49 protein-coding genes, 1 pseudogene and 1 riboswitch (1 of these 51 running past the window's edge) are annotated in these 56585 nt (G+C 71.4%); of the genes and pseudogenes, 33 read left to right on the plus strand and 17 right to left on the minus strand.

All coding sequences use genetic code 11. The annotated features are described in order from the left end of the window. Window positions 1-311: 311 nt before the first annotated feature. The 9 genes from ACTHMF_RS04140 (at window position 312) to ACTHMF_RS04180 (ending at window position 12001) form a co-directional block, all read left to right on the plus strand. The gene (locus ACTHMF_RS04140; RefSeq protein WP_440316407.1) at window positions 312-545 is read left to right on the plus strand and encodes a hypothetical protein; all 234 of its coding nucleotides are present in this window, start codon (window positions 312-314) and stop codon (window positions 543-545) included. Between the two features lie 7 nt (window positions 546-552). Then, window positions 553-906 carry a hypothetical protein gene (locus ACTHMF_RS04145; protein ID WP_440316408.1) on the plus strand — a complete coding sequence of 118 codons (354 nt, stop codon included), beginning with the start codon at window positions 553-555 and terminating at the stop codon, window positions 904-906. 513 nt (window positions 907-1419) lie between these two features. Further along, window positions 1420-2208: an ABC transporter ATP-binding protein gene (locus ACTHMF_RS04150; RefSeq protein WP_440316409.1), complete on the plus strand. Its 789-nt coding sequence runs from the start codon at window positions 1420-1422 to the stop codon at window positions 2206-2208. Between the two features lie 92 nt (window positions 2209-2300). After that, window positions 2301-3656, plus strand: coding sequence for a hypothetical protein (locus ACTHMF_RS04155; RefSeq protein ID WP_440316410.1), 1356 nt, complete (start codon window positions 2301-2303; stop codon window positions 3654-3656). A gap of 20 nt (window positions 3657-3676) precedes the next feature. Next, window positions 3677-4450 carry an SDR family oxidoreductase gene (locus ACTHMF_RS04160; RefSeq protein WP_440316411.1) on the plus strand — a complete coding sequence of 258 codons (774 nt, stop codon included), beginning with the start codon at window positions 3677-3679 and terminating at the stop codon, window positions 4448-4450. A gap of 284 nt (window positions 4451-4734) precedes the next feature. Beyond that, the gene (locus tag ACTHMF_RS04165) at window positions 4735-8403 is read left to right on the plus strand and encodes an ALF repeat-containing protein (protein WP_440316412.1); all 3669 of its coding nucleotides are present in this window, start codon (window positions 4735-4737) and stop codon (window positions 8401-8403) included. 36 nt (window positions 8404-8439) lie between these two features. Continuing rightward, a complete protein-coding gene (locus ACTHMF_RS04170; protein ID WP_440316413.1) occupies window positions 8440-9297 on the plus strand; it encodes a hypothetical protein in 858 nt (285 codons plus the stop codon). A 107-nt stretch (window positions 9298-9404) separates the two neighbouring features. After that, complete coding sequence (locus tag ACTHMF_RS04175) at window positions 9405-9953, plus strand: hypothetical protein (RefSeq protein WP_440316414.1); 549 nt, start codon at window positions 9405-9407, stop codon at window positions 9951-9953. A 77-nt stretch (window positions 9954-10030) separates the two neighbouring features. Further along, a complete protein-coding gene (locus tag ACTHMF_RS04180) occupies window positions 10031-12001 on the plus strand; it encodes a cell wall-binding repeat-containing protein (protein ID WP_440316415.1) in 1971 nt (656 codons plus the stop codon). 76 nt (window positions 12002-12077) lie between these two features. Here the strand turns inward: ACTHMF_RS04180 and hrpA are convergent, their stop codons facing one another. Further along, window positions 12078-15938, minus strand: a complete 3861-nt coding sequence (hrpA, locus tag ACTHMF_RS04185; RefSeq protein ID WP_440316416.1) for an ATP-dependent RNA helicase HrpA — start codon at window positions 15936-15938, stop codon at window positions 12078-12080. A gap of 132 nt (window positions 15939-16070) precedes the next feature. Here hrpA and ACTHMF_RS04190 point away from each other — a divergent pair, with 132 nt between their 5' ends. Beyond that, window positions 16071-17639, plus strand: coding sequence for a long-chain-fatty-acid--CoA ligase (locus ACTHMF_RS04190; RefSeq protein ID WP_440316417.1), 1569 nt, complete (start codon window positions 16071-16073; stop codon window positions 17637-17639). An 82-nt stretch (window positions 17640-17721) separates the two neighbouring features. Here ACTHMF_RS04190 and ACTHMF_RS04195 read toward each other — a convergent pair whose 3' ends face one another. Continuing rightward, complete coding sequence (locus ACTHMF_RS04195; protein ID WP_314147885.1) at window positions 17722-18132, minus strand: hypothetical protein; 411 nt, start codon at window positions 18130-18132, stop codon at window positions 17722-17724. A 125-nt stretch (window positions 18133-18257) separates the two neighbouring features. Then, window positions 18258-19091: an aldo/keto reductase gene (locus tag ACTHMF_RS04200; RefSeq protein ID WP_440316418.1), complete on the minus strand. Its 834-nt coding sequence runs from the start codon at window positions 19089-19091 to the stop codon at window positions 18258-18260. Window positions 19092-19128: 37 nt separating this feature from the next. Between ACTHMF_RS04200 and ACTHMF_RS04205 the strand changes: the two genes are divergently transcribed. The 12 genes from ACTHMF_RS04205 to ACTHMF_RS04260 all read left to right on the plus strand — a co-directional run bounded on the left by ACTHMF_RS04205 (window position 19129) and on the right by ACTHMF_RS04260 (window position 33577). Further along, a complete protein-coding gene (locus ACTHMF_RS04205; RefSeq protein ID WP_440316419.1) occupies window positions 19129-21024 on the plus strand; it encodes a thioredoxin domain-containing protein in 1896 nt (631 codons plus the stop codon). 122 nt (window positions 21025-21146) lie between these two features. Next, window positions 21147-22196 (plus strand): LacI family DNA-binding transcriptional regulator, encoded by a 1050-nt coding sequence (locus ACTHMF_RS04210; protein WP_314147880.1) that lies wholly within the window; start codon window positions 21147-21149, stop codon window positions 22194-22196. Continuing rightward, entirely contained in the window at window positions 22193-23143 is a 951-nt protein-coding gene (locus ACTHMF_RS04215) for a carbohydrate ABC transporter permease (RefSeq protein WP_440316420.1), read from the plus strand. The genes ACTHMF_RS04210 and ACTHMF_RS04215 overlap by 4 nt, the downstream gene beginning before the upstream one ends. After that, window positions 23140-24015, plus strand: a complete 876-nt coding sequence (locus tag ACTHMF_RS04220) for a carbohydrate ABC transporter permease (RefSeq protein WP_314147878.1) — start codon at window positions 23140-23142, stop codon at window positions 24013-24015. The genes ACTHMF_RS04215 and ACTHMF_RS04220 overlap by 4 nt, the downstream gene beginning before the upstream one ends. Window positions 24016-24045: 30 nt before the next feature. Beyond that, the gene (locus ACTHMF_RS04225) at window positions 24046-25338 is read left to right on the plus strand and encodes an ABC transporter substrate-binding protein (RefSeq protein WP_440316421.1); all 1293 of its coding nucleotides are present in this window, start codon (window positions 24046-24048) and stop codon (window positions 25336-25338) included. Between the two features lie 44 nt (window positions 25339-25382). Further along, entirely contained in the window at window positions 25383-26537 is a 1155-nt protein-coding gene (locus ACTHMF_RS04230; protein WP_440316422.1) for an ADP-ribosylglycohydrolase family protein, read from the plus strand. Further along, the gene (locus ACTHMF_RS04235) at window positions 26537-27907 is read left to right on the plus strand and encodes an ADP-ribosylglycohydrolase family protein (RefSeq protein WP_440316423.1); all 1371 of its coding nucleotides are present in this window, start codon (window positions 26537-26539) and stop codon (window positions 27905-27907) included. The genes ACTHMF_RS04230 and ACTHMF_RS04235 overlap by 1 nt, the downstream gene beginning before the upstream one ends. Continuing rightward, entirely contained in the window at window positions 27904-28812 is a 909-nt protein-coding gene (locus ACTHMF_RS04240; protein WP_440316424.1) for a ribokinase, read from the plus strand. The genes ACTHMF_RS04235 and ACTHMF_RS04240 overlap by 4 nt, the downstream gene beginning before the upstream one ends. Then, window positions 28790-30838 (plus strand): SUMF1/EgtB/PvdO family nonheme iron enzyme, encoded by a 2049-nt coding sequence (locus ACTHMF_RS04245; RefSeq protein ID WP_440316425.1) that lies wholly within the window; start codon window positions 28790-28792, stop codon window positions 30836-30838. Before ACTHMF_RS04240 ends, ACTHMF_RS04245 begins: the two co-directional genes overlap by 23 nt. Then, window positions 30835-32022 (plus strand): CaiB/BaiF CoA transferase family protein, encoded by a 1188-nt coding sequence (locus tag ACTHMF_RS04250; protein ID WP_440316426.1) that lies wholly within the window; start codon window positions 30835-30837, stop codon window positions 32020-32022. The genes ACTHMF_RS04245 and ACTHMF_RS04250 overlap by 4 nt, the downstream gene beginning before the upstream one ends. Further along, the gene (locus tag ACTHMF_RS04255) at window positions 32022-32807 is read left to right on the plus strand and encodes an HpcH/HpaI aldolase/citrate lyase family protein (RefSeq protein ID WP_440316427.1); all 786 of its coding nucleotides are present in this window, start codon (window positions 32022-32024) and stop codon (window positions 32805-32807) included. Before ACTHMF_RS04250 ends, ACTHMF_RS04255 begins: the two co-directional genes overlap by 1 nt. Beyond that, entirely contained in the window at window positions 32804-33577 is a 774-nt protein-coding gene (locus ACTHMF_RS04260; RefSeq protein ID WP_440316428.1) for an alpha/beta hydrolase, read from the plus strand. Before ACTHMF_RS04255 ends, ACTHMF_RS04260 begins: the two co-directional genes overlap by 4 nt. Here the strand turns inward: ACTHMF_RS04260 and ACTHMF_RS04265 are convergent. From ACTHMF_RS04265 to ACTHMF_RS04280, 4 genes are all read right to left on the minus strand, one after another. Beyond that, the gene (locus ACTHMF_RS04265; protein ID WP_440316429.1) at window positions 33555-34169 is read right to left on the minus strand and encodes a dihydrofolate reductase family protein; all 615 of its coding nucleotides are present in this window, start codon (window positions 34167-34169) and stop codon (window positions 33555-33557) included. The genes ACTHMF_RS04260 and ACTHMF_RS04265 overlap by 23 nt on opposite strands. Before the next feature lie 12 nt (window positions 34170-34181). Beyond that, entirely contained in the window at window positions 34182-34517 is a 336-nt protein-coding gene (locus ACTHMF_RS04270) for a hypothetical protein (RefSeq protein WP_314149861.1), read from the minus strand. A gap of 171 nt (window positions 34518-34688) precedes the next feature. After that, window positions 34689-35579, minus strand: coding sequence for an aminodeoxychorismate lyase (locus tag ACTHMF_RS04275; RefSeq protein WP_440316430.1), 891 nt, complete (start codon window positions 35577-35579; stop codon window positions 34689-34691). A 25-nt stretch (window positions 35580-35604) separates the two neighbouring features. After that, window positions 35605-35889 carry an acylphosphatase gene (locus ACTHMF_RS04280; protein WP_399553048.1) on the minus strand — a complete coding sequence of 95 codons (285 nt, stop codon included), beginning with the start codon at window positions 35887-35889 and terminating at the stop codon, window positions 35605-35607. A 23-nt stretch (window positions 35890-35912) separates the two neighbouring features. Here ACTHMF_RS04280 and ACTHMF_RS04285 point away from each other — a divergent pair, with 23 nt between their 5' ends. Further along, window positions 35913-37439 carry a DUF7059 domain-containing protein gene (locus ACTHMF_RS04285; protein WP_440316431.1) on the plus strand — a complete coding sequence of 509 codons (1527 nt, stop codon included), beginning with the start codon at window positions 35913-35915 and terminating at the stop codon, window positions 37437-37439. A gap of 65 nt (window positions 37440-37504) precedes the next feature. On the opposite strand, the gene ACTHMF_RS04290 is transcribed toward ACTHMF_RS04285, so the two are convergent. Then, entirely contained in the window at window positions 37505-38017 is a 513-nt protein-coding gene (locus tag ACTHMF_RS04290; protein WP_440316432.1) for a metallophosphoesterase family protein, read from the minus strand. A 47-nt stretch (window positions 38018-38064) separates the two neighbouring features. Between ACTHMF_RS04290 and ACTHMF_RS04295 the strand changes: the two genes are divergently transcribed. Beyond that, window positions 38065-39096: an aldo/keto reductase gene (locus ACTHMF_RS04295; protein WP_440316433.1), complete on the plus strand. Its 1032-nt coding sequence runs from the start codon at window positions 38065-38067 to the stop codon at window positions 39094-39096. Window positions 39097-39107: 11 nt separating this feature from the next. On the opposite strand, the gene ACTHMF_RS04300 is transcribed toward ACTHMF_RS04295, so the two are convergent. Then, window positions 39108-39533, minus strand: a complete 426-nt coding sequence (locus tag ACTHMF_RS04300; protein ID WP_440316434.1) for a WapI family immunity protein — start codon at window positions 39531-39533, stop codon at window positions 39108-39110. An 8-nt stretch (window positions 39534-39541) separates the two neighbouring features. Continuing rightward, entirely contained in the window at window positions 39542-40135 is a 594-nt protein-coding gene (locus tag ACTHMF_RS04305; RefSeq protein ID WP_440316435.1) for an NADPH-dependent FMN reductase, read from the minus strand. A 144-nt stretch (window positions 40136-40279) separates the two neighbouring features. Between ACTHMF_RS04305 and ACTHMF_RS04310 the strand changes: the two genes are divergently transcribed. Together ACTHMF_RS04310 and ACTHMF_RS04315 are read left to right on the plus strand one after the other, a co-directional pair. After that, the gene (locus ACTHMF_RS04310) at window positions 40280-40585 is read left to right on the plus strand and encodes a hypothetical protein (RefSeq protein ID WP_440316436.1); all 306 of its coding nucleotides are present in this window, start codon (window positions 40280-40282) and stop codon (window positions 40583-40585) included. Between the two features lie 101 nt (window positions 40586-40686). Continuing rightward, entirely contained in the window at window positions 40687-43593 is a 2907-nt protein-coding gene (locus tag ACTHMF_RS04315; RefSeq protein WP_440316437.1) for a helix-turn-helix transcriptional regulator, read from the plus strand. A 16-nt stretch (window positions 43594-43609) separates the two neighbouring features. Here the strand turns inward: ACTHMF_RS04315 and ACTHMF_RS04320 are convergent, their stop codons facing one another. Beyond that, the gene (locus ACTHMF_RS04320) at window positions 43610-44023 is read right to left on the minus strand and encodes a TraR/DksA family transcriptional regulator (RefSeq protein ID WP_314149740.1); all 414 of its coding nucleotides are present in this window, start codon (window positions 44021-44023) and stop codon (window positions 43610-43612) included. Between the two features lie 68 nt (window positions 44024-44091). Here ACTHMF_RS04320 and ACTHMF_RS04325 point away from each other — a divergent pair, with 68 nt between their 5' ends. Then, window positions 44092-44382, plus strand: a complete 291-nt coding sequence (locus ACTHMF_RS04325; RefSeq protein WP_440316438.1) for a hypothetical protein — start codon at window positions 44092-44094, stop codon at window positions 44380-44382. Between the two features lie 33 nt (window positions 44383-44415). Here ACTHMF_RS04325 and ACTHMF_RS04330 read toward each other — a convergent pair whose 3' ends face one another. From ACTHMF_RS04330 to ACTHMF_RS04340, 3 genes are all read right to left on the minus strand, one after another. Further along, the gene (locus tag ACTHMF_RS04330) at window positions 44416-44904 is read right to left on the minus strand and encodes a glutathione peroxidase (RefSeq protein WP_440316439.1); all 489 of its coding nucleotides are present in this window, start codon (window positions 44902-44904) and stop codon (window positions 44416-44418) included. Window positions 44905-44970: 66 nt separating this feature from the next. Continuing rightward, a complete protein-coding gene (locus tag ACTHMF_RS04335; RefSeq protein WP_440316440.1) occupies window positions 44971-45903 on the minus strand; it encodes a sulfurtransferase in 933 nt (310 codons plus the stop codon). A 67-nt stretch (window positions 45904-45970) separates the two neighbouring features. Next, complete coding sequence (locus ACTHMF_RS04340) at window positions 45971-47356, minus strand: L-serine ammonia-lyase (RefSeq protein ID WP_440316441.1); 1386 nt, start codon at window positions 47354-47356, stop codon at window positions 45971-45973. Between the two features lie 146 nt (window positions 47357-47502). Here ACTHMF_RS04340 and ACTHMF_RS04345 point away from each other — a divergent pair, with 146 nt between their 5' ends. From ACTHMF_RS04345 to ACTHMF_RS04360, 4 genes are all read left to right on the plus strand, one after another. Beyond that, a complete protein-coding gene (locus tag ACTHMF_RS04345; RefSeq protein ID WP_440316442.1) occupies window positions 47503-47745 on the plus strand; it encodes a helix-turn-helix domain-containing protein in 243 nt (80 codons plus the stop codon). Further along, window positions 47738-48247, plus strand: a complete 510-nt coding sequence (locus ACTHMF_RS04350) for a Clp protease N-terminal domain-containing protein (RefSeq protein ID WP_440316444.1) — start codon at window positions 47738-47740, stop codon at window positions 48245-48247. Before ACTHMF_RS04345 ends, ACTHMF_RS04350 begins: the two co-directional genes overlap by 8 nt. A 205-nt stretch (window positions 48248-48452) precedes the next feature. Further along, window positions 48453-49463 carry an ATP-binding cassette domain-containing protein gene (locus ACTHMF_RS04355; RefSeq protein ID WP_314149734.1) on the plus strand — a complete coding sequence of 337 codons (1011 nt, stop codon included), beginning with the start codon at window positions 48453-48455 and terminating at the stop codon, window positions 49461-49463. Then, window positions 49460-50278, plus strand: a complete 819-nt coding sequence (locus tag ACTHMF_RS04360) for an ABC transporter permease (RefSeq protein ID WP_440316445.1) — start codon at window positions 49460-49462, stop codon at window positions 50276-50278. Before ACTHMF_RS04355 ends, ACTHMF_RS04360 begins: the two co-directional genes overlap by 4 nt. A 68-nt stretch (window positions 50279-50346) precedes the next feature. Here ACTHMF_RS04360 and ACTHMF_RS04365 read toward each other — a convergent pair whose 3' ends face one another. Then, window positions 50347-53613: an ATP-binding protein gene (locus tag ACTHMF_RS04365; RefSeq protein ID WP_440316446.1), complete on the minus strand. Its 3267-nt coding sequence runs from the start codon at window positions 53611-53613 to the stop codon at window positions 50347-50349. A 60-nt stretch (window positions 53614-53673) separates the two neighbouring features. On the opposite strand from ACTHMF_RS04365, the gene ACTHMF_RS04370 reads away from it, so the two are divergent. Further along, window positions 53674-54255 (plus strand): class I SAM-dependent methyltransferase, encoded by a 582-nt coding sequence (locus ACTHMF_RS04370; protein WP_440316448.1) that lies wholly within the window; start codon window positions 53674-53676, stop codon window positions 54253-54255. Window positions 54256-54337: 82 nt separating this feature from the next. Here ACTHMF_RS04370 and ACTHMF_RS04375 read toward each other — a convergent pair whose 3' ends face one another. Further along, window positions 54338-54910, minus strand: a complete 573-nt coding sequence (locus tag ACTHMF_RS04375) for a CoA-binding protein (protein WP_399552974.1) — start codon at window positions 54908-54910, stop codon at window positions 54338-54340. Then, window positions 54907-56199 (minus strand): annotated as a pseudogene (locus ACTHMF_RS04380) (O-acetylhomoserine aminocarboxypropyltransferase/cysteine synthase family protein). Before ACTHMF_RS04380 ends, ACTHMF_RS04375 begins: the two are co-directional and overlap by 4 nt. A gap of 92 nt (window positions 56200-56291) precedes the next feature. Continuing rightward, window positions 56292-56355, plus strand: a riboswitch (guanidine-III (ykkC-III) riboswitch). 11 nt (window positions 56356-56366) lie between these two features. Between ACTHMF_RS04380 and ACTHMF_RS04385 the strand changes: the two are divergent. Then, on the plus strand, window positions 56367-56585 hold the 5' portion of the coding sequence (locus ACTHMF_RS04385) for a DMT family transporter (protein WP_440316449.1). The gene runs 96 nt beyond the window's last position; only the first 219 of its 315 coding nucleotides appear in the window; it begins with the start codon at window positions 56367-56369; its stop codon lies beyond the right edge, outside the window.

Genomic DNA, 56585 nt, shown 5'->3' on the forward strand with positions numbered 1-56585 from the left:
TGACAATCGTCAGATGGGCACGACGCCCGCTCGTTCGTGGCGCATCACCAACTCGTTGAATATCAATCTGGAAATACCTATTGCACGTGTAGGACAAATCAGGTATACACGATCATGTCAGCAAGGTGTATGGGGGATTAGATTCTACGTCCTAGATGACCGCACCTGACCATGATCCTCAACCTCGCCTACGGCTGGTTGGGAACCGGAGCCGCATCCGCGGTTGTGTCAACAGAGAAAGCAGAGTGAGCGTGGCTCTTGTAGCAACCACACTCGCGCCCGTCAGGCAGCATGGTGCTCTTGTCGGATGGATGGAGAACATTACTGCTCGGGCGGTCGTGACGGCCGGCGAAGCAAGGGCGGATGCCCTTCGTCGGAACGACATCGTTCAATTCATCATCATCGCTGCCCTCGTCGTGTTGTTGGCACTCGGGGCAACCGTGGTCCTTGGCGCAATCGCAATGTGCGCGGCCAACGGCGGGGTAATGGACACAGTCGTCAGCGTGGACCCGTGGACCTTCAAGATCTACTGCCACAGGCTGTAGCTCGGCGATGACCGCGATTCAAAAGGAGAACCAAGCAGGAGGGCAAATGTCTCGTCGTGATATGGCCGTGCGTCGTGGTCCACTGACGGCCCTTTTGGCCTCGGGCATCGGATTCGTCCTGGCGTTCGTTCTCGGGGGAGTGGTCTTGCTGCTTCTGTGGTTCAATGCCTTTGCCCGGGGGATGAATGGGTCGGTGGGCTCGAGCATCGCGGGGATCATGACGGTCGCCGCGGACGACGACGTGGTGAGCTCGACGTTTGAGCCAGGCGCGTTTGCTCTCCTGTTTGGTATCGGACTCGCGGGTGCGGTGGTCGGCTGTCTCGTCGGAATCGTACTGGCTAAACGGCGAGCATCGGCGTGATCCTCCCCGCTTCCGGTGGAATACCCGTGGAGCAGGCGTCCTGGCCATTCGGCGCAGCCCTTGCCGTCTCCTGGAGAGCCTGCATCTCGGCGGCTGCGCTGCTCGCTCTTCCCCTCGCAGCGTCGCTATGGGTGCTCAGCTTGTTGGGCGATTTCGAGGCCGGTATCTCGGTCGCCGTTGCGGTCGTCTGTTATCCGGTCAGCCTCTATCTGCATGAACTCGGACACCTGTGCGGAGTGCGGTGGTTCGCGCCTCACACGCTTTCGGCGGTGAGGCTTAACGGAACATGGGGACGAGCGCGGATCGAAAGGCCCTCGGCGGGAAAGCTAGGCGACGCGTGCATATCGATCGTCGGACCCATCGCCGGACTGTGGGCCATGATTCCGATCGCCTTCCTCCCCGGTGATCCCCTATATCTGGGTCCGTGGGTACTTCTCTACCAGTCCCATCTGTTCGCACTCGCGCCATGGAGTTCGGATGGGCGACAGGTCTTGCGGGTATTCGTGAGGAACCATGGTGACCTTGGTTGTTGACCGGGTGAGCAAGACATACGGCAAGAAGGCTGTGCTCACAGACGTGAGTTTCGCCGTCGAAGAGGGCTCCGTCGTTGGCCTCTTGGGACCGAATGGATCGGGGAAGAGTTCTACCCTCCATGTCATCGCGGGACTCACCAAGCCTTCGGGGGGCAGCGTTTACCTCGAATCGCGAAGCGGGAAGAGGCGTCATCTCCCCGCAATCGGGTTCTGCCCCGATGACTTGCCTCAGCCGGAACTCCTCACAGCGCAGGAGTACCTCGACCTGATGCAGGGTATCCGAGGCATCAGAGTGAGCGACGATATCATCTGGATGCTGTTGACCGGATTCCGGCTTCAGGGCCATCGCAACGAGTTGATCGGCTCGTTCAGTCACGGGATGAAGCGCAAACTGCAAGTGGTAGGTGCACTTCTCCACCTGCCCAGCGTTCTCGTCCTCGATGAGCCATTCCGCGGCCTTGATCCTGAGTCCAGTGCGATCATGCACCAGCTCATAACGGGTTACGTCGATCACGGGAACGCCGTCCTTATCTCCACCCATGACTTGTCACTCGCAGAAAGGCTGTGCGATCGAATAGTGGTCCTTGAAAGCGGACGGGTTCTGCATTCCGGTAGGACAGCCGACGTCGTTGCGATTCACGGGCGCACGACGCTAGAGGAGTCTTTCCTCGCGTTGACTGGTCTCGATGTGGTCGTTGATGAGTCGATCCGGCTCTTCTTCGAAGGTCTCGGCGAACTCCGCGCAGCACACCGTCGTGGGGCGTCGTGAGGACAGCAGCACTCCCGATATTTCGAGCTACGATTCGGTCGACTCGGACGTCGCTCAGAAGCGCCTTAGGCGGCGGTTGGGTCGTCGCCGGAATGCTCGTTCTGGGTGCAGCGATCGCCCTGGGATTGAATGTCGTTGTATTCAGAACGTTGCATCAGATGGCCGGTGCGCTGGTCGAACCGTCGCCGTCGCTGCCGCAGGCTCAGCGTGAGGGCTTGCTGGCGAACATGTTGTCCAGCGTCATGCTTCTCGGCGCGATCATCGCTGTGGTATTCGGCACCCTCATCCCCCACCGTTCGAATGTAACGCTGATCGCTCGGGTCGCCGGAGCCTCCCGGTTCGCCATTGGTATGAGCGACATGTTGGCCCAGTACCTAGTGGCAGTGGCGACGATTCTGTCCACCCAGGCAGGTATCGTCGCATTCGTCTCGTTGGCGATGCCTGCGCCGATAGTGACAGGGAGCGCGATAGCGTCAGCCGCTCTCACCTTTGCGGCGCTTGCGCTCTCACTCAAAGCGGTCCTGCGGCTAGTCATGCAGCTGATCGGGCTCGGGGATGAGCTGTCGAACCTGGCGTCACTGCTGTTTGCTCTGACCTCTGTGCTGATTCTGTTAGGCGACCTTCTCATGAGCGCGTTCGACGGTCGGATGTCGTGCATTCGACGGGTGCTTGACGTGTTATGGCTCGGCGAGACAGTTCCACGCACGGCTTGGGCGCTCCTGGCTGCCTGGCCGATCATGATTCTGACGCTCATCGGTTCGATCGTCTTGGGCGCGTGGGGTTCCAATCGGGTCGCTTTCGCCCACACGAGAGCACTCCTTCCCTCTGGCCAAGCCGGCAGTCCTGGAAGGATCGTGGCGTTCGCGAAGAGGGAGCTGCTGCTGGCCGTGCGTCAACCTGTCAGCCAGATCTCGTATATCTGTCTCCTTCTACTCATTGCCGCGATGGTCGTGGCTGCTCGTGTCGACTGGCTCCCGCTCGGTCCCAGCTCGTATCTCTTCGCGTTTCTCTGTGCTCTGGGCGGTGAACTCGCATATGGGCGGACTCAGGCGTTTCATTGGATCTATCGCAGTGCGAGCTATCCCGTTCGAGTCATCCTGCTCGTCAAGTTCGGAGCGATTCTCGCGGTTCAGGCATCCGTCCTGATTCTGAGCCTTGCGGCAGCAAGCCCAATCGGCGCAGTGGCGTCCCTGCTTCCCCGGGTAGTGCTTCTCTTCGTCTCGCTCTCAGCTATCACCTTCTTCTGCGGAGTGGTGGTCCCTATCAGCGAAGCAGCGCCCTACAGCATGATCGGCACGACGATCCTGGTGCTTGGTCTAGACATCGGCTTGGTGCTAGTCGACTCGACAATAGGCGACGCGCACCTAGCGGCTGTGCCTCTTCATCTGTGTGTGATCGTGGCCGGGCTCTGGGGAGCGATCGCGATAGCGGACAGGCGGGCGTCGTGACCGTCTGACAGAATCATCGGATGGACAACGACGCCCGCTCTGCACGTCCCGTCGTCTTCGTCACCGGTGCCAGTCGTCCAGGATCGATCGGGGCCGGCATCTGCCGGCGCCTCGCGGCCGACGGCTGGGACGTCGCGTTCGGCTTCTGGGACGACTACGACGCGGCGATGCCGTGGGGCGAGGGCGTCCACGAGGAGCTGGCCGACGACCTCCGGGCGCTCGGCGCGCGGGCGCTTCCGGTCGCGGTCGACCTCGCGCACACGCAGTCGCCCGGCGAGGCGATCGCCCGCGTGCACGCAGGGCTCGGCCCGGTGCGCGCGCTCGTCGCCAGCCACGCGCACTCGATCGACAGCGGCATCCTCGACACGGACGTGGAGGCCTTCGACCGTCACTTCGCCGTGAACACGCGGGGCACCTGGCTGCTGATCAAGGCGTTCGCCGAGCAGTTCGATGGCCCGCGCGGCTCCGGCCGGATCGTGGCGCTGACCAGCGACCACACCGCGCACAACATGCCGTACGGCGCGAGCAAGGGCGCCCTCGACCGCATCGTGATCGCCGCGGCCGTGGAGCTCGCCCACCTCGGCATCACCGCCAACGTGCTGAACCCGGGCCCGATCGACACCGGTTGGATGACGCCGGAGCTCGCCGACGCGCTCGCCGCCGAGACCGCGCTCGGCCGCCTCGGCCGCCCCGAGGACACCGCCGACCTGGTCTCGTTCCTGCTCTCCGACCGCGGCGGCTGGATCACCGGCCAGCTCCTGCACTCCAACGGCGGCTTCCACCTCCCCGTCTGAGCGCCGGTCGGGGAGCGCCAGACTCCGCACGGCGCGCCTCGAATGCTTACACGTCTGGTCCAGAATTTGTGTGAGTCCTCTCATGTGCTAATTTCGGGAAATCAGCTGTGCTCAGGGGGAGTGGGATGCGGTTTTCGGGGGGCCGTCGCGCGCGACGGAGTGTTCGGGTCCAGGCGTTCGTCGCGGCAGTCGCGATCGGGACGTTGTGCGGGACGCTGATCCCAGGCGCACCGCTGAACGGCTCGGTCGGTGCGGCCGTTGCTGCGATCGAAGCTCCTGCATCGGTGTTCACCCCCGTCGAACCGGCGAAGGACCGCGCGGGCGTGCTCCGCTTGTGGAAGTCGGGCGGGGTGGCGACCGCCGCTGCAGCGGAGCAGGCGCTCGCCGGTGACGACGCGGCGGTCACGCAGTTCCTCGACGAGGGCCAGTACGTCGCGATCACCCAGGATTACCGAACGCTCGCCATCCAGATCGCGCTTTCTGGGAGGACCAAGACGCGCGAGGCCGCGCAGAAGGCCGTGGCGACGGGGACGAGGGAAGCGCTCGAGGAGTTCATCACTGTCCAATGGCAGAAGGCCTGGATCGTCGATGACCGCGAGGAGACAACACGTCTGGCGACGACGGGCCTTCCCGTCGTCAAGCAGGCCGCGACGAAGGCGCTGAAGGTCGGTACGGATGTCGCGATTCAGGCGTTCATCCGGGACCAGCGTGCCTCTGCCGACGAAGCGGATGTGCGGATGCAGGTCGCCAAGCTCCTCGACAAGTCGCCCTCGGTGGCAGAGGGTGCGCAACGCGTCTTGGACAGCGGCGATCCGGAGGATCTGCGCACCTACCTGCGGTACGGCCAATATGTTGCCGCTGCCAGGGACCAGGAGGCCCAGACCATCGGTCAGCTGGTGGATCAAGCTGTCAGCGCGTCGTCCCAGGCGGTCGAGCTATCGGCGAAGGCGCAGGAGATGTCGGCGCAAGCGGTTCAAGCAGCCCAGCTGGCGAAGGAAGCGGCGGAGCGTGCTGCTGCTGAAGCCTCGGCAGCGCAGGGTGCGAGCACACGCGCCGGCGCGGCCGCGTCTCGGGCCGCATCCCTCGCCCAGCAGGCTGCCACTGCTGCGGCGCAGGCCATCAACGCGGCGCAGGAGGCCAGGGCGGCGTTGGGTCAGGCGGCCCAAGCCGCTGCCAACGCGGCAAGCGCCGCTTCGCGCGCGGCGCAGGCGGCTGCGACTGCCCAACAGGCCGCCGCCAACGCGGCGACGGACGCGTCGCAGACTGCGGCGGCCAAGGCTGCCGCTGAAGGCGCGCGCGAGGCGGCGCGTGGTGCACAGGCTGCCGCGGACGCCGTCGATCAGGCTCTCGTCGCCACCGACGAGGCTGCGGCTGCAGCCGGAGCCGCCGCTCGCGCCGGCCAGAACTCTGCCGCCGCCGCAACGGCCGCTGCTGACGCGGCCGAGGCCTCGGGCGTCTCGCAGCAGTATGCGCAGCAGGCTCGGGACGCGGCGGCTCGCGCACAGGGCGCGGCCGACCGAGCGGACCGCGCCGCCACGAGCGTCGAGTCGCTCGCCGCGGAAGCTCGCCGCGTGGCACACGAGGCGCGCGCCGCCGCCCTGGAAGCGCGAGACCATGCCAACCGGGCGGCAGCCGCAGCAGACGAGGCGGCGACACAGGCGGGGAATGCGCAGACCGCAGCGGCGAAGTCGACGGAATACGCCAACGCCGCCACGAGCGCTGCGAACGTCTCGACAGCGGCGGTGGAGAAGGCGCGCGAGGTCTTCGCGCTCGCACGGCAGTTGGATGACGACAGGCTGACCGATGAGCGGGAATACCTGATCGCGCAGGCCGCAGACGAACGGCGGGCGCAGGACGAACGCGAAGCCGCAGACGCAGCTGCCCGTCGCGCGGCCGAAGCGAGAGCCGCACAGACGAAGGAGCTTCTGACAGAACTGTCTGCCCCCGGTGCGGACGTCAACGCCCATGTCCGCGAGATGCGGGAAGCGGTGCTCGGGGTGGCGACGACCGGGGCGGGAGCGACGGAGCGGACGCTGGCGGAACGCGCGCTGGCCGGCCCTCCGGAGGCGCTGGCAGAGTTCATCACGACGGGGTTGTCGGCCGCGAGAGAACAAGACCGATGGGACAGGGCCGTCGCGCTCGTCGAGCACCAGAACAACCAGGTCTCCGTAGCCGCGCAGGAGGCGCTCGATGGTGGCGAGGACGTAGTCGAGGAGTTCCTGGCCACGGGGTTGCGGAGTCTGACTGCAGCGGATGAGCGCGCCGCGGTCGCGAAGCTGCTGGATGCCGACGGCCCAGGAGTACGGAAGGCCGCAGAGGCGGCCCTGAACTCGCCGTCGCCAGACGCTATCCACGAGTTCCTGCAGAGCGGGCTGGAGCGCGCCCAACTGGCGGACGACCGAGAGGCGGCGACCCGCATGCTCGAGGGCGCAGGGCCGGAGCTCACCGTCGCCGTCGACGTGGCCCTCGCGGGAACGGACTCCGCGCTGAAGGAGTTCCTTGCGACGGGTCAGTACGAGGCGGCGGTGCGCGATCGGGAGAGCAGCTCCCACATCGCATCCATGGAGGCTCTGATCGCCACGGGGGCCGAGGCGGCCGCCAAGGCACGTGAGGCCGCCGCCCTGGGCCAGCAAGCCGCTGCGACCGCCAGGAAGGCGGCCAGCGACGCGGCCCGCTATGCGACGGAGGCCCGGGCTCACGCCGACGCAGCCAAGGCGTCTGCCGACGACGCCGATCGGTACGCGAATCAGGCGCAGGCTTCGGCCGACCAGGCGTCAGCGTCGGCGGTCCGGGCACGCGAAGCAGCGAACCAAGCGCGCGCCGACGCCGCTGCCGCTGCCGCGCACGCCGCCGACGCGATCGCGTCGGCCCAGCAGGCGGCCACTTCCGCCCAGCAGGCGGCCACCGCGGCGAGCAACGCGGCCGCCTCCGCGCTGCAGGCCGGAAAGGACGCGGAAGCCGCTGAGAAGGCCGCGACCGAGGCGACGTCGATCTCGGAGGAGAAGAAGCGCGCCGAGGACGAGGACAAGCGGTACACGACTGTGACCGCTGAGACGGCAGGCGAAAAGCCGACGGACGCCGAGCTCGCGGCGGCTCTCGCCAGCGGCGGAACCGCCGCGGTGGATGCGCTGAAGAAGGCGTACGAAACCCTGAAGAAGGGCGACGTCTGGCAGATGATCCTCAAGGAGGGCGGCCAACTGCTCCTTGACTTCATCGGCGTCACCGACCTCATGGACTGCGTGACGAAGGGCAACATCGGCTCGTGCATCATGCTGGTCGCGGGAGCTCTGCCGATCGGCAAACTGGCGAAGCTGGGCAAGATCGTCGCCCTTCTGACCAAGATCGCGCCGAAGATCGTCAACCACGCCGCCGACTACGCGCGCGCGCTCGAGACGATCGCGGGTGTGAAGGGCAAGGCGAAGACCATCCCGACCGCCTGCCCGACCGTCGGCGTCGCCTCGTGCCGGTTCCCGGCTCCCACCGGCGGCAATCCGGGCATCAACCCGCCCAAGGGGCCGAAGACCTCCTCGAATGACATCGGCAAGTACGGCGAGGCCTGGATGAACTCGAGCATCGAGCAGAACCCCGGCAAGTTCGGGATCTCGGACATGAAGATGTATGAAAGTGGGACGCGTCGTTACCTCTCTCTCAAGCCCGACAAGAAGGTCGCGGCGAAGGAACGCATCGCGGACGGATACTACGAGGGTGCTGATGGCGTCATTCATGTCTTCGAATCGAAGAACGTCAAAACCCTCAGCGGCACCCGGGTGGCCGAACAAATCGAGGACGGGCTCTTGCACGTCAGCCAGAAGGGTGCGCCCGGTAGCAAGTACACGCTATTCCTCCGGTGCAATGCGGCAGGTGTGATCATAACAACGATGAGCGCGCATATAACCTCCCTGCTCGAAGACGTCAGATACAAGGACCTTGTCAACAAACAGTGCATCTCGTGAACACGTTTTGATCAGGTAGACGAAAGGTGAATTCCGTTGACCAACACTTTCCTCGAGAGCCTCTACCTTGAGCTTGACGAGATGGGCTTGGGCCGGGACTATCAGCGCTCCAAGGAGGCTCTCCCCATCTACCGTCGCTGGGCGGCGACCTTTCTGGACAGGCTTGCCACAACCGCGGAGAGAAGAAGCTTCCTAACGGGAGCGTCGTACGCCCTTCGCGATGGGGGCAAGGATGCCGAGGCGGCGCATTTCTGGATCGCAGTGTTCAAGGATTGCCTCGATCGCGCCACAGAGGAGCTGTCGGATAGCTGCTGGCAGTTGATGGACAGCATCGGCCGTGTGGCAACCGATCAGAACTTCGAAGAGCTTGCCGCGCTCACCGAGGATTCCCTGTACATCCGATACATGATTCCTGCATATAGCGAGTATTTCGCCCGCTCGAAGGATTCCCGCGTACCTGACGTTCTACGGCGCTTGATGAATCCGGCAGAGATCTACGACCCAGGCCGGATCATTTACGGAGCCGAGGTGGCAGCGAACCGGAAGCTGGTTGAGCTGATTCCCGACGCTGAGAACTTGCGCGCGCGTTTGAACAGAGAGCGGCCCGACGGACGCTTCGACGCACTGGAGGACGCGCTCTATCGCCTGTACCGGGCGCGCTACATCCAGGAGCTGTACGCCGACGGCAAGGCGAAGGTCGACATCTCGGGTGTGCTCGCCGACTTGGACGGGTCAGACGCTGAGCGCGCGGCGTTCGCCGCCTACGCCCTCGGGGATCTGAAGGCGGTCGAGGCGCTTGGGCGCCTCCGCGAGCTAGCGACGAGCTCGAACGTGCAGCTGCGCCGCGAGGCGAAGGCCGCGGTGAAGAAGCTGGAAAAGCTCAGCGCGTCCTGATGAGGTTTCTGCGGGCGACCGGTACATCGGCCGGTGCCCGGCGGAAACGGGGAGAAAAGATGAAGAAGAGACAAACGATAGGACTGCTCTGTGCCACCGCGGCCGTCATGAGCATCGGGGGCGTCCTCATGCCGTTGGCGATCGCGCAGGCGGACGAAGAAGATTCGTCCTCACGCATCGGCTCGGCGTCGGCCTTCGTGGACACGACCGCGACAGACGGCGAGGCGGGCTACACGGTCGAACCGGCCGGCGCACCTCCTCTGGAGGCGGGCTACACCGTCGAGACGTTCCAGCACCCCGGTGCGGGCCGGATCGCGATGGAGTACAACATCCTGCTCACCGAGGGCGACGGCAATATAATCCAAGACTCCTGCAACGGGGTGAAGGAACAGATCATCGTCGAAAGCTACACGGGCGACTGGGATCGGACATCATGGCCCAAGATCTGCTTCACCCTCACCGGCGACACGGGCTGGCTGCGCCTGGAGATCCCGAGCTCGTATGCCGTCCGCGCATCGAAGAACCACGCCCTCACCGTGACGACGCGGGACGACATCAAGACGGACACGGTGACGGTCTCAGCAGACAAGTACAAGAACATCAACACCAGCATCGATGAGACCGGCGTCGCGGTCATCGAGCTTCGCGTGAAGTGAACAGAGAGGGCAACGACGTGTCGACATCACGAAGCCGGAAATACCTCGCAGGCGCAGCGATCATCGCCGCGGTCCTCGTGGGAGCGTCTATCGTTCCCGCAGCCGCACTGACGGGCGGTGAGGAGATCGCGAACGAGCAGGTCTCCAGCACAGTCAAGGTAGTGACGGCCTATGGAACGTGCACGGGGGCGGTGGTGGAGATGTCCTGGGTGGCGACCGCGGCGTCCTGCTTCACCCGGAACCCTGCCGACCACCCGTCGCTCACCGACGGCAAGCCCGAGCTCTCCGCCAAGGTGCTCCTCGGCAAAGATGCATCCTGGCGCGAGAACACGGGGATCCCGATCAGCGACCTGCGTCGCTACCCCGGTGACGGGCGCGACCTCGTGCTCGCGCGACTCCAGAGCCCCGCGCTCGGGGTCACCCCGCAACGCGTGGGGACGACCGCGCCTCAGGCCGGAGACCAGCTCGAGTTCACGGGCTATGGACGAACCTCCACGGAATGGGTGCCCAAGCAGCCGCACAGGGCCACGTTCTCGATCGACAGCGTCGCGCCAGGCGAGGTGTTCGTCAAAGGCGCCGGCGACTCGACCCTGTGCCTCGGCGACAGCGGCGCGCCCGCGGTGCGATCGACGGGCGCCGGCGCCGAGCTCGTCGCCCTGAACAGCCGCTCCTGGCAGCACAACTGCATCGGCACCACCGGCCAGACGAACAACGGTGCGTACGCCACGCGTCTGGATGACACGGCCGCCTGGATCAAGACCGTCACCTCCGAGGTGCAGGGGATTGCGTCGTTCCAGGACCAGCAGGGCATCAAATTCACGAACGTCGGTTCGACGAGCCAGGTGTTCGCCTGGCAGCTGGTGCAGGCGGCGCCGAACACCTTCCTCCTCAAGGACTCCGTGACGGGGCGGTGCCTCAGCAGTCCGAGTGCGGCAGTGAACGCCGAGCTGGTCTCCCAGGCCTGCGATCCGGCGCAGGCGGCGCAGCGCTTCACCTTCCTCGCCATGGCGACGAAGGACACCGTCGCGATCAGAAGCGTCTCGACGGGCTTGCTGATCAAGGCTCCTAGCCAGGCGGGCGGTGCTCCCGTCCAGACCTCGACGACGAGCGACACGAGCGTCCAGTGGACAGCGCAAACGGTGATGCTCACCCAGCGCATCTATGGTGCGACGCGCTTCGAGACCGCCGTCGCCGTCTCCCAGGCCGCCTTCCCGGCAACGGCCCCGGTTGTGTACATCGCAAACGGTGACGGCTACGTCGACTCGATCTCCGCAGGATCCGCGGCGGCGAAGGCCGGCGGCCCGCTGCTGCTGACACAGGCTGCGGGGCTGCCTGCCGAGACGAAGGCGGAGCTCGTGCGGCTGAAGCCCTCGCGCGTGGTGTTCGTCGGTGGAACGGGTGTGGTCCCGGAGAGCATCATCACCGCCGTGAAGGCGGCGCTTCCCTCTGCGACCACCGTGCGCGTGAGTGGGAGTGAGCGTCACGAGACGTCGCGCGAGACGATCCGGTCCGCTTTCACCACGGCCGAGCACGTATACCTCGTCGACTCCTTCGACTGGACCACGGCACTGGTCGCCGGCAACGAGGCGATCCACCGTGGAGCCCCTGTCATCGCCGTCCTGGGATCGCAGACTGCGCTCGACAGCGCAACGGTCGCGCAGATCCGTGGCCTTGCGCCCAAGGAGATCCACGTCATCGGCGACGCCGGAAAGGTGAGCAGCGGGCTCTACAACAGCCTCACCGGATTGGCCCCGAAGATCGATCGGCTCACCGGCAGCGACCCGTACGACCTGGCGAACCGGAGCGCCCAGCGCGGCTTCACGTCGGCATCTATCGCGTTCCTGGTCTCCGGGGACAACTTCCCGGATGCCATCTCCGTCGGTGTGCTCGCAGGGAAGTCGAACGCGCCCGTCTTCTTCGCGCAGAAGGACTGCGTGAAGAAGGCGACCGTCGATACGATCTCGTCGCTCGGTGTGAAGAAGGTCGTCGTGATCGGTGGACCGCTCGTGCTCAGTGAGAACGTCGCGGCGCTGAAGTCCTGCGGTTAGCCAAGCCTCGAGCGAGCGCCGAGAGCGGGGCCTCCCTTCCGGTTCGCCGGACGGGAGGCCGCGCGTCCTCGGCGGCCTAGGGGGTGAGGACCTTGCGGATGCGCTGGAGGGAGACGGTCTCGGCGGTGCCGAGGGACTGGGCGAAGAGGGAGACGCGGAACTCCTCGAGCATCCAGCGCGCGTGCACCAGATTGTCGGGGGTGTGCGGCGCGAGGGGGATGCGGCCGCCGGCGTCGGTGTAGAGCGCGACGGCCGTCTCCACCTGGGTCTGCCAGGCGCGGTCGCGGCCGGGATTCGTCGGCAGGGCCTGCATGCGCTGGGAGATGCCGGCGAGGTAGCGGGGGAGGTGCGCCAGCTGTTGCAGACCGGTCGCCGAGACGAAGCCCGGGTAGACCAGGCCGGCCAGCTGGCCCTTCGCGTCGTTCAGGGCCGGCAGGTAGGCGAGCGAGGTGGTGCCCGCGATCGCCTTCTCGGCCGCGCGCGCCGCGGTCAGGATGCGCGTCACGAGCGCGACCGTCTCGAACATCGAGTCCATCACCACGCCGGAGACCCGGTCGCGCACCGCCTCGAACTCGGCGCGCATGAAGACCTGGCCGTCCGGCTTCATCCGGTACAGCACCGAGTCGATCACGGCGAGCAGGCAGTCGTCGAACAGCGCCTTGGTGTTCGGGTACGGGCTCGCGGCGAGCGTCAGCTTCTCGTTCGAGGTGAGGTGCTGCTGCACGTACGCCACCGGCGACGGGATGCTCGCCAGCAGCAGCCGGCGCACCCCGCCCGGGATCGCCTTCGCCTGGTCGGCCGGGGTCGACATCAGCCGGATGCTCACGCTCTGGCCGTCGTCCACGAGCGCCGGATACGCGCGGATCGTGTTCGTCGTTCCGTTGGGGCCCTTCTGGGTGCTGTCCAGGAACCGCGGCAGCTCGTCGAAGTCCCAGCTCGTCAGGCCGGTGCGCTCCAGGGCGTTCGGGGTCCGCGCCTCCGCCACCCGCGCCACCGAGTCCCGCGCGCGCGACCGGAGCCGGTCCTGCAGCGCGGCGAGGTCCTTGCCGGAGGCGAGCGGCCGGCCGCGCTCGCCGATCACCTGGAAGGTGGGGCGCAGGTGGGCGGGCAGGCGCTCCAGGTCGAAGTCGGTGCCGCTCACGCGGGAGCCGGTCAGCCGGGAGATCGTCGCGGCGAGGGTGTCGGCGAGGGACGCGGCCGGCTTCTCGCCGTCGTGCGCGCGCATCCCCGCCGCGCCGGACAGCTCGCCGAGCAGCCGCTGCGCCCAGTCGGCGGCGGGGACGACCTGGCGGCGGATCGCCTTCGGCAGCGACTTGATCATGGCGGTGACCAGCTCGTGGCGGAGGCCGGGGACCTGCCAGTCGAAGCCGTCCGGCAGAAGCCCGGCGAGCAGCGGCAGCGGCACCTGCACGGTCACGCCGTCGTCCTCCGCGCCCGGCTCGAACCGGTAGCGCAGCGTGAGCCGCTGGTCGCCCTGCCGCCACACCGGAGGGAACGCCTCCTCGTCGACGTCGGCCGCCTCGTCGTCGAGCAGCGCCTCCTGCGTCATCGTGAGCAGGTCCGGCGTCTCGGTGCGCGCCTTCTTCCACCAGCCCTCGAAGGTGCGGGTGGAGACGACGTCGGCCGGGATGCGCCGGTCGTAGAACTCGAAGACCGCCTCGTCGTCGTTCAGGATGTCGCGGCGGCGCGTGCGCTCCTCCAGCTCGCGCAGCTCGGCGCGCAGCTTCCGGTTCGCGCGGTCGAACGCCTGGTGCGAGTCCCACTCGCCGTCCACCAGCGCGTGCCGGATGAACAGCTCCCGCGAGAGCTCCGCGTCGATCCGGGCGTACTGCACGCGCCGGCGCGGGATGATCGGGACGCCGTACAGGGTGACCCGCTCGTAGGCGACGACGGCGCCCTGGTTCTTCTCCCAGTGCGGCTCGCTGTACTGGCGCTTGCAGAGGTCCCCGGCGATCGGCTCCGCCCAGGCCGGGTCGATCGCCGCGTTCGTGCGCGCGAACAGCCGGGAGGTCTCCACCAGCTCGGCGGACATGATCGTGTTCGGCTGCTTCTTGGCGAGCGTCGATCCGGGGAAGATCACGAACCGCGCCTGACGCGCGCCGAGGTACTCCGCCTGCCGCGATCCGCGCGCGCCGCCCTTGTTGCCGGAGGCGGTGAGGTCCTTGATCCCGATGTGCGAGAGCAGCCCGGCCAGCAGCGAGCGGTGGATGCCGTCCGGGTTCACGGACGGCTCGCCGATCGTGAGACCGAGCGGCTTGGCCAGCTGGCGCAGCTGCCGGTACACGTCCTGCCACTCGCGCACCCGCAGGAAGTTGAGGTACTCGGCCTTGCACATCCGGCGGAACGCGGACGAGGACAGCTCCTTCTGCTTCTCCTCCAGATAGTTCCAGAGGTTCAGCAGGGTGAGGAAGTCGCTGGTGGGGTCGGCGAAGCGCGCATGCTTCTCGTCCGCGCTGCCGCGCTTCTCCACGGGGCGCTCGCGCACATCCTGGATGGTGAGCCCGGCCACGATGGCCATCACCTCGCGGGAGGTGTTGTGCCGCTTGGACTCGACCACCATGCGGGCGAACCGCGGATCGATCGGCAGCTGCGCGAGCGAGCGGCCGACCGTGGTGAGCGCGTTGGATCCGTCCTTCGCTCTGATCACCGCGCCGAGTTCCGTCAGCAGGTCCAGGCCGTCCTTGATCCCGCGCGAGTCCGGCGGGGTGAGGAACGGGAACGCCGCGATGTCGCCGAGGCCGAGCGAGATCATCTGCAGGATGACCGCAGCGAGGTTCGTGCGCAGGATCTCCGGCTCGGTGAACTCGGGGCGCTTCTCGAAGTCCTCCTGCGAGTACAGCCGGATCGCGATGCCGTCGCTGGTGCGGCCGGAGCGTCCGGAGCGCTGGTTCGCGCTGGCCTGCGAGACCGCCTCGATCGGCAGGCGCTGCACCTTGGCGCGGGTCGAGTAGCGGCTGATGCGCGCCGTCCCCGCGTCGATCACGTACTTGATGCCGGGCACGGTGAGGCTGGTCTCGGCGACGTTCGTCGCCAGCACGACGCGCCGGCGAACGCCGGGCATCGTGGATGGCTGGAAGACGCGGTGCTGCTCGGCGGCGGACAGCCGGCCGTACAGCGGGAGCACCTCGGTGCCCGGCAGGTTCCTGCCGCGGATCGCGTCGGCCGCATCCCGGATCTCGGTCTCGCCGGAGAGGAAGACGAGCACGTCGCCCTGCGCTTCGCGGGCGAGCTCGTCGAGAGCGTCGTTGATGCCCTGCAGGTAGTCCCGGTCGGCGGACGGCACCGGGTCCGGCTCGTCCTCGTCCTCCTCCAGTTGCTCGGCGACGAGCGGCCGGTAGCGGATCTCGACCGGGAACGTCCGGCCGGACACCTCGACGATCGGGGCCGGCGTGCCGTCGGCCGCGGCGAAGTGCGCGGCGAAGCTCTCGGGGTCGATGGTCGCCGAGGTGATGATCACCTTGAGGTCGGGACGCTTCGGCAGCAGCTCCTTGAGATAGCCGAGCAGGAAGTCGATGTTGAGGCTGCGCTCGTGGGCCTCGTCGATGATGATCGTGTCGTACTTCCGCAGCAGCCGGTCGCGGTGGATCTCGTTGAGCAGGATCCCGTCGGTCATCAGCTTGATCCTGGTCGCCTGCGACACCCGGTCGGTGAAACGCACCTGGTAGCCGACCAGCTCGCCGACGGACTGGCCGAGCTCCTCCCCGACCCGCTCCGCGATGGTCCGTGCGGCGATCCGGCGCGGCTGGGTGTGGCCGATGGAGGTGCGACCCAGCTCCAGGCAGATCTTGGGCAGCTGCGTCGTCTTGCCCGACCCGGTCTCCCCGGCGACGATCACGACCTGGTTCCCCGCGATCGCGCGCGCGATGTCGTCCCGCCGCTGGCTGACCGGCAGCTCGGGAGGGAACGTGATGCGGGGGAGGGCGGCGGGGGCAGACATGAGCCCTCCAGTCTATCCGGCGCGGGGGAGCGGCGCGGCGGCTCCCGCACGGGGGCGTTGCGGCGCGGGTGGCGGTGACGTAGGTTTCCCTCAACCCGCCCGGGTCCTGTCAACGACGACGAAGGAGACCCCATGAACCACGGCTATGCCACCATGTCCGTCGCAAGCATCCTGGCCGAGACCGCGCACCGGCTGCCGGACAACGTCGCGCTGATCTTCGCCGGGGCGGAGATCCGCTACGGGGAGCTGTGGGAGCAGACCCGCCGCTACGCGGGCGCGCTGCGCGACCGCGGTGTCGGGCCGGGGGACCGGGTGGCGCTGATGATCCCGAACGTGCCGGACTTCCCGCGCGCCTACTACGGCGTGCTCGCCCTCGGCGCGGTCGTCGTGCCCATCCACGCGCTCCTGAAGGCGGAGGAGATCGCGTACGTGCTGCGCGACTCCGGCGCCTCGCTGCTGATCTGCGCCGCGCCGCTGCTCGGCGAGGGCGCCAAGGGGGCGGCGCTCGCCGGGGTGGACACGCTCTCGGTCCTGGTGCCGGACGAGCTGGCCGAGCAGCTGCCGTTCCCGCGCCTGGAGGTGGAGGCGGACGCCGCGACGCCGATCGAGACGTACGTTCCGCGCGACCCCTTCGACACCGCGACGATCCTCTACACCAGCGGGACCACCGGCAAGCCGAAGGGCGCCGAGGGCTGCCACTTCTCGCTCGTCGAGCAGGTGAACGTGCTGCTCGCCGGCGCGCTCGACGTGGAGCCGGAGGACCGCATCCTGGGCTGCCTGCCGCTGTTCCACACGTTCGGGCAGACCTGCGTGATGAACCTGGGGTTCCGCGCGGGTGCTGCGGTCGTCCTCGTCCCCAAGTTCGACGGCGCGACCGCGCTGCAGCTGCTGAACGCTCACGGCTGCACGATCATGACCGGGGTGCCGACGATGTACATCGCGCTGCTGGAGGCGGCGAAGTCGAATCAGGAGCGGCCGCCGCTGCGCTACGGGATGAGCGGGGGAGCGGCCATCCCCGTCGCCGTGATCGAGCGGATGAAGGAGGTGTACGGCATCGACGTGCACGAGGGCTACGGGCTCACCGAGACCTCGCCGGTCGCCTCCTTCAACCATCGCGGCCTGCCGACCAGGGTGGGGACGGTCGGGACGCCGATCTGGGGCGTCGACGTGGAGATCGCGGACGCGGAGGTGGACGACGGGATCGAGCTGCTGCCGCGCGGCGAGCTGGGCGAGATCGTGGTGCGCGGGCACAACCTGATGAAGGGCTACCTGAACCTGCCGGAGGCGAACGCCGAGGCGGTCGTGGACGGCTGGTTCCGCACCGGAGACCTCGGCACCAAGAGCGACGACGACTACATCACGATCGTGGACCGCAAGAAGGACATGATCGTGCGCAACGGCTACAACGTCTATCCGCGCGAGGTGGAGGAGGTGCTCTCGACGCATCCCGCCGTCGCGATGGTGGCGGTGTTCGGCGTCGCGCACGACACGCACGGCCAGGAGATCATGGCGGCGGTCACGCTGATGCCCGGAACGAGCGCCGAGGCGGACGACCTGGTGGCGTTCGCGCAGGAGCACGTGGCGGCGTACAAGTTCCCGCGCCGGGTGGAGATCCTGGAGGTGCTCCCTCTGGGCCCGAGCGGCAAGGTCCTCAAGCGCGAGCTGGTCGCCCGCTACGAGACCCAGACCCCGATCGACTGAGCCGTCGAGTACGCAGAAAGTACGCCCGAAACCGCCGAGTACGCAGAGAATCTGCGTACTCGCGGGCTGCGCGCGAGGGAGGTCAGGGGGCGACGTCCATGCTGTGCAGGCGGTACGAGGAGTGCAGGTAGAACACGGCGAGCAGCGCGTACGCGAGGAACGCGACCGCGGGCACGAACGCGTTCTCCGGCTTGCTCGCGAACGCGCCGACCCCGGCGATGAACGCCAGGAAGGCGAGGATGCCACCCAGCCAGAAGCCGGCGGCGGGGCGTGCCGTGGCCCGCCACCAGGGGCGGGGGTCGTCACGGTTCTCGCCGGCGCCGCGGAAGGTCCGCACGCCGACGATCACGTAGGCCAGGTTGAGGGCGGCCACGATCAGCACGTCGATCGTCGGGTTCAGGTACGGAAAGAGGAACAGCCCGTTCAGCACCAGGATCAGCCCGAACACGCCGACGATGTAGATGATCTTCCCGGTGATCGTCGTAATCCTCACTCCGCGAGCCTATCCGGGGAAGCACGAAGGGCACGTCGTTGTCGCTTTTCGCGGGCGAAAGCGACGACGACGTGCCCTTCGGCAGCCGAGGTGCGAGGTGCGAGGTGCGGGCTGCGAGGCGAGGGTCAGTTCACCTCGTCGGGGTGGGCGCTGACGCGGCCCTCGTGCTCCATGGCGGAGATCGCGGCCACCTCGTCGGCGGTCAGCTCGAAGTCGAAGACGTCGAAGTTCTCGGCCATGCGCTCGCGACGGTTCGACTTGGGGAAGACGATGTTGCCGGTCTGCAGGTGCCAGCGGATGACGACCTGCGCCGGCGTCTTGCCGTGCGCGGCGGCGGGGCCGGCGACCTCGGGGGCCTCGAACAGCGGGTACTTGCCCTGGCCGAGCGGGCCCCAGGCCTCGATCTGGATGCCGTGCTCGCGCGCGAACGCGGTGACCTCCGGCTGCTGGTGCGCCGGGTGCAGCTCGATCTGGTTCACGGCCGGCACGATGTCCGTGTTCGCCAGCAGCTTCTCCAGGTGCGGGACGAGGAAGTTGGAGACGCCGATCGCCTTGGCGCGGCCCGAGGCGTAGATGGTCTCCAGCGACTTCCACGCCTCGACGAAGGTGTCCTTCTGCGGGGTCGGCCAGTGGATGAGGTACAGGTCCACGTAGTCGAGGCCCAGCTTGGCGAGGGACTCGTCGAAGGCGGCGGGCGCGTCCGTCTGGCGGTCGTTCCACAGCTTGGTGGTCACGAAGAGCTCGTCGCGGGGGATGCCGGAGGAGGCGATGGCGGCGCCGACGCCCTCCTCGTTGCCGTAGATGGCGGCGGTGTCGATGTGGCGGTAGCCGACCTCGAGCGCGTCGGTGACGATGCGCGTGGTCTCGGCCGGGTCCACCTTGAAGACGCCGAAGCCCAGCTGCGGGATCGTGGTGCCGTTGTTCAGGGTGAGAAGCGGGGTATTTGCGTTTGCAACCATATCCACAACGCTACCAGGACGGTCGTAGGGTGTGCGCATGGCGAATCGGCTCGCGGACGCGATCAGCCCGTACCTGCGCGCCCACGCGGACAACCCGGTCGACTGGTTCCCGTGGGGGCCGGAGGCGTTCGCCGAGGCGCGCCGCAGGGATGTGCCGGTGCTGATCTCGATCGGCTACGCCACCTGCCACTGGTGCCACGTGATGGCGCGCGAGAGCTTCAGCGACCCCGTGCTGGCGCGGAGTCTCAACGAGCGGTTCGTCGCGATCAAGGTGGACAGGGAGGAGCATCCCGACGTGGACGCGGCGTACCTGTCCGCCGCGAGCGCGTTCACCGACAACCTCGGCTGGCCACTCACCGTCTTCGCGACCTCGGCGGGACGCGCGTTCTTCGCCGGCACCTACTTCCCGCCGCTGCCGGTGGGCGGCAGGGCGTCGTTCTCGCAGGTGCTCGACGCCGTCTGGGACGCCTGGACCGACCGCAGGGCCGAGGTGGAGGACGACGCCGGGAAGGTGGCGGCGGCCCTCGGCGCGGCGGCAGCGGAGGCGACGGCGGTCTCCGACCTGCCGGGGGACCGCGAGCTGGACGCGGCGGTCGCGCTCCTCGCGTCGGTCGAGGACACCCAGTACGGCGGGTTCGGCGGCGCCCCGAAGTTCCCCGTGGCGCCGGTGCTCGGCTTCCTGCTGGAGCGGCCGGCCGGCCGTGAACTCGCCAGGCGCACCCTGCGCCGGATGGCCGCCTCCCCGCTGCGCGACGAGCTGGACGGCGGCTTCTTCCGCTACGCGACCCGGCGGGACTGGAGCGAGCCGCACTACGAGCGGATGCTCTACGACAACGCGCTGCTACTCGACGCGTACGCGACGGCGTGGCAGCAGACCGGAGAGGCGTGGGCGGAGACGACGGCGGACGGCGTCGCGGCGTTCCTGCTCGCCGTTCTCCGCCGCGGCACCGGCGGCTTCGCCTCCGCACAGGACTCGGAGAGCGTCATCGGCGGCGCGCGCGTGGAGGGCGAGTACTACCGGCGGCCGGTGGCCGAGCGCGCCCGGCTGGAGCCGCCGCCGGTGGACGCCAAGGTGCTGACCGGCTGGAACGGCTTCGCGATCGGCGCGCTCGCGCGGGCCGCGCGCATCCTGGACCGGCCGGCGTGGATCGCCGCGGCCGGGGAGGTGGCGCGCACGCTGCTCGAGCGGCATCGGCGCTCGGACGGGACGCTGCTGCGCGCGTCGCTCGGCGAGCGGGTCTCCGAGGCCGGGGCGACGCTGGAGGATTACGGCGGGCTCGCCGCCGGCCTGCTGGAGCTGGCGCTCGCGAGCGGCGACGCCGATGCCGCCTCGGCCGCGCGCGACCTCGTCGACCTGTGTCTGGACGCGGCGACCGCCGTCCCGGGCGGGAGCTGCCCGTTCGAGACGCCGGGCGGCGGCGACCCGGTGCTGGAGGCGACCGGTCTCGCCGTGCGGGTCGACCCGTCCGAGGGTGCGTACCCGTCCGGGCTGAGCGCGATGGCGGGGGCTGCGCACACGCTGTTCCTGATGACGGGCGACCGCCGCTACGAGCGCGCCGCCCGCGAGGGGATGCGCCTGGTCGCCGCGCAGGCGACGCGCGCGCCGAACGCGTTCGGCGCCTCCCTCGCTCTGATGTCGCGGCTCGCGGAGGACGCGGTGCAGCTGGTGGTCGTGCGGCCCGACGCGCAGCGGGATGCCGCTGGGCCTGCGGTGTCCGGTGGTGCCGCCGGCGACCCGCGCGGCCTCGTGGCTGCCGCCAGGACGCATCCCGCCGCCCTGGTCACGATCGCGACCGAGCGGCAGGCCCGCGCGCTTGCGGACGAGGGCTTCGAGCTGTTCGCCGACCGGTCCGCCCGGGACGGCCTGCCGACCGCCTACCTCTGCCGCGACTTCGTGTGCCGGCTGCCCGTGACGGAGCCGGACGCGCTCTGACCCCGCCGTCGCGGGGCGGTTCGCTGCCCGGTTGACAAGGTCCGGCGTCGGCGTGCTACTGTCGTGTAAACGTTCTCGTAAACGTTTCCAAGAACCACCCCTCCAATGAAGCAGGAGCACGCATGTCCGAGCAGCCGACGTCCGAGCCCAAGCGGTCGACGCTCGTCCTCGTCGCCGAGCGCGCCGGTGTCTCGATCGCCTCGGTGTCCCGCGTCCTCAACGGACAGCCCGCGTCCGCGCAGCTCGCCGAGCGCGTGCGCCGCGCCGCGGACGAGCTCGGCTACGTCCCCGACGCGAGCGCGCGCACGCTGAAGACCGGGCGTACCGATCAGCTCGCGCTCGCCGTCGCCGACCTCGGCAACCCGGTCTACGTGAAGATGATGCACGAGGTCGCCCGGGTCGCCGCCAAGAACGGCTACCGGCTCGTGCTCTCCTCCACCGGAAGCGACGCGGCCGACCAGATCGAGCTGCTGAGCAGCCTGAACCGCGGTTTCGCAGACGGCCTGCTGCTCAGCCCGCTGCGCGTTACCGACGAGCTGGTGTCCGCGCTGCGCGCGAGCCGCATCCCCGCCGTCGTCATCGGCTCGCTGCCCGCCGGGGTGGAGCTGGACAGCGTGCGCGCCGACTCGGTCGCGGGCGTCGGGCTCGCCGTCGAGCACCTGGCGGAGACCGGCAGGCGCCGGATCGCGTTCGTCAACGGTCCCGTCGACACCGTGCCGGGCGCCGCGCGCCTGGAGGGCTACCTGAAGGCGGTGGACCGGCTCGGGATCGGCACGACGGCGGACCTGCAGGTGGCCGCCTCCGACTTCACCTACAAGGCGGGCCGCAAGGCCGCAGCGCGCCTGCTCGGCCAGTGCACGCCGGACGCTGTCGTCTGCGCGAACGACCTCATCGCCGTCGCCGTGCTCAAGGAGCTGGCCGCGCGCGGGCTGCGCGTCCCGGAGGACGTGGCCGTGGTCGGGATGGACGACAGCGAGGCCGCCGAGCTGGCCAACCCCGCGCTCACCAGCGTCAACCTCGGCTCCGCCAAGCGTGCCCGCACGGCAGCGAAGCTGCTCATCCGGCGGCTGGAGAACCCGGGCGTCGCGCCGCGCACGGTCGTGATCGAGCCGACGCTGGAGGTGCGCGAGTCCTCGGTCGCCGCGCGCGTCGCCGAGGGGGCAGGCGCATGACGGCCACCATCACCCCACCCGCCGCCACCACCGCCCCGCGTCCCCCGCGCAAGCGCTGCCGCAGCAGCGGTCCCGCCGGCGGCAGCGGCAAGGACGCCTGGCTGCTCGTCCTGCCGGCACTCATCCCGATCGTCATCTTCAGCGTCTACCCGCTGGTGCAGGGCATCCTGCTCGGCTTCACCGACGCGCGGGCGGGCTACAACCTGCCGATCCACTTCAACGGGATCGACAACTACTCCAAGCTGGCCGGCAACACGCTGTTCTGGAACTCGTTCGGCATCGGCCTGCTGTGGGCGTTCAGCGTCACCATCCTGCAGTTCCTCGCCTCGCTCGGGCTGGCGCTGCTGCTGAACATGAACCTGCGGCTGCGCTGGCTCGCTCGCACGCTGGCACTCGTGCCGTGGGCGATGCCCCCGGTGATCATCGCGATCATGTGGCGGCTGATGCTGAACCCGAGCTACGGGCCGATCAACCAGGGCCTGCGCGCGCTCGGCCTGCCCGGCGACATCAACTGGCTCGGGAACGCGTCCATCGCCCTGCCCGCGGTGATTGTGGTCGGTGTTTGGGCCGGGATGCCGCAGACCACCATCACGCTGCTCGCCGGGCTGCAGTCGGTGCCGACCGAGCTGCACGAGGCGGCTGCGATCGACGGCGCGAGCGCGTGGCGGCGGTTCTGGCACGTGACGCTGCCGGCGCTGCGCCCGGTGATCGTGGCGATCACGACGCTCGACCTGATCTGGAACTTCAACTCGTTCGCGCTCGTCTTCGTCCTGACCGCCGGCGGACCGGGCGGCACGACGATGCTGCCGATGCTGTTCGCCTACAACGAGGCCTTCCGGTACGGGAACTTCGGCTACGCCGCGGCGATGGGCAACGTCATGGTCGTCGTCATCGCGATCTTCCTGTTCCTGTACCTGCGTGGCCAGATGAGGAGCAGGAACGCATGACGACACTCGCCTCCGGCCCGGTCACGGGCGCCTCGGTGAAGCGCGCGCGGATGATCGCTCGCCCGCTGCAGTACATCGCGCTCGTGCTGTACATGATCTTCCTCGGCTTCCCGCTGCTGTTCCTGCTGACGACGGCGTTCAAGACGCCGCGCGAGCTGCAGTCGCCGAACCCCGGGTTCCTGCCGACGACGTTCGACCTGCAGAACTTCGTGCAGGCGATCGAGAAGGCGAACCTGTTCACGGCGGCCGGGAACAGCCTGGTCGTCGCGGTGAGCACGACCGTCCTGGTCACGATCATCGCGCTGCCCGCCGCCTACGCGCTGGCGCGGTTCCGCACCAGGCTGCGCGGGATCGCGACGGGCTGGATCCTGCTCAGCCAGGTCTTCCCCTTCATCCTGATCATCATCCCGCTGTTCCTGGTGCTGAAGAACATCGGCCTCATCAACAACCTGGCCGGCCTGGTGCTGGTCTACACGGTGTGGTCGCTGCCCTTCGCGCTGTGGATGCTGCAGGGCTACATCGTCGGCATCCCGGTGGAGCTGGAGGAGGCGGGCGCGATGGACGGCGCGAGCCGGTTCCGCACGCTCCGCACGATCGTGCTGCCGCTGCTGGCACCGGGTCTCGTCGCCACCAGCCTGTTCACCTTCATCAACGCGTGGAACGAGTTCTTCTTCGCGCTCGTCCTCATCCAGGACCCCAACCTGCAGACACTGCCGCTCGCGCTCGCGCGCTTCGTCGGCGCCGAGGGCCAGGTCCAGCTCGGTCAGCTCGCGGCGGCCTCGCTGCTGGCGACCATCCCGAGCCTGATCTTCTTCCTGCTCATCCAGAAGCGTCTGACCTCCGGCCTGCTCAGCGGTGCCGTGAAGGGCTGAGACGGAACCACCCCCAACCAAGGAGAAACCATGCGAAAAGGCACCATCCGCGTGGGCGCCATCGTCGCCGGCATCGCCGCCGCGTCGCTCGCCCTCGCCGGCTGCTCGTCCTCGGGCGGCACGGACAGCGCCAGCGGCGGCAAGGTCACGCTGACCTTCCAGTCGCTCGCCTACCAGGACACCACGGTCGCCGCGACGAAGCAGATCGTGGATTCGTGGAACAAAGCCAACCCTGACATCCAGGTGAAGCTCCAGCAGGGCAGCTGGGACAACGTGCACGACCAGCTCGTCACGCAGTTCCAGGGCGGCACCGCGCCGGACATCATCCACGACGAGTCCGCCGACATCATGGGCTTCGCCCAGCAGGGCTACCTCGCCGACCTGAGCAGCGAGCTCTCCTCCGACACCAAGAAGCAGGTGTCGAAGGACGTCTGGAAGTCGGTGACCACCCCGGACGGCAAGATCGTCGCCGCGCCCACCCTTCTGCAGTCCTACGTGGTGTTCGCGAACACGAAGGCGTTCGCGGACGCCGGCGTCGAGGTCCCGACCGGGAAGACGCTCTCCTGGGACGACTTCCAGGCCCTCTCGAAGAAGCTGACCGTGAACGGGAAGTTCGGCACCGGCTGGGGCATGAAGTCCCCGACCGCGACCGTGATGAACCTCGCGCTGGGCTTCGGCGGGACGTTCTTCGACAACAAGGACGGGAAGTCGACCATCCACGTCGGCGACGACGAGCTGCAGGTACCCAAGCGGATCAACGCGATGGCCTACGACGACAAGTCGCTGGACCCGGTGTCGCTGACCCAGAGCGGCACGGATGTGCTGCCCGGCTTCTTCGGCGGCAAGTACGCCATGTACGTCGGCGGCAACTACGTCGCGCAGCAGATCTCCGAGTCGGCGCCGAGCGGATTCGACTGGGTCGTGCTGCCCCCGCTGGCCGGCACCGAGGGCGCGGCGCAGGCCGCGAACCCGCAGACGATGTCGGTCTCGGCGCAGAGCAAGCACATCCCGCAGGCCGCGAAGTTCATCGACTACTTCATGAAGGCGGACAACCAGGCCAAGCTCGCCGAGGGCGACTGGCTCATCCCGGCCTCGGCCGCGGCGCGCGATCAGGTGAAGAAGGACACGGCGGGCAAGAACGGCTGGGACGTCATCCTGGCCTCGGGCGACGAGCTGACCGCCGCCCCCTTCCAGGCCGCGACCAACTACCCGCAGTGGAAGGACCAGTACGCGACCCCCGCCCTGCAGAAGTACCTGGCGAACAGCATCAGCCTGGACGACCTGAAGAAGCAGCTGACGGACGGCTGGTCCGCGGTCGGCTGACCGCGCCAGCGCCAACGACACACGCAACAGACGAAGGAGAGACGATGGATGCCCTGGTGAACGCCAGCACGGGTGCGCTCGCGGGCGCTGCCGTGGGAGACGCGCTCGGAGGAGCGGCCGAGGGGAACACCCCCGAGGCGATCCAGGAACGCTACGACGGCTTCATCCAGGGCGTCGTCCCTCCCTTCCTGCCGGACTGGCGCAACGCCCGCCCGATCGCGCCGTACCACAAGGGCGATGGGCACATCACGGACGACACCCTGATGACGACCGCGCTCGTCGAGGTGTACGACACCGTGCGCGATCACCTCGACGCGTTCGCGGTCGCCGACCACCTGGTGCCGCTCCTGATCGGGGAGAAGCGCTGGATCCCCGAGTTCGAGTCGGAGGCGCTGCTGCTGCAGCGCATCTTCCTCGCCGAGAAGTGGCTGGTCGCCCGCCTGCACTACGGTCACATCGACCCGCGCGAGGCCGGCGTCGGCAACATCGTCAACTGCGGCGCGACCATGTACGTCGGCCCGATCGGCATCGTCAACGCCGGGAACCCGGACGGGGCGTACGCCGAGGCGATCGACGTCGCGGCGGCGCACCAGTCCAGCTACGGCAGGGAGGCGGCGGGCGTGTTCGCCGCCGCCGTCGCCGAGGCGATGCGGCCGGGCGCCGACGTGGACAGCGTGGTCGCGACCGCGCTGCGCCTGGCGAAGGACGGCACCCGCGATGCGATCGAGGCGGTCGCCGAGGCGGCCGCCGGCGTGACGGACTGGCGCGGCGGCCTGGCGACCCTGCGCAGCGCCGTCGAGCCGTTCGACACGGTCGGCCCGCACTACCGCGCACCGGCGAAGGACGCGCGCATCCCCAGCCGCACCAAGTCGATCGAGGAGCTGCCGATCGCCATCGGCATGCTGATCGCGGCCCGAGGTGACTACCGGGAGGCGGTGCTCGGCTCCATCAACTACGGCCGCGACTCCGACTCGATCGCCGTGATGGCGGGCTCGGTCGCGGGCGCGCTGGGCGGCCTGGAGGCGGTCCCCGCGGAGTGGGTGGAGGCCGTCAACGCGGGCAGCCGCATGGATGTGACCGCCACCGGACCGGTGATCGCCGCGGTCGCGCGCGACGTCTGGGCGAAGGACGCCGCGCGCGCGAGCGCTGTCGCCGCCGCCCGTTCCGCCTACGCGCCGGTCGCCGCCGAGGCGGTCTGATGCTGCGGCTGAGCTGGACCCAGCCGGAGGACCTGCTGCCGCACGCCTTCGTGGCCGCTGAGCTGGACGGCCGCGAGGTGGAGGACCTCCGCGAGCGCTGGGCGGCGGCGGGCGGAGCTCCCGCGGCGCCGGTGAGCGGCGCGACCCCGCAGCCCGCCCCCGGGCCGCTGCGCCGGCTGGCGCGCGAGCTGCTGGCCGAGCTGGACGAGCGGCCGGACCCGGCCGCGCTGGTGGCGGCGGAGCCGGACGAGCTGGAGGCCATCCTCGCCGCGGCGCCCGCCCCCGGCACCACGCCGGGCCTCCCGGCCGCCCCGCTCGACTCCGCCGCGCTGGACGATCGCGTCCTCGGCGCCTGGCGGGGCCGCGCGGCCGGCTGCCTGCTCGGCAAGCCCGTCGAGAAGATCCCGCTGGAGGGCATCCGCGCCATCGCCGCGTCCACCGGCAACTGGCCCATCGCGTCCTACTTCACCGCGGTCGGCCTCGACCCCGAGGTCGCGGAACGGTACCCGTGGAACCGCCGCAGCCGCCCGACCAGCCTGGTCGAGAACATCGACGGGATGCCGGAGGACGACGACCTCAACTTCCCGCTCATCGCGCTGCAGCTGCTGGAGACCGCCGGCCGCGGCTTCACGACCGACGCGGTCGCGCAGGCCTGGCTGGACGCGCTGCCCGGCGGCCGGGTGTTCACGGCCGAGCGCATCGTCTACCGCAACCTGCTCGACGGGTACGAGCCGGAGGTCGCCGGCCGCGTCCAGAACCCGTTCCGGGACTGGATCGGCGCGCAGATCCGCACCGACGTGTACGGCTGGGCGACGCCGGGCGACCCGGTGGCCGCCGCCCGTCTCGCCTGGACGGACGCGCGGCTGAGCCACGGCCGCAACGGCGTGTACGGCGCGATGTTCGCCGCCGCCGCGTGCAGCGCCGCGGTCGCCGGCGCCGACGTCGACGGCGTGCTCGCCGCCGGCCTGTCCGTGGTGCCCGCGGGCAGCAGGTATGCCGCCGCGATCCGGCGCGGCGCCGAGCTCGCGACCTCCGACCTCGACGACGAGGCCGCCGTGGATGCGCTGCACGCCGAGTTCGGCCACCTGCACTGGGTGCACGTGCTGAACAACGCGGCCCTGCTCGCCTTCGCGCTGTTGCGCGGCGCCGGGGACTTCGAGCGGACCATCACCCTCGCCGTCTCCGGCGGCTGGGACACCGACTCCGTCGGCGCCACCGCCGGCTCCATCGCGGGCGCGCTCACCGGCGCCGCCGGCCTGCCGGCGCGCTGGATCGACCCGCTGCACGACCGGCTGGCGACCTCCGTGCCCGGCTTCTCCGACGTGCGCTTCGCCGACCTGGCGCGGCGCACCAGGGCGGTCGGCGCATGACGACCGCGGTCGTCGGCAGCGCGAACCTCGACCTCGTCTACCGCGTCGAGCGCATCCCATCGCCCGGGGAGACCGTCCTGGCGGTCTCCGCCGACGCGGTGCCGGGAGGCAAGGGCAACAACCAGGCGGTCGCCGCCGCGCGCGCGGGAGCCGACGTGACGTTCGTCGTCGCGCTCGGCCGCGATGCGGCGGGGGACCGGCTCGCGGCCGAGGCACGCTCCGCCGGAGCCGCGGTGCTCGACCGCCGGGTGGACGCGCCGACCGGCACGGCCCTGATCACCGTTGACGCGGCGGGCGAGAACAGCATCGTCGTCGACTCCGGCGCCAACGGCCTGCTCGCCGGGCTCGCGCCCGCCGAGCGCGACGCCGTGACCGCCGCCGACGTGCTCCTGCTGCAGCTGGAGACCCCGATCGAGACGGTCGAGGAGGCCGCGGTCCTGGCGCACGCCGCCGGGACGCTCGTCGTCCTGAACGCCGCGCCCGTCCGCGCGCTGCCGGAGGCGCTGCTCGCCGCCGTCGACATCCTCGTCGTCAACGAGCACGAGGCGCGCCTGCTCGCCCCGGACGCCGGATCGCCGCAAGAGTCCGCGGCGGCGCTCGCCACCGGCGGGCGCTCGGTCGTCCTGACGCTCGGCGGCGCCGGCGCGCTCGTCGTCGCGCCCGGCGCCGAGCCGGTCGCGATCCCCGCGCACCGCGTCGAGGTGGTCGACACCACCGGCGCCGGCGATACCTTCTGCGGCGCGCTCGCGGCCGAGCTCGACCGCTCCGGCCCCGGGGCGCCGGACGCGCTCGTCGCCGCCGCCGAATTCGCGTCGGCCGCCGGCGCGCTGTCCGTTCAGCGCGCGGGGGCCGTCCCGTCCATCCCCACGCTCGAGGAGATCCGTGCTCTCATCGCCGACCGCTGACCCCGACGAGGCCAGCACCAACCAGTTCGACCCACTCGTCCCGCGGCCGATCGACCGGCCGACGACGCTTCCGGCCGGTGGCGCGATCGACCAGGAGGCCGGCGACATCGCCAAGGTGTTCGCCGCCCCGGACGACCCGGCCGACTGGCCGGCGTGGCGTGACGACCTGGCGCGCTGGCGCGCGGAGGCACGCGACCGGTTGGCGTACACCGGCGAGCTCTACGACCGGCAGGAGACGCGCTGGGCGCAGACCGCGTACGCGGTCGCGCAGGTGTGGCTGTGGGACGACCGGCTGTTCGACCACGAGCGCCAGGAGTTCACCGTCGACGGCTTCCTCGACGCGGTCGCCTCGCAGGGCGGCCTCGACGGCGTCGTGCTCTGGCACGCCTACCCGGTGATCGGCATCGACGACCGCAACCAGTTCGACTTCTACCGCGACGTCCCCGGCCTTCCGGACGTGATCGACCGCTTCCACGAGCGCGGCGTCCGGGTCTTCGTCGACTACAACCCGTGGGACGTCGGCACGCGCCGTGCCGACCGCGCGGACGCCGACGAGCTCGCCGCCCTGGTGCAGGAGTTCGGCGTCGACGGCGTGTTCCTCGACACGATGAAGGAGGGCGACTCAGCCCTCGTCGACGCCCTGCTGGGCGCGCCGCCGTCGCAGGTGCTCGAGGGCGAGTCCCGCGTGCCCAACCAGCGCATCCAGGATCATCAGCTCAGCTGGGCGCAGTGGTTCGCCGACTCGCGGGCGCCGGGGGTCATGCGCGCGCACTGGTTCGAGCGCCGGCACATGATGCACGGCGTCCGACGCTGGAACCGCGATCACTCGGACGAGCTGCAGGCCGCGTGGATGAACGGCACCGGCATCCTTGTCTGGGACGCGGTGTTCGGCGTCTGGGTCGGCTGGAACCCGCGCGACGAGTCGACGCTGCGGCGGATGCTGCGCGCGCAGCGGGCGCTCGGCGACGTGCTGGTGGCGGGGGAGTGGGCGCCGCTCGACGGCGCGACCGACGCCGCCATCGCAGCCGGGGTCTACGTGTCCCGGTGGACCCTCGACGGCGTGACGCTGTGGACGATCGTGAACCGCGGCGATGCCGACTGGACGGGCGACCCGCTTGCGGCGCCGCTCGCGACGGGTGCACGCCGGCACGACGTGATCGGCGGCCGCCGGAACGCGCGCGAGGTCACCGTTCCCGCCCGCGGGATCGGCGGCGTTGTCGAGATCGCCCCGGGCGCCGCGGAACCGGACGGGCTGGCCGAGCTGCTCGCCGCGGCGGCGGCCGACTCCGGCTCCGGTTCGGCGAGCGCGGCGTTCCCGGCGCGCGAGGCCGTCCGCGTCGTCCCGGTCCCCGCCCTCACTGCCCCCGCCGGGCTGCCCGCGGACGCGGTCAGGGTCGCCGCCGGCGACCGCGAGCTGACCGTCTGCTACCGCCGCCGCGAGACCGGCTTCTACCAGGGCGCGCCCTACGTGGAGGAGTGGAAGCCGCTCCCGCCCCGGCTGCACGACGAGCGCACCGAGACCATCGCCGTGACGCTGGACCGCCCGGTCGCGGTCGCCGCGCGCGAGGTGTCGGTGGCGGAGTTCCGCGCGTTCCTCGACGAGACCGGCTACCGTCCCACCGTCGGCCACCGCTTCCTGGTCGGGACGGAGACCGCCGGGCCGGACGCGCCGGTCACGGGCGTCTCGCTCTCCGACGCCCGGGCGTACGCTGCCTGGGCGGGCGCGCGCCTGCCCGACGAGTTCGAGTGGCAGCTCGCCGCGGAGGCCGGCCTCGGTCGCCGCGAGCCCGCCGTCTGGAACCTCACCGAGAGCGAGCACGACGACGGGATCACCCGGTTCGTCATGCTCAAGGGCGGCTCAGCCCACCGCTCGGAGGGCTCCGACTGGTACGCGGACGGCGGCGTGCAGCGGCCGTCCTTCACGTTCAAGTACCTGCTGCCGGGGCTCGGCATCGAGCGCTCGGCGAGCATCGGCTTCCGGCTGGCCTGGGACATCGACGAGCGAGGAACGGAGGCCGCACGATGACCGCGCCCCTCGACGGCGTCCGGGTGCTGGACGTCTCCACCCTGTTCGCCGGTCCGCTCGCGGCGACCTTCCTCGGCGACTTCGGCGCCCAGGTCACCAAGGTCGAGCATCCCACCCGGGCCGACGCCGCGCGCGGCCACGGCCCGGCGAAGGACGGCGTCAACCTGTGGTGGAAGACGCTCGGGCGCAACAAGCGCACCGTCACCATCGACCTCGGGACGCCGGACGGCGCCGAGCTGCTGCTCGCGCTCGCCGCCGAGGCCGACGTGCTGATCGAGAACTTCCGTCCCGGCACACTGGAACGCTGGGGGCTCGCTCCGGAGCGCCTGCAGGAGGCGAACCCGCGGCTCGTGATCGCCCGCGTCACCGCGTTCGGGCAGACCGGGCCCTACTCGTCCCGGCCCGGCTTCGGCAGCCTCGCGGAGGCGATGAGCGGGTTCGCGGCGCTGACCGGCGAGCCGGACGGCCCCCCGACGCTGCCGCCGTTCGGCCTCGCCGACGGGATCGCCGCGCTCACCTGCGCGTACGCCGTCGCCGTCGCCCTGCGCGCCGCCGAGCGCGACGGCCGCGGCCAGGTCATCGACCTGGCCATCATCGAGCCGATCCTGATGCTGCTCGGCGGCCAGATCACCGCGTACGACCAGCTCGGCGTCGTCCAGCCGCGCACCGGCAACCGCTCGGTGAACAACGCGCCGCGCAACGTCTACCGCACCGCGGACGGCGACTGGGTGGCCGTCTCCACCAGCTCGCAGTCGATCGCCGAGCGCGTGATGCGCCTGGTCGGCAGGGAGGACGTGGTGGCGGAGCCGTGGTTCGCCACCGGGCACAGCCGGGCAGAGCACGCGGACGAGCTGGATGCGGCGGTCGGCTCCTGGATCGCCGCCAGGCCGACCGCGGAGGTCGTCTCCGCGTTCGAAGAGGCGCAGGCGGCGATCGCTCCGGTGTACGACGTGCGCGGCATCCTCGCCGACCCGCAGTACCGCGCCCTCGGCACCGTGCAGACCGTTCCGGACGACGAGCTCGGCCCGGTCAAGATGCAGAACGTGCTGTTCCGGCTCTCCGGCACCCCCGGCGGCATCCGCTGGGCCGGCCGCCGGCACGGCCAGGACACCGACGCGGTGCTCGCCGAGATCGGCGTGGCGCCCGAGCAGCTGGCCGCGCTGCGCGAGCGGGGGGTCGTGTGATGGCGACCACCGCGCTGTACGTCCCCGGCGACCGTCCCGACCGCTTCGAGAAGGCCGTCGCCGCCGGTCCCGACATCGTCATCCTCGACCTCGAGGACGCGGTCGCGCCCGCGGCGAAGGAGTCCGCGCTCGCCGCGGTCACCGGCTGGCTGGCCGCGCGCGGCGCCGCGGACGGCCCCGGCATCCAGGTCAGGGTCAACCGCGGCGCCGAGGACGAGGTGGCCGCCCTGGTCGCCACGGGCGCGCGGCTCGGCCTCCGGCTGCCGAAGGTCGAGTCGACGGCCGAGCTGGACCGCATCGCCGCGCTCGCACCCGGCCTGCCGGTCACCGCGCTCGTCGAGTCCGCCCTCGGGCTGGAGCGCGCGTTCGAGCTGGCCTCGCATCCCGCCGTCGCCGCGCTCGGAGCGGGGGAGTCCGACCTGGCCGCCGAGCTCGGCACGCGCGACGACGTCGTGCTCGACCACGTCCGCGTCCGGCTGCTGGTCGCCGCCCGCGCCGCCGGGCTGCCGGCGCCGATGCTGGCGGCCTACCCCGGCATCCGCGACCTGGACGGCCTGCGCGCCGACACCGAGCGCGGCCGGCGCCTCGGCTGGCACGGCCGCTCGGCCATCCACCCCGCCCAGCTGCCGGTGATCCGCGAGGTCTTCCTGCCGCGCGAGGAGGAGGTGGCGTGGGCGCGCGCGGTGCTCGACGCGTTGACGGCCGACGGCGTCGCGACGCTCGCGGACGGCCAGATGGTGGATGCCGCGATGGCCGCCCGCGCCCGGAGGATCCTCGGCCGGTGACCGCGCCGCGCTGGGCCGCGATCCCGAGCGCGGCGCTCGGCGGGGAGCTGGGCTTCCTGCTGCGGGTGCCGCAGGGACGCGGGCCGCATCCCGTCACCGTGCTGCTGCACGGCCGCGGCGACGGCGCCCGGAGCTGGCGGCCGGTGTTCGGCGAGCTTCCGCCCGGGGTGGTCCTCATCCCGGACGCGCCGTGGCTCGACCGGGCGGGCTACTGGGTCGACTCCGCGCATCCCGGCGGCCGGGCCGTGGAGACCGCGGTCGTGCGCGACCTCCTCTCCTGGGCGCAGGACGAGCTGCCGATCACCGGCGACCGCGCGGCCCGGACCGTCGCCGGCTACTCGATGGGCGGCGCCGGTGCCGTGCGGCTCGGGCTCGCGCACCCGGAACTCTTCGGCACGGTGATCGCGCTCAGTCCCGCGCTCTACGACCCGGAACCGCCCGAGGGGTCGTCGGCCCGCGAATCCGGAGCCTTCGGCACCGCGTCGGCGCTGTTCGACCCTGCCGTGTACGCGCGGCTCGGCCACCGGGCGGCACTCGCCGCGCATCCGGGGACGCCGACGCGGCTGCTCGTCGCTGCGGGGGATGCGGAGCCCGCGATTCCCGGGGCGCCCGCCGCGCTCGCGGTCGGGGCGCAAGCGCGCGAACTGGTCCGGCTCGCCGCCGCGACCCCGGGCATCGCGGCGACGTTCAGAGAGTTCCCCGGCGGCCACGGCTGGGAGACCTGGCGGCCCGCGCTGCGCTGGGCGCTCAGCGCCGCACGCGATACGTGAGGTGCGCGACCTCGGGCGTCACCCGCTCGCGCAGCAGCTCCAGCTCCAGCGCGGGCACCCGGTCGAACACGCGCTCGCCCGCCCCGAGCGTGATCGGCACCACGTGCAGCCGCAGCTCGTCCACGACGCCCGCCCACAGCGCCTGGTTGAGCGTCTCCGCGCCGCCGGCGATCGCGACGTCGGCGTCGCCCGCGGCCGCGCGCGCCTGGTCGAGCGCCGAGTGGATGCCGTCGGTCACGAACCAGAAGGTCGTCCCCGTCAGCTTCAGCGGCTCCCTCGCGTAGTGCGTGAGCACGAAGACGGGCGCGTGGTACGGCGGCTCGTCGCCCCACCACCCGGTCCAGTCGCCGAGCGGCGCGTCGGGCGCCGGCCACTCGTCGCGCACCGGCCCGAACATCTTCCTGCCCATCACGTAGGCGCCCGCCGCGGTGATCGCGTCGATCTCCTCGGCGTGCCGGTCCGCGTACTCGGCGAACATCCACGTGTGCAGCCGTCCGTCGACGCCCTCGCCCATCGGCTTGTCGAGCGACTGGTTGGGGCCGGCGGCGTAGCCGTCGAGCGAGAGGGCGATGTCCGCGGTGACGATTCCCATGCGGGAAGTCTGCTACGCGCGCTCCACCTTGTCGAGCATGCCCCAGACGGCCTCGCTCAGCTCGGGATGCTCGAGCGCGATGCGCCGCAGCACGCCGTACTCGAAGCGGGCGAAGGTGTCGCGGCCGGCGGCGGGGTGGTGCGCCCGCGACTGCTCCTCGGCGAGGTCGAACTCCTCGATCGCCCCGGCGCGGAGCGAGATGACGACCTGCTCGTCGACGCTCGGCAGGTCCGGGATGAAATGCCACGGGTCCTCGCCGGCGCGGCAGCGGTGCTCGATGATCGCGGCGAGTTCGTCTCGCGCCTGCTGACGCAGCACTTCGATGCTTCTCGGGACCTGCTCGCTCACGTCGACCTCCCTCCGCTGACAGTGGCGCCGGCCTCGTCGCCGGTGCGGTGCGTACAGCCTAAGCGCCGAATCCGCGTGTCGCGAATCGGCACGTAACCGGGTCACCGTTTGTGCCGGATCAGCGGTATCCCGCGCGCGGGAACCGCGATCTGCGCCGAATGATGCGCGGGATCAGTGCGTGCGCGAGAGCAGATAGCGGTTGAGCTCGGCGGTCAGCGCGGCGTCGACCGGGTAGGCGCGGCCGTCCAGGTCGGTGATCGGCGCGGCCATCCGCACGCTCGACACCAGCCACAGCGCGTCCGCCGTCACGAGCTCCTCGGCGGTGATCCTCCGGTACTCGGTCCGCAGCCCCGTGGTGGTGAAGAAGTCGAAGACCGCCGCCTGGGTCGTCCCGGCCAGGATGCCCTGGTCGGTCTGCGGCGTGCTCACCACTCCGTCCGAGAGCAGGATGACGTTCGAGGTCGGCCCCTCCAGCGCGAACCCGTCCGAGCTGAGGAACAGGACGTCGTCGGCGCCGCGGCGGACGGCCTCGCGCTGTGCGGCGCGGTTGACAGCGTAGGAGAGCGTCTTCGCGCCGGCGAGCAGCCACGGCGCGGTCTCGGCGATGTCGTGGCGCAGGCCGCGGTCGAGCGTGACGACGCGGATGCCGAGGCGCTGGCTGCTGAAGTCCTCGCCCTGGTCCACGAAGACCCAGCCGCTCGGCCGACCGGAGCCCTCGACGCCGCGGCTGTAGATGAGCTTGGCGTACAGCTCGTCGCCGCCGCCATTGCGCGTGCGGTAGTCGGCGATCCCGGCCAGCACGGCCTCGTGCCAGACGTGCTCGGCCGGCTCCGGCAGGTCGAGCAGCGCCGCGGAGTGCGCGAGCCGCATCAGGTGCGGGCCGAGCGCCTGCGGGTGACCGTCGATGACGGCGATCGTCTCGAACACGCCGTCTCCGCGCGTGATGCCGAGGTCGGTGATGCGCACCTGCGGCGCATCGAAGTCGGCGACGGCGTAGCCGGGGTCTCCGGTGGCCGGGTCGCCGGTGGGCGCGGTGATGGTGAGCAGCGTGGCGCGGGTCATGCCCCTATTCTGGCCCCCGCCCGGTTCACACGGTCTGCCGGATGCGGAACTCGTCGTCGCCGTCCACCGGTGCGTCCGACACCGCGACCTCCTCGACCGCGCTGCCGGGAGGGCCGGTGCGCAGCCAGCCGAGCATGCGCTCGACGGCCTCCGGCTCGCCCTCGACCTCCACCTCGACGCTCCCGTCCGCGCGGTTGCGCGCCCAGCCGGTCACGCCGATGCGGTGCGCCTGCTCGCGCGCGCTCCAGCGGAAGCCGACGCCCTGCACCTGGCCCGTCACGGTCGCCCTCTTGCGGATCACGTGGCCCATTCTGCTCCTGCTTCAATGGAGGCGTGAGCTCACCCGCCGTCGCCGCCCTCCGTTCCGATCTCTCCGCCGCCGGTTTCACCGTCGACGGTCTCGACGCGCTCTGGGGCGCGGAGGCGGCCGCCGCGCTGCACCGCGGCCAGGGCGTGCCCGCCGAGCGCGCGGTCGCCCGCGCGGGCGGTGGCGCGCTGCCGCCCCTCGCGGCGCTGTTCGTGCTGGGCCGGCCGGTCGCGCGCGAGCGGGCCGCGGAGGCGCTGCCCGCCCTCGGCGTCGACGGCGCCGTCGCGCTCGGGCTGCTCTCCGAAGCGGCGGACGGGGACGCCGGCACGGTAGCGCCCGCCGTCGACCTGCGGCCGTACAGCTTCGTGGACGCGCTCGGTCCCGCGGAGTGGTGGATCGTCTCCGACCTCGGCGAGCTGGCGCTCGGCGGCCCGCTCCTGGAGGACCACGTGCTCGGCGTCGGCGGGGCGTCCATGACGCTCAGCGGGCTGATGCTGCAACGGCCCGTCGCCACCGCGCTCGACCTGGGCACCGGCTGCGGCATCCAGGCCATGCACGCCTCGCGTCACGCGCGCCGCGTCGTCGCGACGGACATCTCCGAGCGCGCGCTGCGGCTCGCGGCGCTGAACGCCGAGCTGAACGGCATCGATGGCATCGAGTTCCGGCTCGGCAGCCTGTTCGAACCGGTGGCGGGGGAGCGGTTCGACCACATCGTCTCGAACCCGCCGTTCGTGATCACCCCGCGCGCCGACGGCGTCCCCGCCTACGAGTACCGCGACGGCGGAATGGTCGGCGACGAGCTGGTCGCGGCGTTCGTCTCCGGATGCGCGGAGCACCTGGAGCCGGGCGGCGTCGCCCAGCTGCTCGGCAACTGGGAGTATCGCGGCACCGGCGACGCGCTCGACCGCGTGCGGAGCTGGGTGGACGCGTCCGCGCATCCCCTCGACGCGTGGGTGATCGAGCGCGACACCGAGGACGCGGCGCAGTACGCCGAGACCTGGATCCGCGACGGCGGCACCCGCCAGGGCACGGAGGCGTTCGACGCGCTGGTGTCCGCGTGGCTGGACGACTTCGAGGCGCGCGGCGTGCGCGAGGTCGGCTTCGGCTACGTGCTGCTGCGCCGCGCGGAGGGCGTGCCGACGCTGCGCCGGTTCGAGCGCATGCACGGCGCGCTCGGCGCGAACGAGGCCGGCCTCGGCGTGCACCTCGGTGCGTGCCTCGCCGCGCACGACGTGCAGGCGGCGCTCGACGACGCGGCCTTCGGGGCGCTGCGGCTGACGGTGGCGGGCGACGTGACGGAGGAGCGGCACCTGTGGCCGGGCGCGGACGCTCCGACGGCGATCCTGCTGCGCCAGGGCGGCGGCTTCGGCCGGGTGATCGCCGCAGACACCGCCCTCGCCGCTCTGGTCGGCGCGTGCGACGGCGAGCTCAGCGTCGCCGCGATCGTCGCTGCGCTCGCCCAGCTGCTCGAGGTCGACGAGGAGGCCCTGCGCGCCGACCTGCTCCCCGCCGTCCGCGCCCTCACCACCGACACCCTCCTCCACCTCCCCTAACAGCCGAGTACGCAGAAAGTGGCCCCGAAACCGTCGAGTACGCAGAGAATCCGCGTACTCGACGGCTACCGGACGGGGGCGGGGAGGGGGAGGGAGTGGAGGTCGACGCGGGTGAGGCGGGCGTCGGCGACCTCGGCGGTCAGGTAGGTGCACGCGGGCTGGCGGCGGCGGTCGGTCGGCGAGCCGGGGTTCAGCAGCCGCAGGCCACCCGGGGCGACGGTGTCCCACGGGATGTGCGAGTGACCGAAGACGAGCACATCGGCGTCTGGGAACGCCGACTCGCAGCGGCGCTCGCGGCCGGTCGCCTGGCCGGTCTCGTGCACGACGGCGAAGCGCAGGCCACCGAGCTCCGCGCGCGCCACCTCCGGCAGCCGGGCCCGCAATGCGGCCCCGTCGTTGTTGCCGTACACGCCGATCAGCCGCCGGGAGCGCTCCTCGAGCAGGTCGAGCGTCGCCACATCCACCCAGTCGCCGGCGTGGATCACGACGTCCGCCGCGTCCACCTCCGCGAGCACCGCGTCCGGCAGCCGTTTCGCGCGTTTCGGGATGTGCGTGTCCGAGATCATCAGCAGCCTCACGTCGATGAACGGTATGCGAATCGCGGCGCCGGGGCTAGCGTCGCAGCATGGACCTCAGGAATCTCGGAAACAGCGGAACGATCGTGTCGGAGTACGCCCTCGGCACCATGACCTTCGGAGCGGAGGCGGACGAGCGGACCTCGCACGCCATCCTGGAGCGCTACCTCGACGCCGGCGGCACCGTCATCGACACGGCGGACGTCTACAGCTCGGGCGTCTCGGAGACGATCATCGGCCGCTGGCTGGCGCGCAACCACGGCAGCCGCGACCGCCTCGTCATCGCCACCAAGGGCCGCTTCCCGATGGGCGACGGCCCGAACGACCTCGGCCTCTCGCGCACCCACCTGCGCTCCGCGCTCGACGCGTCGCTGCGCCGGCTCGGCGTCGACCACATCGACCTCTACCAGCTGCACGCCTTCGACGCGCTGACCCCGCTGGAGGAGACGCTGCGCTTCCTGGACGACGCGGTCACCGCGGGCAAGATCTCCTACTACGGCTTCTCGAACTACCTCGGCTGGCAGCTGACCAAGGCGGCCGCCGTCGCGCAGGCGCACGGCTGGGCGCCGCCCGTCACGCTGCAGCCGCAGTACAGCCTGCTGATGCGCGGCATCGAGCACGAGATCGTCCCGGCCGCCCTGGACGCCGGCATCGGGCTGCTGCCCTGGTCGCCGCTCGCGGGCGGCTGGCTGAGCGGCAAGTACCGCAGGGACCAGGCGCCCACCGGCGCCACCCGGCTCGGCGAGAACCCCACGCGCGGGATGGAGGCGTGGGAGGCCCGCAACGCCGACCCGCACACCTGGCAGGTGATCGACGCCGTGCAGACCGTCTCGGAGCAGACCGGCGCCAGCATGTCGCAGGTCGCGCTCGCGTGGCTGGCCGACCGTCCCGCGGTGACCTCGGTCATCCTCGGCGCGCGCACCGTCGAGCAGCTGGAGGACAACCTGGCCGCCGCTGACCTCGACCTCACGGACGAGCAGCGCACCGCCCTGGACGAGGCGAGCAGCCCGCGCACCGAGGTCTACCCGTACGGCGAGCAGGCCATCGCGCAGCGGCACCGCAAGCGCACCGGCGGCCGCTGAGCCCCCCGGGGTCAGGCGCGCCGGGCGGCCTGGGCCGCGAGGGCGACGGCGCCCTCGCGCACGTCCTGGTCCGCGAGGGCGAGGCCGATGACGACGTCGGTGGTCTCCCCGGGCGGGGCCGCCGTCGCGCGCATTCCGAGCAGGGCGACCCGCAGCTCGACCCCGCCGCCGGGGATGCGCCGACCGCTGAGCGAGAGGACCGGCTCCGCGAAGGTCAGCGCCGACCACTCGTCCGCTCCGAGTGTCAGGTCGCCCGCGAGCCCGGCGAGCCAGGCGGCCAGCTCGGTCGCCTCGTCCTCGCTCAGGACGGGCGCGGTCAGCGTCCAGGAGCGCTCGCCGTCCACCGCCTCCACGGTGACGGCGGGCTCTCCTCCCCCGGGGGCGTGGCCGATGTCCAGCCGCAGCTTCCGCGCCTCGGACCGGTCCGCCAGGAGCACGGCATGCCTCAGCGCGGGCTCGGCACCACGGTGAGCACGCGTTCGATGTACTCGAAGAACGCGTTCATGAAGCCGCGCAGGAACTCCTCGGTTCCGGGGTCGGTGACGTCCCCGTCCTCGGTGATCAGCCCCGGGGTCAGCCGGATGTACGCCTCCGGCGCGTTCATCTGCGGCGCCTGCAGGAAGCTGAGCACGCTGCGCAGCTGCTGCTGAGCGACGGCCGTGCCGATCGCTCCGGAGGAGGCGCCGATCACCGCCGTGGCCTTGCGCGCGATGACGTTCTCGCCGTACGGCCGGCTCGCCCAGTCGATGGCGTTCTTGAGCGCGCCGGGGATCGACCGGTTGTACTCGGGCGTGACGAACAGCAGCGCGTCCTGGGCGGCGATCGCGGCCTTGAAGTCGCGCGCGATCTGCGGGTAGTCCGCGTCGAAGTCGCGGTTGTAGAGCGGCAGCTCGCCGATGCGGATCTCGGTGAAGACGAGATCGCGCGGGGCGAGGCGCAGGAGGGCCTTCGCCAGCGTCCGGTTGATGGAGACGGAGGAGAAGCTCCCGACGAGGTAGCCGACGGAGTACGGCGGCTGGAGTTCGTTGATCGTTGCCATGCTGCCAGCTTGCTCCGGAGGGGGCGGCGTGTCGAGGCCGTCCTCGCGTCGGCAAATAGGGCATCTGCCCGATGCAGGGGGGATGCCTTAGAGACGACGCTTGATCGTGACGAAGGACAGGGAGCATCGAGAAGGGGTGCGACGATGATGCTGGCAGACGAGTACGTGACGGCCCGGCTGGGTGCGGCGGAGGCCGCACGCGCGGAGCAGGAGCGCGAGCGCGACCGCCGCCGCCGCGAGCGCGTGGAGGAGCTGCTGCAGGTGCGGGCGGAGGGCCTGATCGCGAAGCGGCTCGCCAGGGCGCGGGCGGAGCACGACCGGCAGGTCGCCGCCGCCGCAGCGGGGACGGGCGCGCCCGCTGCGCGGGAGCGGGCGCCGCAGCCGGCCGCGGAGCCGCTCGCAGAGCCCGTCCCGGCCCGCGAGCGGGAGCTCGCGCACGCCGGCCGGTGACGGGCGGTTCTGCCCTCCGCAGACCGGGCGGGACGGGCGCTGCCGATGTCGGTGGCGCATGGCACGATGAAGGCATGCGATCAGCGGCGTCGAGTCCCACGATGATCGGGCGGGAACCCGATCTGGAGACTCTGCGCGCGGAGCTGGTGGCGGCCTCGGCCGGCGAGCCGCGTGCCGTCGTCATCGGCGGCGAGGCGGGGATCGGCAAGTCGCGGCTGCTGGGCGAGTTCCTCGCCGAGTCCGGGCAGTCGGCCACCGTCCTGCTCGGCCGCTGCGTCGACCTCGGCGGCGACGGAGCCCCCTACGCCCCGCTCGCGGCCGTGCTGCGCCGGCTCGTGCAGGTGCGCGGGCTGGACGCCGTGCTCGAGGCGGCGGGGCCGGGCGCCGGCGTGCTCTCCGTGCTGCTGCCGGAGCTCGCCGACGAGTCCGCGGTCCCCGCCCGCACCGGGGCCGAGCGGCTGTACGAGCTGGTCACCGTGCTGTTCGAGACGCTCTCGGCCGAGCGGCCGCTCGTCGTCGCGGTCGAGGACATCCACTGGGCGGACACCTCGACGCTGGAGCTGCTGCGCTTCGTGGTGAGGATGGCCGACCGGGGCCGCGTCCTGTTCGTGCTCAGCTACCGCAGCGACGAGGTGTCGCGCGGCCATCCGCTGCGCGCCTACCTCGGCGAGCTGGAGCGCACCCGGCGGGTGACCAGGTGGGAGCTGGCGCGGCTCGGGCGCGACCAGGTGGCGACGCTCGTCGAGCGGCTGCTCGGCTGCGAACCCGACGCCGCGACGGTGGACACGGTGTACCGGCTGAGCGAGGGCGTCCCGTTCTTCGTGGAGGAGCTCGCCGGCATCGACGGCCTGGTGGCGGGCGAGGACCTGCCGGAGACGCTGCGCGAGATCCTGCTCGCCCGCTACGAGCGGCTCAGCGATCCCGCCCAGCGGCTGCTGCGCCTGCTCTCCGCGGGCGGCGTCTGCGTCGAGCACGACCTGCTCAGCGCCGTCTACGACGGCAGCCCGGAGGAGCTGGACGCGGCCGCGCGCGAGGCGGTTGTCGCCAACGTGCTCACCGCGGACTCCACCGAGTACTCGTTCCGGCACGCCCTGGTGCGCGAGGCGGTGCACGCCGACCTGCTGCCCGGCGAGCGCAGCCGGTTCCACACCCGCTACGCGCAGGCCCTGGAGAACAGCCGGCAGCGCTCCGCCATCCAGCTCTCGACGCACTGGCTGGCCGCCCACGACCTGCAGCGCGCGTTCGTCACGTCCATCGAGGCGATGGAGGAGGCGCGGCGTTCCTACGCCTACGCGACGATGGCGGCGATGGGCGATCGCGCGCTCGAACTCTGGGGGAGTGTGCCGGACGCGGAGCGGCTCGGCGGCCTCACGCTCACCGACCTGCAGAAGAAGACCGCGTCGGCGCTCCGCAACTCCGGCGACAGCGAGCGCGCGCTGGCGCTCGTGAACGTGGCGCTCGCGGAGGCGGCCCAGCTGCCGCCGGCACAGCACGCCCGCCTGCTGCGCGACAAGGCGCAGTACGTGGACAACCTGGGCAGGCCCGGCGTGAGCGCTCTGCTGCGCCAGGCCCTCGATGTGGTCCCGCCCGAGGTGGTGCCGGCCGAGGACGGACTGCGGCCCCAGCTGCTCGCCGAACTCGCCGCCGAGCAGATGCTCATGGCGCACTTCGACTCGGCGATCGCCGTTGCCTCGCAGGCCATCGCCGAGGGCGAGCGGGCGCCGGACTCGCTGCGCTCGATCGCGCACAACATCCGCGGCAGCTCGCTCATCGCCTCCGGCAGCATCGAGCGCGGCCTCGCCGAGCTGGAAGAGGCGCGCCGCCTGGCCGGGATGGAACCGGCGGCCTCCCTGCGCTACGCCGTGAACGCCTCCGACGCCATGAACGGTCTCGGCCGCTACGAGGAGGCGGTGCGCATCGCCGAGGCCGGCGTCCGCAAGGCGCGCGCCCGCGGGGTCGAGCGCACGTCGGGCGTCATCCTCTCCTCCAACACGGTGGAGCCGCTGCTCGCGCTCGGCGAGCTGGCCCGCGCGGAGGCGTTGCTCGACCCGGCGCTCGCGCTCGAGCCGCCGCCGAGCTTCCGCGCGCACCTGCAGCGCATGAAGCTCTGGCTCACGCTCTGGCGGGGCGAGGCCGAGCGGGCGGAGGTCCTGTTCCGGCGCTGGCAGTCCGGCCTCCGCGCGATGGCGCAGCGCGAGTCCCAGTCCGAGCTCGGTGTCGCCCGGCTCGCGGCCGAGCTGGCGATCGCCCGCGGCGACCACGCGACCGCCTGGGCGGAGTCCTCCGCCGTGCTCGCGGACGGGCGCGGCGTCGTCGCCGCGCACGAGCTGCCGGTGCTGGCCGCCGCCGCGCGGGCGCTCGCCGACATCGCGGCGGTCCGCGCGCGGGCGGGCGGCGCCGGCCCGGACGCCGAGGACATCGACGTGGTCGCCGAGGCGGCCCGGCTCGAGGCGGTGCTCGCCGCGGTGTCCTCGTGGCCGACCGCGACGGCGTGGGGACCGCTGATCCGCGCCGAGCTCGCGACCGCGCTCGCCGCGGCCGGCGGGCACGGGGACGCCCCGGAGACCGCCGCGGCCTGGGACGACGCCGCCGTGGCCGCAGAGGACACCGTGGCTCCCGCGCACCTGCGGCCGTATGCGCTCATCCGCGCCGCCAGGGTCGCGCTGCTCGCCGGCGACCGGCAGCGCGCCGAGCGGCTGGCCGACACCGGCCGCCGGGACGCGGAGCGCTTCGGGTTCGGGCTGCTGGTGGCGGCTGCCGACGAGCTCGGTCTCGCGCGCGGGCACCGTGCCGCGGGCACGGCCGTCCCCGGCGCCGCCGCACCGCTCACCGAGCGCGAGGAGCAGGTGCTCGCGCTGATCGAGCAGGGGCTCAGCAACAAGCAGATCGGCGAGCGGCTGTTCATCAGCGCCAAGACCGCCAGCGTGCACGTGTCGAGCATCCTGCGCAAGGTCGGCGCGTCGACGCGGACCGAGGCGGTCTACCGGGCGTCGCGGCCCTCGGCCTGACCTCCGGGTGGTGCGGTCAGCGCTCCGCCGCCACCGCGCACGAGATGCAGAGCTCGGCCGTCGGCCGGGCCCGGAGGCGCGCCTCGCCGATCTGTCGCCCGCAGTGCACGCAGACCCCGTAGACGCCGTCGCGCATGCGCTCGAGCGCTGCTTCGATCGCGGCGAGGTCGTCGACGGTGTCCGTCCGCAGCGCCTGCAGCCTGCTCCACTCCGAGCTCAGCGTCGGCCCCTCCGGGTCGTGCTCGTCGTCCGCGGTCGACTCCGAGCGCGACGACAGCAGGGTGCCGAGCGACTCCGCGATGTGCTCGGACTCGGCCAGGCTGCTGTGCCTGCGCTCGTCCAGCAGTCGCGCGAGGTCGGCGAGCGCGGCCTCGCTCAGTGGAAGCTCGCTGAGTCGCAGGCTCGCCGTGTCCAGTGGTTCCGTGTGCATCTGCGCACCCCCTTCGATGCTCGTGACAGCGTACGCCGCCCGTCGGCGGATCGCCGTAGGCTCGACGCGTGCCTTCATTCCGTGTAGTGGTCCCGGTCGGTCGGCTCCGGGCCGGCGTCCCCGCCCCCGCGATCGAGCCGGCGGCGGCCGAGGCGGCTCGGCGGCTGGCGGTCGTGGAGGCGACCAGCGTGGACGTGGTGGCCGGCGAGGCCCGTATCACCGTGCGGTTCACCGCCGACCGCCTCGACGACGCGCTCGCGGTGGCCCTGGAGACCGTCGCCGGCATCGACGAGCTCGCCGAGACTGGATCCTGGCGGCTCACCGAGCGGGTCGGCGGGCGCTGGTTCCGGCGTGCTTGACACCGGTCGCGCGGTCGTCCGATCGCGGCCGGATCAGGCGGCGGCGGGCAGCGATTCCTCGATCAGCCCGACGATCGCCGGGTCGTCCGGCTCCGTCGTCGGGCGGAACCGGTGGACGGCGCCGTCCAGCGTGATGACGAACGTCTCGAAGTTCCACTTCACCTTGCCGGCCTTGCCCTCCGCGTCGGGATGCGTGGTCAGCTCCGCGTAGAGCGGGTGCGCTGACCGGCCGTTCAGCCGCACCTTCTCCATCATCGGGAACGTCACGCCCCACGTGGTCGAGCAGTATTCCTTGATCGCGTCCGTCGAGCTCAGCTCCTGCAGGAACTGGTTGCTCGGGAAGCCGATCACGGTGAAGCCGCGGTCGCCGTACGTCTCCTGCAGGCGCTCCAGCTTCTCGTACTGCGGCGCGAGGCCGCAGCGGGAGGCGACGTTGACGACGAGGATGACCTTGCCCGCGTACTGCGCGAGGGAGGTGGTTTCGCCGTCGATGGTGTGGAACGGGATGTCCATCAGGCTCATGCTGCGAGCCTACGTCCCGCGCGCCTGGGCATCCGCTGGATTCGGTGACTTGTCAGCTACCGGCGGCTACGCCGCGAGGCTCGCGAGCGGCGCTGCCGGGTCGGAGACCCACTCGGAGAGCGAGCCGTCGTAGACCGTGACATCGTGCCGGCCCAGCAGCGCGAGCGCGAGCGCGTCGGCCGCTGCGGCGATCCCGGCGCCGCAGTAGGCGATGACCGGGTCATCTGAGGCGAGGACGTCCGCGAACACCTCGCGCAGCTGCGCCTGCGGGAGGACCGTGTTGGTCGCGCGGTCGACCAGGCGGACGGCGGGCGCGCTGATGCTGCCGGGAATGTGCCTGGCCGCGAAGTCGCGCGGCGGCATCCCGCAGATCAGCGTGGCGGGACGCTCGCCCGCGAGCACGCTCTCGACGTGCGACCGGTCGCTCCAGAACCCGTCGCGCTCCTCCGCGGCGAACGGCGCGGCGGCCGGCACCGGCACCGGGGCGACACCGGACTCGACCGGCCGCTGCTCCGCCGTCCACGCGACGGAGCCGCCGTCGAGCACCGCGACCCGGTCGTGGCCGAACGAGCGCAACAGCCACCACAGCCGCGCCGCCCACTGGCCGACCGCGCCGTCGTAGACGACGACCGTCGTGTCCGGGCCGATGCCGGCGGCCGTCGCCGCGGCTTCGAACGCCTGCGCGGAGGGCCGGGTGAACGGGTGCGCGCCGTCGGGGTCGCTGAACGCGTCGAGCAGGTCGGCGAACCCGGCGCCGGGGATCCGCGCCTCCTCGTGCCTCACCCGGCCCGTTCCGTAGACCGGCCTGCCGTCGGGCCCGGGAGCGGGGACGACGCTCGCGTCCAGCACGACGAGCCCCTCCGCACCCAGGTGGTCGGCGAGCCACTGGGTGGAGACGAGCGGTCCGGCGAGGGCGGCCCCGAGGGCGGTTCCCGCGGTGGAGGTGCCGGGCCCGGTGGAGGCGCCCTGGTGGCTGGTCTGCTCTGCTGCGTGACTCATGGGCACCAAGCTAGCGGCGACCCCCGACGCCGCCCACGGTGTCCGCAACCGGGCGTAACGCGCGGGCTCAGCACTCGATGACGTTGACGGCGAGGCCGCCCTCGCTCGTCTCCTTGTACTTGGTGGACATGTCCAGGCCGGTCTGCCGCATCGTCTCGATGACGGTGTCGAGCGAGACGAGGTGCGAGCCATCGCCGTGCAGGGCGATCCTGGCGGCGGAGACGGCGGTGGACGAGGCGATCGCGTTCCGTTCGATGCACGGGATCTGCACCAGGCCGCCGACCGGGTCGCAGGTGAGGCCGAGGTGGTGCTCCATCGCGATCTCCGCCGCGTTCTCGACCTGCTGCGGCGTCCCGCCGAGCACGGCGCACAGCGCGCCGGCCGCCATCGCGCACGCCGAGCCGACCTCGGCCTGGCAGCCGCCCTCGGCTCCCGAGATGGAGGCGTTCGCCTTGAACAGCGAGCCGATCGCGGTCGCGGTCAGCAGGTAGGTGCGGATCCCGTCGAGCGAGGCGCCTGGCACGAACCGCAGGTAGTAGTGGGCGACAGCGGGGACGATGCCGGCGGCGCCGTTGGTGGGCGCGGTGACCACCCGGCCGCCCGAGGCGTTCTCCTCGTTGACCGCCAGCGCGAACGCGTGCAGCCACTCCAGGGCGGTGGCGCGGCCGGGATCGTCGCGCACGCGCTCCAGGTGCTCGCGCATCGTGGCGGCGCGGCGCTTGACGCCGAGGCCGCCCGGCAGCGTCCCGTCGCCGGCGAGCCCGCGCGCGACGCACTCCGCCATCGCATCCCAGATCAGGTCGAGCCTGGCGTTCGTCGCCTCCTCGCCGTGCAGGGCGATCTCGTTGCGGCGGGCGACCTCGCAGATCGGGATGCCGAGCCGCTCGCAGATGCCGAGCAGCTCCGCCGCCGAGTCGTAGGGGAGCGGGTGCGACGCCCGCGCGGCGAGTTCCGCCTCCTCGCCGTCGCGGCGGATGAACCCGCCGCCGATCGAGTAGTAGGTCTCCTCGAACAGCGGCAGCGGCTCCCTGGCGCCGTCCGCGGAGCGTCCCCACGCGCGCAGGGTGAGCGCGTTCGGGTGCCCGGGGAGGCGGGTCCGCGGCTCGAAGTCGATGTCGCCCCTGGCCAGCGGGATGCTGCGGACGCCGGCGAGCAGCAGAGTGTCGCCATCGCCCAGGTCCGACCAGGCGCCGCGCACGTCCTCCGGCCGGCAGTTCTCCGGCTCGAGCCCGCGCAGTCCCGCGACGACGGCGTCCGGGGTGCCGTGGCCGATCCCGGTGGAGCCGAGCGAGCCGTAGAGGGTGCAGGTGACCTGGTCGACGCGCTCGACGATGCCCTGCTCCACGAGCCGGTCCGCGAACGCCTTCGCCGCCCTGAGGGGTCCGACGGTGTGCGAGCTCGAGGGGCCGATGCCGATCGAGAACAGGTCGAAGGCGGAGACGTACGCTGTCACTTCTCCAGTCTACGTCGCGCCTCGCGCGCGATTCCGGCGCGCGGCCGCGCATCCGCGCACGATTCGTGCGTCGCCCGCCTGCCCACGGATGGCGGAATTGAGCAACTCGGGTTGACAAATCGAAATAGGCAACTATGGTTGCTTGTATGACCCCACCATCCAGTACGCCGGATCCGCTCGGCGGCATCGCCGACGGCCTCGCCGCCGTCGTCGCGCTGCGCGAACTCGCGGACCGTCTCGAGGACGCCGAGGTCGAGCGCGCGCTGCGCGAGGGCTGGACCTGGTCGCAGATCGCCGACGCGCTCGGCATCACCCGCCAGGCCGTCCACAAGAAGCACCTGCGCCGGGTCGCCGCGGCCGGCGTCGTCCTGAGGAGGCGCAATGTCTGAGACAACACCGGGGACCGCCAACAACGCGCCGGGCCAGCCGCTCTCGCGGGCGCTCCGCGAGCTCATCGTCCGCGCCGTCGCCGAGGCCCAGCACCGCAACGCGCCCCTCGTCGAGGCCGAGCACCTGCTGCTCGCGCTGACGATGGCGGACGACTCGCCCGTCCGCGCCGTCCTCGCCGACGCCGGACTCGACACCGCCGGGGTGGATGCGGCCCTCTCCGCCGAGCGCGCGGCCAGCCTGCGCGTGGCCGGCGTCGAGCCGCTGCCCGCCTCCCGCCTCGTCGCCTCGCCCCGGGTGGCCCGGCCGCGCTGGGGCGCCTCCGCGAAGGATGCGCTCGTCCGCGCCCACAAGGCGGCCGCCGCCCAGCGCCGCCAGCGCTCCGCCGAGATCGACCTGCTCGCCGGCCTGTTCGCCCTCGAGCTCGGCACCGTCCCCCGAGCGCTCACCCTGGCCGGCGTCGACCGGCCCGCCCTCCTCGCCGCCGCCCGCCGCGCCGCCTGACCGCGCCCCCTCCCCGCGCCCCCTCCCCACCCGCCGAGTACGCAGAATCTCGCCCCAAAACGGCCGAGTAGGCAGAGAATCCGCGTACTCGCCGGCCGAAAGCGTGCGCGTGAGGGGCTGTGAGTGCGTGTAAGCGGGGTGTGAGTGCGGTGTAAGCGGGGCGCGGCAGCATCGCAGGGTACCCATCCAACCAGGAAGGACCACCATGACCGGAAGCACCGAGTGGGCCGTCGAAGCCCACGGGCTCGTCAAGGTCTTCGGCGACAACCGCGCGGTCGACGGCGTCGACCTGAACGTCCGCGCCGGCACCGTCTACGGCGTCCTCGGCCCGAACGGCGCCGGGAAGACCACCACCATCTCCATGCTCGCCACCCTGCTCCGGCCGGACGGCGGGGATGCCTTCATCTTCGGCCACGACATCCGGAAGGAGCAGCAGATCGTCCGCCAGCTCCTCGGCGTCACGGCCCAGTTCGCGTCCGTCGACGAGACGCTCTCCGCCAACGAGAACCTGATGATCTTCGGCCGGCTGCTCGGGCTGAGCGGCCGGGAGGCGAAGGCCAAGACCGCCGAGCTGCTCGAGGAGTTCGGGCTCACCGAGGCCGCCAAGCGCCCGCTGAAGAAGTTCTCCGGCGGCATGCGCCGCAGGCTCGACCTGGCCGCGAGCCTCATCGCCCAGCCGCCGCTCATCTTCCTCGACGAGCCGACCACCGGCCTCGACCCGCGCACCCGCGCGCAGATGTGGGACACCATCCGCCGCCTGGTCTCGACCGGCTCCACCGTGCTGCTCACCACGCAGTACCTGGACGAGGCGGACCAGCTGGCGGACCGCATCGCCGTCATCGACCGCGGCCGGGTCGTCGCGGAGGGCACCGGCGACGAGCTCAAGGCCTCGGTCGGCGACTCGTCGCTGCAGCTGCGGCTGACCGACCCGGCCGACATCGAGGACGCCCGCCGGGCGATCGCCACGGTGCTCGGCGTCGAGGCGGTCGTCTCCCCGGAGGGCTCGCGGCTCACCGCTCCCATGCGCGACGCGGACGCGGTCACCGACCTGTTCGTCACGTTCCGCGAGGCGGGCATCCACCTGGCCGAGATGTCCGTCCAGAAGCCGACCCTCGACGAGGTGTTCCTCACCCTCACCGGTCACGGCGTCGAAGAGGAGACGGAGGACGCGTCCGACCCAGAGGCGTCCGTCGCAGCAGAAGGAGTCCGGGCATGACCGCCATCGCCACCATCACCCCGCCGTCGGAGCGGAACCTCAAGAACCACGTCAGCCTGAGCCAGACGCTCGCGAACACCCTGACCATGGCCCGCCGCGGCCTGCTCAAGATCAAGCGGACGCCGGAGCAGCTGTTCGACGTGACGCTGCAGCCCATCATCTTCACGCTGATGTTCGCGCTGCTCTTCGGCGGCGCGATCGCCGGCAACGTGCAGAACTACCTGCCCGCGCTGATCCCCGGCATCCTGGCGCAGACCGTCATCACGACCTCCGTCGTGACCGGCGTCCAGCTGCGCGAGGACATGGACAAGGGCGTGTTCGACCGCTTCAAGTCGATGCCGATCGCCCGCATCGCGCCGCTCTCCGGCGCGCTGCTCGCCGACACGCTCCGCTACGCGATCGCCACCACGATCACGTTCGTGACCGGCTTCTTCATGGGCTACCGGCCCGCCGCGGGTCTCGGCTTCGTCGTGCTGGCCGGGCTGCTGGTCATCGTCTCGGCGTGGGCCATCAGCTGGATCTTCGCCTTCTTCGGCGTGATCGCCCGCACCGCGGGATCGGTGCAGGGCATCTCGTTCCTGGTGCTGTTCCCGCTGACGTTCTTCTCGAACGCGTTCGTCCCGGTCGACACCATGCCGGAGTGGCTGCAGACGTTCGTGAACATCAACCCGGTCTCGCACCTGGTCACCGCGGTGCGCGACCTCGCCAACAACGGCACCTTCGGCGCCGACGGCTGGTGGGCGCTGCTCGGCGCCGCGGTCATCGTGGCCGTGTTCGCGCCGCTCACCGTGCGCGCCTACATGCGGAAGGCCTAGCCTCCCGCTCCCGGACGGCGGCCGTCGCACCCTGCGGAGGGGAGCGGCGGCCGCTTCGCGTTCTCCGGTCAGGCGCGCACGTCGGCGAGCAGGGCGAGACCGCGCGTCGCCGCCTCCTCGCGCGTGAGCGCGGCGACCTCGGCGATCGCGTCGTCGAGGACGGCCTCCCCGTGCACGCGGCGGACGCGCTCGGCGAGGCGCTCGCGGTTCAGCGTCGGCAGGTCCTGGCGGGAGTTGGACCGGGTCGCCAGCGCGAAGAGCCGGACGCCGTCGGCGACCCAGCGCTCGTCGCGGGAGGCGGAGGTGGCGGCGTCGAGCATCCACACCGCGTAGCCGATCAGGCCGGTGCCGACGACGGGCTTGTCCAGGTAGTTCGGGCTCAGCCGCGCGTTCACCAGCGCCCTCAGCCGCAGCCGGCGCGCGTTGTCGTCGGTCTCGGCGCGATCGAGGAGTCCCGGCTGCTCCTCGTGCGCGCGCAGCCGGGCCGCGATGTCGGCGGCGCCCAGGATGGTCAGCCACGGGTTGGCGATCACCTCGCGCTCGGCGGACGCGTCGTCGATGTAGACGCCGATCGCCTCTCCGTACAGCCGGACGCCCTCGGCGAGGTCGCCCTCGGCGAGCGCGATCTCCGCCATGCCCGAGTAGCCGACGCCGTAGTAGTCGACGTAGTCGAACCCCGTGCGGTCGACCTCGCCGGTCAGGTAGGCCTCCAGCAGCTCCCGGCCGCGGGCGAGGTCGCCCGCGCTGATCGAGTTGATCGCGATCAGCCACTCCAGCTGGCGGAGGTCGCCGGTCGCCTGCAGCAGGACGATGCCCTCGCGCGCCCGCCGCGCCCACTCCAGCGCCTCGGTGGGATGCGCGAGCTGGCTGTACAGCTGGGCGATGCTCTGCGCCGCCGTCGCCATCGACCAGGTGTCCTCCGCCGTCACCGCGGCCCGATAGGCGCGGCCGACCGTCTCCAGGGCCTCGTCCAGCTCGCCGGCGTTCTCCTGCAGCTGCCCGCTGAGGAGGTTGCCAATGGCCGCCTGCTCGGGATCGGCCGACCGGCTGAACTCGTCCAGCAGGCGCGTCCCCGGTTCGACGTGACCCGCCGCCATCACCAGGCCGGCGATCGTGGTCAGCTTCGCGTCGCCGAAGGGCCTGCCGCGACTCAGCCGCTTCAGGCGCGAGATCGCACGGACGGCGGTGCGGAGCCCGGCGAACAGGAAGGTACCGCCGATCATCGCGTAGCAGGCGGCAGCAGCGTCCCGGTCGTCGTCCTCCGGCTCCCAGCCGTCCAGCGCGTCGAGCACGGTCCCGCCGAACCCGAGCACCTCGGTGTGCGCGCTGCGCAGCGACCAGTAGTAGGCCAGCAGCGCGAACACGGCGGCGATCGTGCGCTGCCTGCGGCCGTCGATCGCCGACCGGAGCACGCCGACCAGGTTGTCCTGCTCCGCGGTGACCCTGCCGAAGGTCGGCACCTGCTCGGGGCCGTGCATCCGGGAGAGCGCGTCGCGCGAGAACGCGATCGCCCACGCGTCCATGCCTGCGAGCACCTCGTCGGCGTCGCCCGCCGCCTCCAGCTCGCGGTCGCCGAACTCGCGCACGGTCTCCAGCATCCGGTAGCGCAGGATGCCCGTGTCGGCGTCCTCGGTGACCCCGACGAGCGACTGGGCGACCAGCGCGTCCAGGTCGTCGAGCACCGAGTCGGCCCCGCTGCCGGCGACGGCCTCGGCTGCCTCGGCGCTGAACCCGTCCGGGAACCGGGAGAGCCGGCGCAGCAGCCGCTGCTCGGAGGTGCCGAGCAGGTTCCAGCTCCAGTCGATCACCGCGAACAGCGTGCGGTGGCGCTCGGGCGCGGTGCGCTCGCCGCCGGTCAGCAGAGCGAACCGGTTGCCGAGCCGGCGCTCCACCTCCTCCACCGACATGGACCGGGTGCGCGCCGCGGCCAGCTCGATCGCGAGGGGCAGGCCGTCGAGCCGCGCGCAGAGCCGGGCGACCGCCTCCTGCGGCAGGACGACTCCGGGCCGCGCGGCGCGGGCGCGCTCGGTGAACAGCGCGACGGCGGGCCCGTCCGCCTCGGCGGGCAGCGGTTCGAGGGCGTACACGCGCTCGGCGCCGATGGCGAGCGGAGCGCGGCTGGTGGCGAGCACGCGCACCGACGCCGTGGAATCCAGGATGTCGGAGATGTAGGCGGCCGCCGCGTCCACGATGTGCTCGCAGTTGTCGACGATCAGCAGGGTCTCGCGCTCGGCGAGCACGCCCAGGATGCGCGAGCGGAGGTCGAGCATCGCCCCGGGCTCGCTGGGCCGCGCGGTGCGCGCCTCCCGGATGCCGAGCGTGGAGGCGAACGCGAGCGACAGGTCGTCCCCGGTGCGCACGCTGGCCAGCTCGACGACGATGACCGCGGGGGTGTGCACCGCGCGGTGGCCGACCTCCTGCGCCAGCCGGGTCTTGCCGAGGCCGCCGGCGCCGAGGACGGTGGTCAGCCGGGAGGTGGCGACCAGGTCCTCCACCGCCTGCAGGTCGTACTCGCGCCCGATCAGCGCGTTGGGGGAGCTGCGCAGGCCGATCCGGACGCGGCGCGGCGCCGCCGGCTCGTCGTCCTCGTCGTCGGCGAGCAGTTCGGCGTTGTACGCCACGAGCGCGGGACCCGGGCGCGTGCCGAGCCGGTCGAGCAGCGCCTCCCGCACCTCGGCGAAGGCCAGCAGCGCCTCGCTGCGGCGGCCGGCGGCGGCGAGGGCGTGCATCCGCTCCAGCTGGAGGCCCTCGTCCAGCGGGTTCTCGGCGAGCAGCGGCTGCAGGTCGGCGAGCGCCGCCGCCGGGTCGCCCGCCGCGCGGTGCGCCCGGGCGCGCAGCTGCAGGAGCTCGGAGCGGAGCGCGCCGGCGGTGGCCGCGAGCGCGGCGGCGAGCGGGGAGTCGCCCAGCTCGCGTCCGGGCTCGCCCCGCCACAGCGCGAGCCCGGCGCCGGCGGCGCTGACGGCGCCGGCCGCATCCCCGGACGCCTCGGCCGCGCGGGCGGTCTGGGCGAACCGGCGGGCGAGGCCGAGGTCGGTCTCGTTGCGTCCGACCGCGAGCGCGTACCCGCTCGGTGTCGACGCGAGCAGTCCGTCCGCGCACGCGGTGCGCACGCGGGACACCAGGGTCTGCAGCGCCGCGCGTTCCTGCCGGGGCGGGGCGTCGTCCCACAGCTCGCCGACGAGGGAGGAGACCGACAGTCCGCCGGGGGAGAGCACGAGCGCGACGATGAGGCTCTTGCCGAGCACGCCGGTCGGCTCGCTCAGCGCGCCCGCGCGGTCCTCGACGAGCACCGGCCCGAGCACGGCGACGCGGGGGGAGGCAGGCGCGGAATCCACTCGCCGATCTTAGCCAGCGCGCATCCCCGCGCGCCGCAGCCCGCGCGTAGGCTCAGGAGCATGGCGTTCGACTGGTCGCAGTTCTACGAGAAGCAGGGCGGTCGCGGGGTCCGCCCCACCTTCGAGACCGCGCTGGCGGCGTGGGACGGCGAGCCCGGTTTCGCGCTCGACCTCGGCTGCGGGGACGGCGTCGAGACCCGCGCACTGGCGGAGCGCGGCTGGCGCGTGCTCGCGGTGGACGCGGATCCCGGCGTCGCCGACCGCGTCGTGGACGGGCTGGCGCCGGACGCCGCCGCGCGGGTGGACGTGCGCAGCGCCGCGTTCGAGACGCTGGGCGAGCTGCCGCAGGCCGAGCTGGTCTACGCCGGATTCGCGCTGCCGTTCTGCGAGCCCGGCCGCTTCCCGTACCTGTGGGCGGACATCCGCGACGCGCTGGTGCCGGGCGGCCTGTTCGCCGGCGAGCTGTTCGGCCCGCACGACGAGTGGTTCGGCCGCCCCCGGATGAACTTCCACGACCGCAGGGGAGTGGAGGGGATGCTCGCCGGCATGGACGTGCTCACGCTGGTCGAGGACGACCGCCGCGGCATGTCCTTCGAGGGCCCCAAGCACTGGCACGTCTTCCACATCGTCGCGCGCGCCTAAGGCCGCCGAGCACAGGAAAACCGTCCTCGATTGCCCCGGATCAGCGCGTTTTTCCCGTGCTCGCCGGCCGAGCGGCGCGCCCTCAGCGGATCGTCTTGCGGGCCGTGATCTGGCCGGTGTCGAAGCCGAGCAGGTGAAGGCCGCCGTGGAAGCGGGCGTGCTCGATCTTGATGCAGCGGTCCATGACGATGGTCAGGCCCTTGGACTCGCCGTACTCCGCGGCCTCCTGGTTCCAGATCCCGAGCTGCACCCACACGGTCGGCGCGCCGACCGCGACCGCCTCGTCGATCACCGCGGGGATGTCCGAGGGTTTGCGGAACACGTCCACGATGTCCGGGACCTCCGGCAGCGACGCCAGGTCGGGGTACGCCTTCTCGCCGAGGATCGTGTCGGCGTTCGGGTTCACGAAGTACACGCGGAAGTCGCTCGACTGCTGCAGGTAGGTTCCGACGAAGTAGCTGGAGCGCGCCGGGTTCGGCGAGGCGCCGACGATCGCGACCGACTTCGCTCCGCGCAGGATGCGCAGCCGTTCCTTCGCGTCGGGGCCCACCCAGGTGCGCTGCGACTTCAGCAGCTTGGCGAGCGGGGAGTCGGCGGGCAGCGAGCAGCTCAGCCCGTTGACCAGCTGGACCTCGGTGGTGTCGGTCACGGTCACGCCTCCTTCACGGCCTCGGTCAGCGCCGCATCGAGATCGTAGATGATGTCGTCCACGTCTTCGATGCCGACGCTGATGCGCACGACGCCGGGCAGCACGCCCGCGTCGATCAGCTGCTGCTCGGTGAGCTGCGCGTGCGTGGTGGACGCGGGATGGATGACGAGCGTCTTGGCGTCGCCGATGTTGGCCAGGTGGCTGGCCAGGTTCACCGACTCGATCAGCTTCTGGCCGACGGCGCGGCCGCCCTTCACGACGAAGCTGAACACGCTGCCCGGGCCCTTCGGCAGGTACTTCCGGGCGCGGTCGTGGTGCGGGTGCTCCGGCAGTCCCGCCCAGTAGACCTTCTCGATGCGCGGGTCGGCGTCGAGCCATTCGGCGACCGCGCGCGCATTGTCGACGTGCGCCTGGATGCGGTACGGCAGCGTCTCGACGCCCTGCGCGAGCAGGAACGCGGAGTGCGGCGCGAGCACTGGGCCGATGTCGCGCAGCTGCTCGGCACGCAGCCGGGTGAGGAAGGCGTACTCGCCGAAGTTGCCCGACCACTGCAGCCCGCCGTACGACGGCACCGGCTGGCCGAACAGCGGGAACTTCTCGGTGTGCCAGTCGAACCGCCCGCTCTCCACGACCACGCCACCGAGGGTGGTGCCGTGGCCGCCGAGGAACTTCGTCGCCGAGTGGATGACGATGTCCGCGCCCCACTCGATCGGCCGGTTGAGGTACGGGGTCGCGATGGTGGAGTCGATGATCAGCGGCACGCCGGCCGCGTGGGCGACCTCCGCGAGGCCCTCGATGTCCGCGATCTCGCCGGACGGGTTCGCGACGGTCTCGGCGAACACCAGCTTGGTGCGGTCGGTGATCGCGGCGGCGTAGTCGGCGGGATCCGCGCTCTGCACGAAGGTGGTCTCGACGCCGAACCGGCGCAGCGTCACATCCAGCTGGGTGATGGAGCCGCCGTAGAGGTTCGCCGAGGCGACGATGTGGTCGCCGGCTCCGGCCAGCGAGGCGAACGTGATGTACTGCGCGCTCAGGCCGCTCGCGGTGGCGACGGCGCCGAGTCCGCCCTCGAGGCTGGCGATGCGCTCCTCGAACGAGGCGACGGTGGGGTTCGCGAGCCGCGAGTAGATGTTGCCGTACTTCTGCAGCGCGAACCGGGCGGCCGCGTCGGCGGTGTCGTCGAAGACGAAGGCGCTGGTCTGCTAGATCGGCAGCGCACGGGCTCCCGTGACCGGGTCGGGGATGTTGCCCGCGTGGATCGCACGCGTGCGGAAGCCATATTCGCGATCTGCCATGCGGCAACGCTACCGGAGCGCCGCCGCAGTGCTCCGGCCGGGAGGGAGGGTGCGCGTAACACTCCGCAACGATGATTTGGTACAGTTGTGCTAGATTGCCGCCTCGGCGGTCCCGGACGACGGTTCAGTACCCGGTGAGCGACAAGACTGGCCAAGGAGTCGTGACCGTGTCCTGGATCGTCCTCATCCTCTCCGGCGTGTTCGAAGCCGTCTGGGCGACGGCCCTCGGGAAGTCGGCGGGGTTCACCCGGCTGTGGCCGAGCGTCGTCTTCGTGGTCGGGCTGCTCGCCTCGATGGCCGGCCTCGCCTATGCGATGCGGGAGATCTCCACCGGCACGGCCTATGCGGTGTGGGTCGGGATCGGCGCGGCCCTGACCGTGTTCTAC

The sequence above is a fragment of the Leifsonia sp. genome (genome assembly GCF_051955155.1).
Classification (GTDB): domain Bacteria; phylum Actinomycetota; class Actinomycetes; order Actinomycetales; family Microbacteriaceae; genus Leifsonia.

What these genes read in the sequence shown, in the direction of transcription:
- ACTHMF_RS04140 (WP_440316407.1), top strand. Translation starts at nt 312, where the DNA reads ATGGAGAACATTACTGCTCGGGCGGTCGTGACGGCCGGCGAAGCAAGG.
- ACTHMF_RS04145 (WP_440316408.1), top strand. Translation starts at nt 553, where the DNA reads ATGACCGCGATTCAAAAGGAGAACCAAGCAGGAGGGCAAATGTCTCGT.
- ACTHMF_RS04150 (WP_440316409.1), top strand. Translation starts at nt 1,420, where the DNA reads ATGGTGACCTTGGTTGTTGACCGGGTGAGCAAGACATACGGCAAGAAG.
- ACTHMF_RS04155 (WP_440316410.1), top strand. Translation starts at nt 2,301, where the DNA reads ATGCTCGTTCTGGGTGCAGCGATCGCCCTGGGATTGAATGTCGTTGTA.
- ACTHMF_RS04160 (WP_440316411.1), top strand. Translation starts at nt 3,677, where the DNA reads ATGGACAACGACGCCCGCTCTGCACGTCCCGTCGTCTTCGTCACCGGT.
- ACTHMF_RS04175 (WP_440316414.1), top strand. Translation starts at nt 9,405, where the DNA reads ATGAGCATCGGGGGCGTCCTCATGCCGTTGGCGATCGCGCAGGCGGAC.
- hrpA (WP_440316416.1), bottom strand. Translation starts at nt 15,938, where the DNA reads ATGTCTGCCCCCGCCGCCCTCCCCCGCATCACGTTCCCTCCCGAGCTG.
- ACTHMF_RS04190 (WP_440316417.1), top strand. Translation starts at nt 16,071, where the DNA reads ATGAACCACGGCTATGCCACCATGTCCGTCGCAAGCATCCTGGCCGAG.
- ACTHMF_RS04200 (WP_440316418.1), bottom strand. Translation starts at nt 19,091, where the DNA reads ATGGTTGCAAACGCAAATACCCCGCTTCTCACCCTGAACAACGGCACC.
- ACTHMF_RS04205 (WP_440316419.1), top strand. Translation starts at nt 19,129, where the DNA reads ATGGCGAATCGGCTCGCGGACGCGATCAGCCCGTACCTGCGCGCCCAC.
- ACTHMF_RS04210 (WP_314147880.1), top strand. Translation starts at nt 21,147, where the DNA reads ATGTCCGAGCAGCCGACGTCCGAGCCCAAGCGGTCGACGCTCGTCCTC.
- ACTHMF_RS04215 (WP_440316420.1), top strand. Translation starts at nt 22,193, where the DNA reads ATGACGGCCACCATCACCCCACCCGCCGCCACCACCGCCCCGCGTCCC.
- ACTHMF_RS04220 (WP_314147878.1), top strand. Translation starts at nt 23,140, where the DNA reads ATGACGACACTCGCCTCCGGCCCGGTCACGGGCGCCTCGGTGAAGCGC.
- ACTHMF_RS04225 (WP_440316421.1), top strand. Translation starts at nt 24,046, where the DNA reads ATGCGAAAAGGCACCATCCGCGTGGGCGCCATCGTCGCCGGCATCGCC.
- ACTHMF_RS04230 (WP_440316422.1), top strand. Translation starts at nt 25,383, where the DNA reads ATGGATGCCCTGGTGAACGCCAGCACGGGTGCGCTCGCGGGCGCTGCC.
- ACTHMF_RS04235 (WP_440316423.1), top strand. Translation starts at nt 26,537, where the DNA reads ATGCTGCGGCTGAGCTGGACCCAGCCGGAGGACCTGCTGCCGCACGCC.
- ACTHMF_RS04240 (WP_440316424.1), top strand. Translation starts at nt 27,904, where the DNA reads ATGACGACCGCGGTCGTCGGCAGCGCGAACCTCGACCTCGTCTACCGC.
- ACTHMF_RS04250 (WP_440316426.1), top strand. Translation starts at nt 30,835, where the DNA reads ATGACCGCGCCCCTCGACGGCGTCCGGGTGCTGGACGTCTCCACCCTG.
- ACTHMF_RS04255 (WP_440316427.1), top strand. Translation starts at nt 32,022, where the DNA reads ATGGCGACCACCGCGCTGTACGTCCCCGGCGACCGTCCCGACCGCTTC.
- ACTHMF_RS04265 (WP_440316429.1), bottom strand. Translation starts at nt 34,169, where the DNA reads ATGGGAATCGTCACCGCGGACATCGCCCTCTCGCTCGACGGCTACGCC.
- ACTHMF_RS04275 (WP_440316430.1), bottom strand. Translation starts at nt 35,579, where the DNA reads ATGACCCGCGCCACGCTGCTCACCATCACCGCGCCCACCGGCGACCCG.
- ACTHMF_RS04280 (WP_399553048.1), bottom strand. Translation starts at nt 35,889, where the DNA reads ATGGGCCACGTGATCCGCAAGAGGGCGACCGTGACGGGCCAGGTGCAG.
- ACTHMF_RS04295 (WP_440316433.1), top strand. Translation starts at nt 38,065, where the DNA reads ATGGACCTCAGGAATCTCGGAAACAGCGGAACGATCGTGTCGGAGTAC.
- ACTHMF_RS04305 (WP_440316435.1), bottom strand. Translation starts at nt 40,135, where the DNA reads ATGGCAACGATCAACGAACTCCAGCCGCCGTACTCCGTCGGCTACCTC.
- ACTHMF_RS04310 (WP_440316436.1), top strand. Translation starts at nt 40,280, where the DNA reads ATGATGCTGGCAGACGAGTACGTGACGGCCCGGCTGGGTGCGGCGGAG.
- ACTHMF_RS04315 (WP_440316437.1), top strand. Translation starts at nt 40,687, where the DNA reads ATGATCGGGCGGGAACCCGATCTGGAGACTCTGCGCGCGGAGCTGGTG.
- ACTHMF_RS04320 (WP_314149740.1), bottom strand. Translation starts at nt 44,023, where the DNA reads ATGCACACGGAACCACTGGACACGGCGAGCCTGCGACTCAGCGAGCTT.
- ACTHMF_RS04330 (WP_440316439.1), bottom strand. Translation starts at nt 44,904, where the DNA reads ATGAGCCTGATGGACATCCCGTTCCACACCATCGACGGCGAAACCACC.
- ACTHMF_RS04335 (WP_440316440.1), bottom strand. Translation starts at nt 45,903, where the DNA reads ATGAGTCACGCAGCAGAGCAGACCAGCCACCAGGGCGCCTCCACCGGG.
- ACTHMF_RS04345 (WP_440316442.1), top strand. Translation starts at nt 47,503, where the DNA reads ATGACCCCACCATCCAGTACGCCGGATCCGCTCGGCGGCATCGCCGAC.
- ACTHMF_RS04350 (WP_440316444.1), top strand. Translation starts at nt 47,738, where the DNA reads ATGTCTGAGACAACACCGGGGACCGCCAACAACGCGCCGGGCCAGCCG.
- ACTHMF_RS04355 (WP_314149734.1), top strand. Translation starts at nt 48,453, where the DNA reads ATGACCGGAAGCACCGAGTGGGCCGTCGAAGCCCACGGGCTCGTCAAG.
- ACTHMF_RS04360 (WP_440316445.1), top strand. Translation starts at nt 49,460, where the DNA reads ATGACCGCCATCGCCACCATCACCCCGCCGTCGGAGCGGAACCTCAAG.
- ACTHMF_RS04370 (WP_440316448.1), top strand. Translation starts at nt 53,674, where the DNA reads ATGGCGTTCGACTGGTCGCAGTTCTACGAGAAGCAGGGCGGTCGCGGG.